At 52.3% G+C, this 57,671-nt stretch carries 51 protein-coding genes, 2 tRNA genes and 1 other annotated feature (2 of these 54 cut by a window edge); of the genes, 41 read left to right on the top strand and 12 right to left on the bottom strand.

All coding sequences use genetic code 11. The features are described 5' to 3' along the window. The 3 genes in view from FYJ78_RS07065 to mnmM are tightly spaced (at most 22 nt apart) and all read left to right on the top strand, a layout consistent with a single transcriptional unit that may run on beyond the window. A protein-coding gene (locus FYJ78_RS07065) for a multidrug effflux MFS transporter (RefSeq protein ID WP_268878427.1) crosses the window boundary here: on the top strand, nt 1–593 show its final stretch. Its footprint begins 607 nt before the window's first position; only the last 593 of its 1,200 coding nucleotides appear in the window; the start codon falls outside the window, past its left edge; it ends in the stop codon at nt 591–593. Next, the gene (gene uvrA / locus FYJ78_RS07060; protein WP_154620694.1) at nt 583–3,411 is read left to right on the top strand and encodes an excinuclease ABC subunit UvrA; all 2,829 of its coding nucleotides are present in this window, start codon (nt 583–585) and stop codon (nt 3,409–3,411) included. Before FYJ78_RS07065 ends, uvrA begins: the two co-directional genes overlap by 11 nt. A 22-nt stretch (nt 3,412–3,433) precedes the next feature. Beyond that, complete coding sequence (gene mnmM, locus FYJ78_RS07055) at nt 3,434–4,000, top strand: tRNA 5-(aminomethyl)-2-thiouridylate-methyltransferase MnmM (protein ID WP_328597673.1); 567 nt, start codon at nt 3,434–3,436, stop codon at nt 3,998–4,000. A gap of 65 nt (nt 4,001–4,065) precedes the next feature. Here the strand turns inward: mnmM and FYJ78_RS07050 are convergent, their stop codons facing one another. Beyond that, nucleotides 4,066–5,301 carry a VanW family protein gene (locus tag FYJ78_RS07050; RefSeq protein ID WP_154620691.1) on the bottom strand — a complete coding sequence of 412 codons (1,236 nt, stop codon included), beginning with the start codon at nt 5,299–5,301 and terminating at the stop codon, nt 4,066–4,068. Between the two features lie 149 nt (nt 5,302–5,450). After that, nucleotides 5,451–5,670, top strand: a binding site (T-box leader). A 35-nt stretch (nt 5,671–5,705) separates the two neighbouring features. Between FYJ78_RS07050 and FYJ78_RS07045 the strand changes: the two genes are divergently transcribed. The 21 genes from FYJ78_RS07045 (at nt 5,706) to FYJ78_RS06945 (ending at nt 28,670) form a co-directional block, all read left to right on the top strand. Beyond that, the gene (locus FYJ78_RS07045; RefSeq protein WP_154620690.1) at nt 5,706–8,384 is read left to right on the top strand and encodes a valine--tRNA ligase; all 2,679 of its coding nucleotides are present in this window, start codon (nt 5,706–5,708) and stop codon (nt 8,382–8,384) included. Between the two features lie 14 nt (nt 8,385–8,398). After that, nucleotides 8,399–9,706: a bifunctional folylpolyglutamate synthase/dihydrofolate synthase gene (locus FYJ78_RS07040; RefSeq protein WP_154620689.1), complete on the top strand. Its 1,308-nt coding sequence runs from the start codon at nt 8,399–8,401 to the stop codon at nt 9,704–9,706. Further along, nucleotides 9,703–11,133, top strand: coding sequence for an O-antigen ligase family protein (locus tag FYJ78_RS07035; RefSeq protein ID WP_154620688.1), 1,431 nt, complete (start codon nt 9,703–9,705; stop codon nt 11,131–11,133). The genes FYJ78_RS07040 and FYJ78_RS07035 overlap by 4 nt, the downstream gene beginning before the upstream one ends. Continuing rightward, nucleotides 11,130–11,780, top strand: coding sequence for a redox-sensing transcriptional repressor Rex (locus FYJ78_RS07030; RefSeq protein WP_268878430.1), 651 nt, complete (start codon nt 11,130–11,132; stop codon nt 11,778–11,780). Before FYJ78_RS07035 ends, FYJ78_RS07030 begins: the two co-directional genes overlap by 4 nt. 283 nt (nt 11,781–12,063) lie before the next feature. Beyond that, nucleotides 12,064–13,563, top strand: a complete 1,500-nt coding sequence (scpC, locus tag FYJ78_RS07025; RefSeq protein WP_154620685.1) for a succinyl-CoA:acetate CoA-transferase ScpC — start codon at nt 12,064–12,066, stop codon at nt 13,561–13,563. A gap of 59 nt (nt 13,564–13,622) precedes the next feature. Further along, complete coding sequence (locus FYJ78_RS07020) at nt 13,623–15,278, top strand: acyl-CoA mutase large subunit family protein (RefSeq protein WP_154620683.1); 1,656 nt, start codon at nt 13,623–13,625, stop codon at nt 15,276–15,278. Between the two features lie 51 nt (nt 15,279–15,329). Next, a complete protein-coding gene (locus FYJ78_RS07015) occupies nt 15,330–15,725 on the top strand; it encodes a cobalamin B12-binding domain-containing protein (protein ID WP_154620682.1) in 396 nt (131 codons plus the stop codon). A 140-nt stretch (nt 15,726–15,865) separates the two neighbouring features. Beyond that, nucleotides 15,866–16,804: a methylmalonyl Co-A mutase-associated GTPase MeaB gene (gene meaB / locus FYJ78_RS07010; protein ID WP_154620680.1), complete on the top strand. Its 939-nt coding sequence runs from the start codon at nt 15,866–15,868 to the stop codon at nt 16,802–16,804. A 15-nt stretch (nt 16,805–16,819) separates the two neighbouring features. Beyond that, nucleotides 16,820–17,236, top strand: coding sequence for a methylmalonyl-CoA epimerase (gene mce, locus FYJ78_RS07005; RefSeq protein ID WP_154620679.1), 417 nt, complete (start codon nt 16,820–16,822; stop codon nt 17,234–17,236). Between the two features lie 139 nt (nt 17,237–17,375). Further along, nucleotides 17,376–18,905: a methylmalonyl-CoA decarboxylase subunit alpha gene (gene mmdA, locus FYJ78_RS07000; RefSeq protein WP_154620678.1), complete on the top strand. Its 1,530-nt coding sequence runs from the start codon at nt 17,376–17,378 to the stop codon at nt 18,903–18,905. Nucleotides 18,906–18,925: 20 nt separating this feature from the next. Then, entirely contained in the window at nt 18,926–19,081 is a 156-nt protein-coding gene (locus tag FYJ78_RS06995) for a methylmalonyl-CoA carboxyltransferase (protein WP_154620677.1), read from the top strand. A gap of 38 nt (nt 19,082–19,119) precedes the next feature. Beyond that, nucleotides 19,120–19,497, top strand: coding sequence for a biotin/lipoyl-containing protein (locus tag FYJ78_RS06990; protein WP_154620676.1), 378 nt, complete (start codon nt 19,120–19,122; stop codon nt 19,495–19,497). Nucleotides 19,498–19,677: 180 nt separating this feature from the next. Then, nucleotides 19,678–20,574, top strand: coding sequence for a metal ABC transporter substrate-binding protein (locus FYJ78_RS06985; protein ID WP_235899923.1), 897 nt, complete (start codon nt 19,678–19,680; stop codon nt 20,572–20,574). Between the two features lie 119 nt (nt 20,575–20,693). After that, nucleotides 20,694–21,146 carry a CtsR family transcriptional regulator gene (locus FYJ78_RS06980; protein ID WP_154620675.1) on the top strand — a complete coding sequence of 151 codons (453 nt, stop codon included), beginning with the start codon at nt 20,694–20,696 and terminating at the stop codon, nt 21,144–21,146. A gap of 58 nt (nt 21,147–21,204) precedes the next feature. Further along, the gene (locus tag FYJ78_RS06975; protein WP_154620674.1) at nt 21,205–21,756 is read left to right on the top strand and encodes a UvrB/UvrC motif-containing protein; all 552 of its coding nucleotides are present in this window, start codon (nt 21,205–21,207) and stop codon (nt 21,754–21,756) included. After that, nucleotides 21,743–22,831, top strand: coding sequence for a protein arginine kinase (locus tag FYJ78_RS06970; RefSeq protein WP_154620673.1), 1,089 nt, complete (start codon nt 21,743–21,745; stop codon nt 22,829–22,831). Before FYJ78_RS06975 ends, FYJ78_RS06970 begins: the two co-directional genes overlap by 14 nt. Next, nucleotides 22,828–25,347, top strand: coding sequence for an ATP-dependent Clp protease ATP-binding subunit (locus tag FYJ78_RS06965; protein ID WP_154620672.1), 2,520 nt, complete (start codon nt 22,828–22,830; stop codon nt 25,345–25,347). The genes FYJ78_RS06970 and FYJ78_RS06965 overlap by 4 nt, the downstream gene beginning before the upstream one ends. Nucleotides 25,348–25,669: 322 nt before the next feature. Beyond that, nucleotides 25,670–27,049 (top strand): DNA repair protein RadA, encoded by a 1,380-nt coding sequence (gene radA / locus FYJ78_RS06960; RefSeq protein WP_154620671.1) that lies wholly within the window; start codon nt 25,670–25,672, stop codon nt 27,047–27,049. 70 nt (nt 27,050–27,119) lie between these two features. Further along, nucleotides 27,120–27,206 (top strand) — tRNA-Leu (locus FYJ78_RS06955). A gap of 59 nt (nt 27,207–27,265) precedes the next feature. Beyond that, nucleotides 27,266–28,423: a D-alanyl-D-alanine carboxypeptidase family protein gene (locus FYJ78_RS06950; RefSeq protein ID WP_235899921.1), complete on the top strand. Its 1,158-nt coding sequence runs from the start codon at nt 27,266–27,268 to the stop codon at nt 28,421–28,423. A gap of 162 nt (nt 28,424–28,585) precedes the next feature. After that, nucleotides 28,586–28,670: transfer RNA gene (locus tag FYJ78_RS06945), tRNA-Leu, on the top strand. A gap of 46 nt (nt 28,671–28,716) precedes the next feature. Here FYJ78_RS06945 and FYJ78_RS06940 read toward each other — a convergent pair. After that, nucleotides 28,717–30,105 carry an acetyl-CoA carboxylase biotin carboxylase subunit gene (locus tag FYJ78_RS06940; protein ID WP_154620669.1) on the bottom strand — a complete coding sequence of 463 codons (1,389 nt, stop codon included), beginning with the start codon at nt 30,103–30,105 and terminating at the stop codon, nt 28,717–28,719. Between the two features lie 257 nt (nt 30,106–30,362). Between FYJ78_RS06940 and uvrC the strand changes: the two genes are divergently transcribed. The 6 genes from uvrC (at nt 30,363) to tadA (ending at nt 35,480) form a co-directional block, all read left to right on the top strand. Continuing rightward, the gene (gene uvrC / locus FYJ78_RS06935; protein WP_154620668.1) at nt 30,363–32,201 is read left to right on the top strand and encodes an excinuclease ABC subunit UvrC; all 1,839 of its coding nucleotides are present in this window, start codon (nt 30,363–30,365) and stop codon (nt 32,199–32,201) included. Continuing rightward, the gene (locus FYJ78_RS06930; RefSeq protein WP_154620667.1) at nt 32,198–33,064 is read left to right on the top strand and encodes a PHP domain-containing protein; all 867 of its coding nucleotides are present in this window, start codon (nt 32,198–32,200) and stop codon (nt 33,062–33,064) included. The genes uvrC and FYJ78_RS06930 overlap by 4 nt, the downstream gene beginning before the upstream one ends. An 84-nt stretch (nt 33,065–33,148) precedes the next feature. Continuing rightward, the gene (locus FYJ78_RS06925; RefSeq protein WP_154620666.1) at nt 33,149–33,310 is read left to right on the top strand and encodes a rubredoxin; all 162 of its coding nucleotides are present in this window, start codon (nt 33,149–33,151) and stop codon (nt 33,308–33,310) included. Nucleotides 33,311–33,571: 261 nt separating this feature from the next. Then, nucleotides 33,572–34,540, top strand: coding sequence for a malate dehydrogenase (locus tag FYJ78_RS06920; RefSeq protein WP_154620665.1), 969 nt, complete (start codon nt 33,572–33,574; stop codon nt 34,538–34,540). A gap of 120 nt (nt 34,541–34,660) precedes the next feature. Further along, nucleotides 34,661–34,984, top strand: a complete 324-nt coding sequence (locus FYJ78_RS06915) for a hypothetical protein (protein WP_154620664.1) — start codon at nt 34,661–34,663, stop codon at nt 34,982–34,984. A 10-nt stretch (nt 34,985–34,994) separates the two neighbouring features. After that, nucleotides 34,995–35,480, top strand: a complete 486-nt coding sequence (gene tadA / locus FYJ78_RS06910) for a tRNA adenosine(34) deaminase TadA (protein ID WP_235899919.1) — start codon at nt 34,995–34,997, stop codon at nt 35,478–35,480. 26 nt (nt 35,481–35,506) lie between these two features. Here tadA and FYJ78_RS06905 read toward each other — a convergent pair whose 3' ends face one another. Further along, nucleotides 35,507–36,211: a tetratricopeptide repeat protein gene (locus FYJ78_RS06905; RefSeq protein ID WP_154620662.1), complete on the bottom strand. Its 705-nt coding sequence runs from the start codon at nt 36,209–36,211 to the stop codon at nt 35,507–35,509. A gap of 64 nt (nt 36,212–36,275) precedes the next feature. Between FYJ78_RS06905 and FYJ78_RS06900 the strand changes: the two genes are divergently transcribed. Further along, entirely contained in the window at nt 36,276–37,982 is a 1,707-nt protein-coding gene (locus FYJ78_RS06900) for a phosphoethanolamine transferase family protein (RefSeq protein WP_328597669.1), read from the top strand. 4 nt (nt 37,983–37,986) lie between these two features. Here FYJ78_RS06900 and FYJ78_RS06895 read toward each other — a convergent pair whose 3' ends face one another. The 5 genes from FYJ78_RS06895 to FYJ78_RS06875 form a co-directional block, all read right to left on the bottom strand. Continuing rightward, nucleotides 37,987–39,609: an ATP-binding cassette domain-containing protein gene (locus tag FYJ78_RS06895; RefSeq protein ID WP_195847898.1), complete on the bottom strand. Its 1,623-nt coding sequence runs from the start codon at nt 39,607–39,609 to the stop codon at nt 37,987–37,989. Continuing rightward, a complete protein-coding gene (locus tag FYJ78_RS06890) occupies nt 39,593–41,218 on the bottom strand; it encodes an ABC transporter ATP-binding protein/permease (protein ID WP_154620659.1) in 1,626 nt (541 codons plus the stop codon). The genes FYJ78_RS06895 and FYJ78_RS06890 overlap by 17 nt, the downstream gene beginning before the upstream one ends. A 19-nt stretch (nt 41,219–41,237) precedes the next feature. Continuing rightward, nucleotides 41,238–42,257, bottom strand: a complete 1,020-nt coding sequence (gene cydB / locus FYJ78_RS06885) for a cytochrome d ubiquinol oxidase subunit II (protein ID WP_154620717.1) — start codon at nt 42,255–42,257, stop codon at nt 41,238–41,240. Then, a complete protein-coding gene (locus FYJ78_RS06880; RefSeq protein WP_154620658.1) occupies nt 42,257–43,624 on the bottom strand; it encodes a cytochrome ubiquinol oxidase subunit I in 1,368 nt (455 codons plus the stop codon). The genes cydB and FYJ78_RS06880 overlap by 1 nt, the downstream gene beginning before the upstream one ends. A 114-nt stretch (nt 43,625–43,738) precedes the next feature. Further along, on the bottom strand, nt 43,739–44,914 hold the full coding sequence (locus tag FYJ78_RS06875) for an HAD family hydrolase (protein ID WP_154620657.1): 1,176 nt from the start codon (nt 44,912–44,914) through the stop codon (nt 43,739–43,741). A gap of 146 nt (nt 44,915–45,060) precedes the next feature. On the opposite strand from FYJ78_RS06875, the gene ispE reads away from it, so the two are divergent. From ispE to FYJ78_RS06850, 5 genes are all read left to right on the top strand, one after another. Beyond that, a complete protein-coding gene (ispE, locus tag FYJ78_RS06870; RefSeq protein ID WP_328597668.1) occupies nt 45,061–45,927 on the top strand; it encodes a 4-(cytidine 5'-diphospho)-2-C-methyl-D-erythritol kinase in 867 nt (288 codons plus the stop codon). 33 nt (nt 45,928–45,960) lie between these two features. Continuing rightward, the gene (locus tag FYJ78_RS06865; protein ID WP_154620656.1) at nt 45,961–46,722 is read left to right on the top strand and encodes a GntR family transcriptional regulator; all 762 of its coding nucleotides are present in this window, start codon (nt 45,961–45,963) and stop codon (nt 46,720–46,722) included. Nucleotides 46,723–46,725: 3 nt separating this feature from the next. Beyond that, nucleotides 46,726–48,093 carry a bifunctional UDP-N-acetylglucosamine diphosphorylase/glucosamine-1-phosphate N-acetyltransferase GlmU gene (glmU, locus tag FYJ78_RS06860; protein ID WP_154620655.1) on the top strand — a complete coding sequence of 456 codons (1,368 nt, stop codon included), beginning with the start codon at nt 46,726–46,728 and terminating at the stop codon, nt 48,091–48,093. Between the two features lie 150 nt (nt 48,094–48,243). After that, nucleotides 48,244–49,191 carry a ribose-phosphate diphosphokinase gene (locus tag FYJ78_RS06855; RefSeq protein ID WP_154620654.1) on the top strand — a complete coding sequence of 316 codons (948 nt, stop codon included), beginning with the start codon at nt 48,244–48,246 and terminating at the stop codon, nt 49,189–49,191. 42 nt (nt 49,192–49,233) lie between these two features. Next, a complete protein-coding gene (locus FYJ78_RS06850) occupies nt 49,234–49,914 on the top strand; it encodes a Crp/Fnr family transcriptional regulator (RefSeq protein WP_154620653.1) in 681 nt (226 codons plus the stop codon). Between the two features lie 115 nt (nt 49,915–50,029). On the opposite strand, the gene trxA is transcribed toward FYJ78_RS06850, so the two are convergent. Then, on the bottom strand, nt 50,030–50,338 hold the full coding sequence (gene trxA, locus FYJ78_RS06845; RefSeq protein ID WP_154620652.1) for a thioredoxin: 309 nt from the start codon (nt 50,336–50,338) through the stop codon (nt 50,030–50,032). Nucleotides 50,339–50,591: 253 nt separating this feature from the next. Here trxA and FYJ78_RS06840 point away from each other — a divergent pair, with 253 nt between their 5' ends. The 3 genes from FYJ78_RS06840 to FYJ78_RS06830 all read left to right on the top strand — a co-directional run bounded on the left by FYJ78_RS06840 (nt 50,592) and on the right by FYJ78_RS06830 (nt 53,413). Further along, a complete protein-coding gene (locus FYJ78_RS06840) occupies nt 50,592–51,425 on the top strand; it encodes an undecaprenyl-diphosphate phosphatase (RefSeq protein WP_154620715.1) in 834 nt (277 codons plus the stop codon). 133 nt (nt 51,426–51,558) lie between these two features. Next, nucleotides 51,559–52,179: an aminoacyl-tRNA hydrolase gene (gene pth, locus FYJ78_RS06835; protein WP_154620651.1), complete on the top strand. Its 621-nt coding sequence runs from the start codon at nt 51,559–51,561 to the stop codon at nt 52,177–52,179. Further along, nucleotides 52,166–53,413 carry a radical SAM family protein gene (locus tag FYJ78_RS06830; RefSeq protein ID WP_154620650.1) on the top strand — a complete coding sequence of 416 codons (1,248 nt, stop codon included), beginning with the start codon at nt 52,166–52,168 and terminating at the stop codon, nt 53,411–53,413. Before pth ends, FYJ78_RS06830 begins: the two co-directional genes overlap by 14 nt. Before the next feature lie 17 nt (nt 53,414–53,430). Here FYJ78_RS06830 and FYJ78_RS06825 read toward each other — a convergent pair whose 3' ends face one another. The 3 genes from FYJ78_RS06825 to FYJ78_RS06815 are packed head-to-tail and all read right to left on the bottom strand — an operon-like array spanning nt 53,431 to nt 55,480. Beyond that, entirely contained in the window at nt 53,431–54,003 is a 573-nt protein-coding gene (locus tag FYJ78_RS06825; RefSeq protein WP_154620649.1) for a chromate transporter, read from the bottom strand. Between the two features lie 14 nt (nt 54,004–54,017). Beyond that, nucleotides 54,018–54,599 (bottom strand): chromate transporter, encoded by a 582-nt coding sequence (locus FYJ78_RS06820; RefSeq protein WP_154620648.1) that lies wholly within the window; start codon nt 54,597–54,599, stop codon nt 54,018–54,020. Further along, the gene (locus FYJ78_RS06815) at nt 54,584–55,480 is read right to left on the bottom strand and encodes a LysR family transcriptional regulator (RefSeq protein ID WP_154620647.1); all 897 of its coding nucleotides are present in this window, start codon (nt 55,478–55,480) and stop codon (nt 54,584–54,586) included. The genes FYJ78_RS06820 and FYJ78_RS06815 overlap by 16 nt, the downstream gene beginning before the upstream one ends. Nucleotides 55,481–55,727: 247 nt before the next feature. On the opposite strand from FYJ78_RS06815, the gene FYJ78_RS06810 reads away from it, so the two are divergent. After that, nucleotides 55,728–57,194, top strand: a complete 1,467-nt coding sequence (locus FYJ78_RS06810) for a DUF438 domain-containing protein (protein ID WP_328597672.1) — start codon at nt 55,728–55,730, stop codon at nt 57,192–57,194. A 54-nt stretch (nt 57,195–57,248) separates the two neighbouring features. Next, nucleotides 57,249–57,671 carry the 5' portion of an Hsp20/alpha crystallin family protein gene (locus tag FYJ78_RS06805; RefSeq protein WP_328597666.1) on the top strand. Its footprint extends 36 nt past the window's final position, so only the first 423 of its 459 coding nucleotides appear in the window; it begins with the start codon at nt 57,249–57,251; its stop codon lies beyond the right edge, outside the window.

The raw sequence follows: 57,671 nt of genomic DNA, 5'->3' as shown, positions 1-57,671 counted from the left end.
AGTTTCCGATGCTGATGCGTGATCGTTATTTCAGGGGGCATTGTCTGCTGCAGTTGTTTTTCTTTAGTTCCTTTTTTTCTTATATCGGCGGGAGTTCGTTTGTCTTTCAGAACGTTTATCATGTTTCGGCTCAGACGTACAGTTTGATGTTCGGCGGTATTGGCATAGGTCTCTTTCTGGCTGGGATGGTGCCGGCACGTCTGGCTGGGCGGGTATGTGATGAAAAACTGTTGGAGATTTCTCTTTTTATTCCGCTCATCGGTTCTGTTTTTTTGCTGGCTGGATTTTTGCTGAATGCCCCCATGATGTATACCCTTCTGGTACTTTTTGTGACGATCGTTCCGCTTTCTGTGATGGGGACGGCGAGTTTTTCTCTCGCGCTTTCCAGACAGGGGAGAAATGCCGGGGCGGCGAGCGCGCTGCTTGGCTTTAGTCAGATGATCCTGGGCAGCGCCATGATGCCGATTGTCGGCGCAGCTGGTGACAGCAATCCTATACCCATGGCCGTACTGATGCTGTCCGGGTATGTGCTGAGCGGAGCCGTGTATTGGATGATGATCCGGAAGAAAGGTGGATCTGGAAATGGAAAATAGTATTAAAATCAAGGGGGCGCGCGCGCATAACCTGAAAAATATCGATGTGGAGATTCCACGTGATAAATTGGTGGTCATTACCGGCTTGTCCGGATCAGGCAAGTCCTCTCTGGCGTTCGATACGATCTATGCCGAGGGGCAGCGCCGCTATGTCGAGTCGCTGTCCTCTTATGCCCGGCAGTTTCTGGGGCAGATGGATAAGCCGGATGTGGACAATATTGACGGACTCTCTCCGGCAATTTCTATCGATCAGAAGACGACAAGCCATAATCCGCGTTCGACGGTCGGCACTGTGACGGAGATCTATGATTATCTTCGCTTGCTGTTTGCCCGTGTCGGACGCCCGCATTGTCCCAAGTGCGGAAAGCCGATCGCGCAGCAGACTGTGGATCAGATGATCGATCAGATTCAGACCCTGCCGGAACGTACGAAACTGCTGATCATGGCGCAGGTTGTACGTGGTAAAAAAGGAGAACACAAAAAGGTTCTGGAACATATCCGTCATGAGGGATACGTCCGCGTGCGCATTGACGGTGAAGTCTATGATGTCAACGAAGATATCGCATTGGAAAAAAATAAAAAACATACGATTGAGGTCGTCGTTGATCGTCTGATCGTGCGGGAAGGGATGGAGCAGCGTCTGGCCGATTCTCTGGAGACCGCGCTGAAGCTTGGAGAGGGCGTCGTTTATGTCCAGATTGTGGATGGCGAGCTTTTGATGTTCAGCGAGAATTTTGCCTGTGTAGACTGCGGCATTAGTCTGCCGGAAATTACACCGCGTATGTTTTCTTTTAATAATCCTTACGGGGCATGTCCGGTTTGCATGGGGCTTGGCAGCCATATGGAATTCGATGAAGAACTTGTTGTGCCGGATCCGTCGCTGTCCGTTGGTCAGGGGGTATTTGCTCCGCTGTCCAAAAATCCGCACTCCTATGCCATGTGTGCGATGTCTGCGGTATTGGCTGATTATGGATATACGACGGATACACCTTGGAAAGATATGGATAAAACGACGAGACAGGTTCTGCTGCATGGTGCCGGTGAAGAGAAATTCCGCTTTCAGTACACGAATATGTTCGGTGAACGAAAGGAATATTATGTAGAGTTTGAGGGCGTACTGCCCCTGCTGTCGCGCCGCTATCGGGAGACGGATTCCGATGAAATGCGCGAGTCGTATGAGAACTATATGACAGCGATTCCCTGTCCGGCCTGTCACGGCGCCCGTCTGAAACCGGAGACATTGGCGGTGACGGTCGGAGGGAAGAATATCCATGATGTTACGGAGCTTACCATTCGCGAAGCGGATGAATTTTTTGCAACGGTGGAGCTTACGGCACGCGAGCAGAAAATCGCGGCGCAGATCCTCAAAGAAATTCATGCGCGCCTGAATTTCCTGCTGAATGTCGGTCTGGATTATCTGACTCTGTCGCGTTCGGCCGGTACGCTTTCCGGAGGAGAAGCTCAGCGTATTCGTCTGGCTACCCAGATCGGTTCTGGTTTGCAGGGTGTGCTTTATGTATTGGACGAACCGAGTATCGGCCTGCATCAGCGCGATAATAACCGTCTGCTGGCCACGCTGAAAAAACTGCGCGATTTGGGCAATACGCTCATTGTCGTTGAGCATGATGAGGATACGATGTATGCGGCAGATCATATTATCGACATCGGTCCCGGCGCGGGAGCGCATGGCGGACGAGTGGTCGCACAGGGTACGGCACAGGAGATCATGAAGGTTCCTGAATCCGTGACCGGACAATACCTGTCCCGCCGCAGGTTCATTCCTGTTCCATCGAAGCGCAGACCGGGCAATGGGCATTACATTGAGGTCGTCGGCGCGCAGGAAAATAATCTCAAGAATATCCGCGTGAAGTTCCCGCTTGGAACCATGACGCTGGTGACCGGAGTGTCCGGCTCCGGCAAAAGTACGCTGGTCAATGAAATCCTTTATAAAGGAATTGCCTCCAGGCTGTACCATGCCAAGGGAAAGCCGGGCAGGCATAAAAAAATAAAAGGGTTGGAGTATATCGATAAAATCATCGATATTGATCAGCAGCCGATCGGGCGTACGCCGCGATCTAATCCGGCGACCTATACCGGCGTATTTGATGCGATTCGCGAATTATTCAGCCAGACTTCCGAGTCGAAAATGCGCGGTTATAAAGCGGGACGCTTCAGTTTTAACGTTAAGGGCGGCCGCTGTGAGGCATGCAAGGGAGACGGGATTTTAAAGATCGAGATGCATTTTCTTCCGGATGTCTATGTACCCTGTGAGGTCTGCAAGGGGGCGCGCTATAACCGGGAAACGCTGGAGGTGCGTTATAAGGGGAAAAATATTTCCGAGGTACTCAATATGACCATTGATGAAGCTTTGGATTTTTTCCAGAATGTACCGCGCATTGCGCGAAAACTGCAAGTGATTCAGGACGTAGGTCTTGGCTATATCAAGCTCGGACAGCCGGCGACAACCCTTTCCGGCGGCGAAGCCCAGCGCGTCAAGCTCGCGACAGAGCTCGCGCGCCGCAGCACGGGCCGCACGCTCTACATCCTCGATGAGCCGACGACTGGCCTGCATACTGCGGATATCCATAAGCTTTTGGACATCCTGCATCGTCTGGTTGACGGCGGCGATACGGTGGTGATCATTGAACATAATCTCGACGTGATCAAGACGGCGGATTATATCATTGATCTCGGACCGGAGGGCGGCGATAAAGGAGGTACGATTGTAGCGGAAGGACGGCCGGAAGATATCGTCAAGGTAAAGGAGTCGTATACCGGAAGGTTCCTGCGGCCCTTGCTGGAAGAAAAGAACGGATGAGAGGCGGGAAATCTTGCAAACAGTGAGCAATGTTCTGGAACAGGGCCGATTTTCATTGCTTCGCGTGTTGGGAAAAGCACGTTTGGTCGTGGATGCGACGGCCGGAAATGGGAGGGATACCCTGTTTCTGGCTGAACATACTCCGCCGGAAGCTCATATTTATGCCTTTGATATTCAGAAAGAAGCCATACAAAAGACGCGGGCTGTTACCGCTGCGTATGCCGAAAAGATTCATTATCTGGTGTGTGGACATGAATTTCTTGGTCAGATCGTTCCTGAAGAAATCGATGTGGCGGTGTTTAATCTCGGATATCTGCCGGGAGCAGATCATGGTATCACCACCCGGACGGAAACGACAAGACGCGCGGCGGCTGCGGCGCTGACCAGACTGCGGGTTCATGGAATATGTCTGATCACCGTGTATCCGGGGCATCCGGAAGGTTCGGCGGAGGCGGACATGCTGGCCGGATATCTTTCTCGGCTTCCGGTGCATGAATTCACGGTTGGCTGTTATCAGCTGATGAATCATAAGAAAACAGCGCCGTATCTTTATTTAATCGAACGGACCGGCAGGCGCTGTCCTGTTTGATTTTCCCTACAAAAAGGAGGTCCTGTCGGCTCGTGGCAGCCGGCAGGACCTCTGTTTTGTAATCATCAGGAGTAATTGTCGGTATGAAGATATTCGCGTTCTACGATCTGCCCGTTCTGTTTCCATAGGCGGTAAAGCGATGGACGGCCGGCAGGTCCGTCGGTCAGAAGGGAAATCGATCGGCCGTTCAGATCGGATCTGGTTCCCAGTACATAAATGGTCAGGGCAGAGCCTGTATTGGCGATTCGGAGATAGACCGGATGCGGCAGGGGATTGCGAAAGGAAAAATCGAGCAGATCATCGGCAACCGTAGCATCGCGTCCTGCCGGTACATAGTGGGAGGGCAGAGAGTGACTGCTTCGCTCCGTCGGCGTCATTCCTGCAAGCAGGATGGCATTATAGAGCGTGGAGCTTACCTGACAGACTCCGCCGCCTACATCGACAGCCGGTTCTCCGTCGACAATGACGCCGGCATCTTTGTAGCCGGCAGAACGGGTGCGGCGTCCGACGATGCGGTTAAAGGAGAGCTCTGCCTGACTGCGTATCAGGACGCCCTGTAGGTGGCTGGCGGCGATGCCGATATTGTCTCCGCGGTCGCCGGGCTGAAATCTGGTCGTGTAGGCACCAAGCACGGTGTCGATATCGGCCAGATCCTCGTCGCGAACGAAGGGAAGCTGTTCCTCTGGCTCCAAATGGACGGACACGGTACGTGCAAGCCCTTCCAGCTGCGATCTTAGCGTGTCGGCTACCGGCTGGATATCGAGATTCAGTCCGATTACAGCCGGTATTTTCTTGATTCGTCCATCTGGAAGGAGACGCGCTGAGGCATTGACCGGCTGGCGTTCGATGTCCTTCTGTATTTGTATCAGCCGACTGTTCAGCAAGTCTTCGTCGTAGGCGCCGGTAAGGCGGATGCTGCGCCCGGTGAGCGCACAGCGCATTTGCGTTATCAGGTTTAGAAAAAAACCGTTTTCCCGTCCTGTCCGGTATGCTTCATCGGCAGCCTGATCGACGTTGGCATGAAGGGCGATATCCTCAGGGCGTATGTTCCAGCTTCGGTCCTTGAACGTAAGGACGATCGCGGTTTGTTTGAGCTTTTGCTGCGCTGTTTTTTCAAAGTAGCGGTGTACTTCCTGTCTGGACATGCCGGCCAGCGTGACTCCATCGGATTGGACACCCATGGCAACGCGGTCCTCATTGTTCATGGAGACAGAAATGCTGCCGATAATGACCACAATAAAAGCGAAAAGGATCGTAAAAGCAGCGATAAGTTTTGCTAAAGAGAAGGAAGATACATTCATGTGATACCAATGCTCCTATGAGAAATTTACTTTCATTATAGCCGTTTCTCATAGAAGTGGCAATGGAAGAAAGCTCATCGTGCTGCACCGGGATAGACCAGTTGCAAATTGCCAGTAGGTATGATAAAATAATTTTCATCTTGATGTTGTGAAAGACGATGAGGAAGAGGAGTACGTCAGCCGGGTGCTGCAGCGAGGGGACGGACGGTGCAAGTCCTTGTGCCTGCTGGCGGAAGGTAGCTTCTGAGTTGCTTTGCTGAATGAAAAGTAAGCGGAGACGCGGGCCGCGTTATGGCATGGAGCTGCAGGGCTGTCAGGCTTTGCGGGAACATTGGTGGTACCACGAAAGCAGGCGCTTTCGTCCTTTGGGACGGAAGCGCTTTATTTTTTTGAGGAGGATTTTTATGCCGGAAAAAGAAGAGCTGGGGAACAACATCCCAAAGGTTTATGATCCGCAATTGTTTGAGAAGAAATGGTACTCATTTTGGGAAAAGAATAAATTTTTCCATGCGGAGGTGGATAAGAACAAGAAGCCGTACAGCATGGTCATCCCGCCGCCGAACGTCACGGGTCAGCTGCACATGGGCCACGCGCTCGACAATACGCTGCAGGATATTTTGATCCGCTATCACCGCATGCAGGGCTGCAACACGGTTTGGATCCCGGGCTGCGACCACGCGGGCATTGCGACGCAGGCCAAGGTCGAGGGAAAGCTGCGCGAGGAGGGTACGAACCGCTATGAGCTCGGCCGCGAGAAGTTCCTCGAGCGCGTCTGGGACTGGAAGGAGAAGTTCGGCAGCCGCATCATGTTCCAGCTGCGCTCCCTCGGCTCCTCGCTCGACTGGGACCGCGAGCGCTTCACGATGGATGAGGGCTGCAGCCGCGCTGTGCGCGAGGTGTTCGTGAGCCTCTATGAGAAGGGGCTCATCTATCAGGGAACGCGTATTACGAACTGGTGTCCGTCGTGCAACACGGCCATCTCGGACATCGAGGTCGAGCACGAGACGGAGAAGGGCCATCTCTGGCACCTGCGCTATGAGGTAGAGGGCGAACCGGGCAAGTATGTCGAGATCGCGACGGCGCGTCCGGAGACGATGTTCGGCGATACGGGCGTCGCGGTACATCCGGACGATGAGCGCTACAAGGATCTCGTCGGCAAGACGCTGATCCTGCCGGTCGTCGGCCGCCGCATTCCGCTGTTCGCTGACGAGTATGTCGACAAGGAGTTCGGCACGGGCGCGGTCAAGGTCACGCCGGCGCACGATCCGAACGACTTCGAGATGGGCCAGCGCCATCACCTTGAGGAAATCAAGGTCATCGGCAATACGGGCAAGATGCTCGAGGGAGCCGGAAAATACGCGGGCATGGACCGCTACGAATGCCGTAAGGCGCTTGTCAAGGAACTCGAGGAGACGGGCGTTCTCGTCTTGGTCGAGGAGCATGAGCACGCCGTTGGTCACTGCTCGCGCTGCCATTCGACGATTGAGCCGCTCGTCTCGAAGCAGTGGTTCGTCAAGATGGAGAGCCTTGCCAAGCCGGCCATCGAGGCGGTGAAGGACGGCCGCATCCAGTTCGTGCCGGAGCGCTTCACGAAGACGTACATCAACTGGCTCGAGAACATCCGCGACTGGTGCATCTCGCGCCAGCTCTGGTGGGGTCACCGCATCCCCGCCTGGTACTGTGACGACTGCGGCGAGACGAGCGTCTCGCGCACGGATCTCACGGCATGCCCGCACTGCGGGAGCCACCATATCCATCAGGATGAGGATGTGCTCGACACCTGGTTCAGCTCGGGCCTCTGGCCGTTCGAGACGTTCGGCTGGCCGGATAAGACGCCGGAGCTCGCGCAGTTCTACCCGACGTCGACGCTCGTCACGGGCTATGACATTATCTTCTTCTGGGTCGCGCGCATGGTCATGATGGGGCTGGAGTTCGGCAAGGACATCCCATTCCATCACGTATTCATCCACGGCCTCGTGCGCGACAGTCAGGGCCGCAAGATGAGCAAGTCCCTCGGCAACGGCATCGATCCCGTCGAGGTCATCGAGAAGTATGGCGCCGATACGCTGCGTTTCATGCTCATCACGGGCAACACGCCGGGCAACGATATGCGCTTCTATTGGGAGCGCGTCGAGAGCGCGCGCAATTTTGCAAACAAGATCTGGAACGCGTCGCGCTACATCCTCATGAACCTCGAGGGCTTCGACCGCGCGTTCCGCCCGGAGAAGGCGGACTACACGCTTGCGGACCGCTGGATCCTCTCGCGCTTCGCGCGCACGGAGCAGGGCGTCACGGAGAGTCTTGACAAGTTCGAGCTCGGCGAGGCGGGCCGCATGATCTACGAGTTCCTCTGGAATGAGTTCTGTGATTGGTACATCGAACTCACGAAGGCGCGCCTCTACGACAAGGAGAATGTGCGCGCGAAGAACACGGCGCTCTATGTGCTCTCCTATGTCCTCGAGAACACGCTGCGCCTGCTGCATCCCTTTATGCCGTTCCTCACGGAGGAAATCTGGCAGAAGGTGCCGCATGATACGCGTTTCCCGAGCATCATGATCGCCGACTGGCCGAAGGGCGACGAAGCCTTCATCGATGATGAGACGGAGGCGCAGATGACGGCTATCATGGAGACCATCAAGACTGTCCGCAACCTGCGTGCCGAGGTCGGCGCAGCGCCGGGGCACAGAAGCGAGGTTATGCTGCATTTCACGGAAAGCGGGCTGCATCCGGTTTTTGCCGCGCATCAGGGCTATCTTCAGGCTTTGGCGGCCGCCGATCCGGTCACTTTCCTGGCCGATGATGCCGAGAAACCGGACAATGCTATGTCCGGCATTGTTGCCGGTGTGGAGATTTTCCTGCCGCTCAAGGGGCTCATTGATGTAGAAAAAGAGACGAACCGCCTTCAGAAGGAATTGGATAAGCTTGAGAAAGAAATCAAGCGTCTGACGGGTAAGCTGAGCAATGAAGGATTCCTTCGAAAGGCGCCGGAACAGATCGTGGCGGGAGAGAGAGAGAAGCTGGCCGGCTATGAGGAGAAGAAAAAATCGGTGGAAACCCGTATAAGAGATCTTGCGGAACTTTGATAGGAGCGACAAGCATGAATTATCAGGAAGCCTTGTCCTATCTGGATGGGCTGAATATCTTTGGGGTCAGGCTGGGGCTTTCGCGTATCCGCCGTTTACTGGAACTTCTGGACCTTCCGCAGGATCGCTACCGGACGATTCATGTAACCGGGACGAACGGAAAGGGCTCGGTATCCGCTATGTTAGCAGGCATCCTTCTTCGTTCGGAGATACATACCGGTCTGTATACTTCGCCGCATCTGGTGTCGTATACGGAGCGGATTCAGGTGGATGGACAGCCGATCGGTGAGCAGGAGTTTGCAGACTGTCTGGCGGTTGTCCGCGGCTGTATTGACCGGATGGAGGCTGAGGGGGCTGAATGCCCGACGCAGTTTGAAGTGCTTACAGCGATGGCATTCTACTACTTTGCCGTCCGCCGTGTGGAATATGCAGTGATTGAAGTGGGGCTGGGAGGACTGCTCGATTCCACGAATGTCATTGTGCCGGAAGTATCTGTGATCACGAATGTTTCTATGGAACATGCAGACCGCTGCGGCGGAACACTGGAGGGGATTGCCCGCCATAAAGCCGGGATAATCAAAGACGGCGTGCCTGTGGTCACAGCGGCTTCGGGAGTGCCGCTGGATATCATACGGCATACGGCAGAAGAGCGAAATTCGGATATCTTTGTTGCCGGGGAGGATTTTCATACGAATTATTTATCCTGTGACGGGCATACGCAAAGGCTGGAATTTTCTTCGGCATTGCTGGGGATTTCGAACGAGCCCTATGAACTGCACCTGCTTGGCCGGCATCAGGTGGAAAACAGTTCTGTGGCGGTAATGACGGCGGCTCTTCTTCACAACATAGACAGTCGTATCCGGGCAAAGACGGTCGATGAGGCTCTTCGGCTGGTGACCTGGCCGGCCCGTTTTGAGCGCATCGACCGGGGGCGGCAGACCGTTATTGTGGATGGCGCTCATAATCCGGCAGGGATGATGGCGCTGCGGGACAGTCTGGACCTTTATTTTCCGGCGGAGCAGCGCGTCCTGCTTCTTGGTATTCTCAGGGACAAGGACATTGATTCCATGCTCGATATTCTTCTTCGTCCGAATGACACGGTTGTTGTTACTACGCCGCATTCAGACCGGGCGGCAGATCTTTTGGATTTGTCTCGCAGAGCGGCTCCGCATGTGCAGCATGTCGAGGCGGTGGCGGATAATGCCGAGGCGCTGGATCGCGCATTGGAACTGGCAAACGGAGAAAAACTTCTGGTTATGGCTGGTTCGCTGTATCTTGTGGGCGGTGTGCGTCAGCTTCTGGAACGGAGGGATGCGTTATGAGGACAAGCTCCGGTACGGACCCGGATTTTCGTCAGCGGCGCCGCGACGCGGCACGCGAACGATGGAAAGGCCGCATCGCAAGATGGTCCTGGTACGCTGTGCTGGCGGAAACCTTTCTGCTCGCTTTATATCCGGCTGGGGCAATCGCTGCCCTGCTGGCTGCTGTTCTGCTCCTGCTGGTGAGGCTGCGGCTGGATCCATCATTCTGTCTCCGACATCTCCCCTTTGATGTTCCGGCAGGGCTGTTCATTCTGATCAGCGGTGTTTCCGTATTGGCTTCGCCGGATCGGGGTTTCAGTTTCTATAATTGGTACAATCTGGTCGGGGTCTATGCCCTGACTTATCTGGTTGTCGGGCAGCAGATCCGCACTTCGGCGCAGCTTCGCGAATGGCTGACTGCGCTGGGAATGGCTGCCGTTCTGGTCGTGCTTTACGGATTTTATCAGTATGTGTTCGGTATCGATATCAGTGCGATGAAATGGGTAGACGGCGACGCTTTTCCCGAATTGCGGAAGCGGGTATTTTCTACCTGGGAGAATCCGAATATACTGGCGGGATATCTCGATATCATGATATGTATGGCGTTTGGCTTGTTCATCAAGGCGGATTCCAAAGGCAAGCGCTGTGTGCTCGGCGTGGCAATGCTGTTGCTGGCAGCCTGCCTGGCCATGACCTATGCCCGCGGCGCCTGCCTTGTCATTGCCATCCTTTTTGCGATTTATGGTGTGCTGAAAGACCGGCGTGTTTTGCTGACTTGCCTGGTGGTAGGGGGCGGCCTTTTGTTGCTGGATCCAGTCCTTTATGAACGGCTGGCTTCCGTGTTTACGAAAGTGGATACGTCTTCGGAAATGCGGCTGGCTTTTTGGGAAAGCACGGTGGCCATGATACAGGATCATCCGTTTTTGGGGATCGGCTGGGGAGCCTATTGGATGGTTTATCCGGAGTATGATTTCTATTTGCAGGGAGCAGATATTCGCATTGTACACGCACATAATCTCTACCTGAATTATGCGGCTGAGATCGGTCTGCCGGGAGCTGCTGCGTTTTTGTGGTTTTTCTTTGGGACAATGATTACTGCCCTGCGTCAGACATTTCGGGTGAACGGTTCCTCAAAAGCGCAGGAGGCAGAGGTTTCCAAAAAGAACGAAGAGGGGAAGGAAACGAAGGAAGAACAGCAGGTAGACGAATGCGCAGTATCTTCTTTCGCTCCTTTGTTTCTTCCTTTTTGGCAGGAGTTTCTCCAGTGGCCGGCGTCCCGCCTTTTGGAAGGGGCATCACTGGGGATGGGACTGGCTGTGCTTTCGATTGCCCTGAATGGGCTGACGGATGATTTGCTGTTTAATATTCCGTCATCGATGTTGTTCTGGATGCTGGCAGCTGCGGCATCTGCTGTTTCCCTGCAGCATGAGGAGATCATCGCCAGCTGAGAAAGAGAGGCGTTCCTATGAAAGAGAAAGTCAATATTTCCAAGGCGACAATCGATCGCCTTCCCCTTTATTTTCGTACGCTGCGATTGGCACAGGACGAAGGGATCGATATTATCTCTTCCGACGAGCTCGGAAGAAGACTGGGAATCACACCGGAGCAGATTCGTAAGGATCTGGCTTCCTTCGGCCAGTTTGGGAAAAAAGGCGTCGGCTATTATGTCAATGAGCTGAAGCGCAATGTCGGCGAGATTCTTGGATTGAATAACCATTGGAACATTGCTGTGGTCGGTATCGGGCATTTGGGCGCAGCGCTGGCCAATTACCAGAATTTTGTCACGCTGGGCTTCAATCTTGTTGCGCTGTTTGATCAGGATCCTAACGTAATCGGCAGGACGGTCAATCATGTTAAAGTGGAAGATATCCGCAATATCAAGCAAATCGTCAAGGAGAGAAATATTCAGATTGGGATTATCGCTGTTCCTGCTGCCTTTGCGCAGGGAGTGGCCGATAAATTGGTCGAATCCGGCGTGAAAGGGATATGGAATTTCGCACCAATCAAGATGGAAGTGCCGGAATCCATGCACATCGTGAATGAAGATCTGTCTATTGGATTGAGCAGTTTATCCTATCACATTACCAGAAAATAAACAGGATATTGAATATGTGAAGATTGGAACAAAATGCCATGAACCGCCGTCAACTCTATCTTGACGGCGGTTTCTTTTCGTGATATTCTTATGAATGGGACATAAGTGGAGCATACCATTACGATAATTTATAATTATAATTCATGGTCTCGATAACTTCTTGTTATCAGTGAGAATCTGGATTAAATCGTAATAAGGAATTTTAAACGCGACACCTGGTCCCGGACGTTAAAATCTGTTGTCGGAACCGAACGGGGAGGACACTGATGAGGGAGGATTTTCCATGATAGATATTCTCGATCGCGTGCGCAACAAAGCGCTGCAGGCGAAAATTGTGACGGCAGAAGAGGCCGCAGCCTTTTTCCAGCCGGGAATGAATGTCGCAACCAGCGGCTTTACGGCATCTGCTTACCCGAAAGCAGTACCGCTTGCTCTGGCGGAACGCATGAAAAAGGAACCGTTTACGATCAATTTGTGGACTGGTGCCTCAACCGGCCCGGAACTTGATGATGCTTTGGCTGCGGTACATGGAATCAAGAAGCGTCTGCCGTATCAGACCGACAAGGTACTGCGGAATGAGATCAATGATGGTTCGGTCAATTATCTTGACCTCCATTTGTCAGAGTCTGCACAGCTCAGCCGCTGCGGCTATCTTGGCAAGATCGATGTGGCTGTTGTGGAAGCCTGTGCGATTACAGAAGATGGGAACATCATTCCGACTACATCTTTGGGGAATGCGGCTTCTTATGTACAGAGTGCAGATACCGTTATCGTCGAAGTGAATACCTCGCAGCCGCTGGATCTTGAGGGTATGCACGATGTGTACATTCCGATGGATCCGCCGAATCGTCTGCCGATTCCGATCGTTAAGGCCAGCGACCGCGTGGGAACGCCGTATATCCCCTGCACACCGGAAAAGATTAAGTATATCGTTCCCTGTGATATACCGGATCATACTCGTTCCCTGAAGGCGATCGATGAAAATTCCAAAAAAATGAGCCAGTTTACACTGGATTTCCTCAAAAAGGAGATTCAGGCGGGACGCATGCCGGAAAATCTGCTTCCGCTCCAGTCTGGTGTCGGCAATGTGGCCAATGCGGTCATCGCCGGATTTGTCGATTCTGATCTCAAAGATCTTACGGTATATACAGAGGTCATTCAGGATGGCATGCTGGATCTCATTGATGCCGGCAAGCTGAATTTTGCGTCTGGCACGGCGTTCAGCCCGTCGCCGGAGGGAATGGCTCGTTTCTATAAGGACGTCGCAAAATATAAGAAATATCTGCTGCTTCGTCCGGAAGAAATTTCCAACAGCCCGGAAGTCGTTCATCGTCTCGGCGTGATCGCTATGAATACGGCGATTGAGGTTGATATTTATGGCAATGTCAATTCGACGCATATTACGGGGACGAAAATGATGAACGGTATCGGCGGCAGCGGCGACTTTGCCCGCAATGCTTATCTGACGATCTTTTATACGCCGTCCGTTGCAAAAGACGGAAAGATTTCCTCTGTGGTTCCTATGTGTTCGCATGTGGATCATACCGAACATGATGTGGATATTATCATCACCGAACAGGGCATCGCAGATCTTCGGGGCAAGGCACCGCGTGAACGCGCTCTGGAAATCATCAACCACTGCGCACACCCGGATTACCGGCCCATTCTGCTGGATTATTTCCAGCGTGCCGATGCGGCGACGAAACATGCAAATACCCCGCATCTCCTTCATGAAGCACTTTCCTTCCATGAGCGGTTCGTGGAAAATGGAAGCATGAAATAAAAAATATAAAAAGATATAAAGGGATATATTGGACTGAATGAATCAGGAGGAATTTCCAAATGAGCACAGAACATGAGAAAATTCAGGCGGAGCTTGCCAAATATCAGGCAAGCGTGGAAAAGGCAGTAGCCCGTTTCCCGGAGCGCGATCATCTCCCGGAGCAGCGTTTGTACACGCCGCTGGACATCAAGGATACGGATTATGCGGATGAGATCAGTTTCCCAGGCGTTTATCCATATACCCGCGGTGTTCAGCCGACGATGTATCGCGGCCGTTTCTGGACGATGCGTATGTATGCGGGATTCTCTACGGCGGAGGAATCCAACAAGCGTTACCGCATGCTGATTGAGAACGGTGCAACAGGCCTGTCCTGCGCTTTTGACCTGCCGACCCAGATTGGATATGATTCCACGGATCCGATTTCGGAAGGCGAGGTCGGCAAAGTCGGTGTTGCCATCGATTCGCTGGCCGACATGGAAGTCTTATTTGATCAGATTGATCTTGGCAAGGTATCAACCTCTATGACCATCAATGCGCCGGCATCGGTTCTGCTGGCCATGTATATCGCTGTGGCGGAAAAGCAGGGCGTTCCTGCTGATCAGCTGCGCGGTACAATCCAGAATGATATTCTCAAGGAATATGCTGCGCGCGGCACGTACATTTTCCCGCCGCGTCCGTCCATGCGCCTGATCACGAACATCTTTGAGTATTGCTCGAAGAATGTGCCGAAATGGAATACGATCTCCATTTCCGGTTACCATATCCGTGAGGCAGGTTCCACGGCTGCTCAGGAGATCGCCTTCACGATCGCCGATGGTATCGCCTATTGCGAAGCGGCTATCAAGGCAGGTCTGAAGATCGATGATTTCGCCGGCCGGCTCTCTTTCTTCTGGAATGCGCATAACAATGTACTGGAGGAAGTCGCTAAGTTCCGTGCTTCCCGCCGAATCTGGGCAAAGGTTATGAAGGAACGTTTCCATGCAGAAAAGGACAAGAGCATGAAGCTGCGTTTCCACACGCAGACGGCTGGTTCCATGCTGACGGCTCAGCAGCCGAACAATAATATCGTTCGTGTTGCGCTGCAGACGGCTGCCGCTGTCATGGGCGGAACGCAGTCCCTGCACACGAATTCCCGCGATGAAGCATTGGCTCTTCCGACGCAGGAGTCGGTTACGATTGCGCTGCGCACGCAGCAGATCGTTGCGTATGAAAGCGGTCTGGCTGATGTCATCGACCCGCTGGCAGGCTCCTATTATGTAGAAGCTATGACCAATAAGATCGAAGCGGAAGCATGGGATTATATCAAAAAGATTGACGATATGGGCGGCGCCGTGGCAGCAATTGAAAAAGGGTATATCCAGAAAGAGATTCAGGATTCTGCTTACAAATGGCAGATGGATGTCGAGTCCGGTGCCCGCACGATCGTTGGCGTCAACAAATTCCAGATGGAAAACGAAGAACCTCCGAAAGACCTGCTGAAAGTCGATGAAGCTGTCGGTGAGCGTCAGAAGGCAAAGGTCAACGAGCTCAAGGCGAAACGGGACAATGAGGCAGTGAAGGCTGCGCTGGCTGATCTTAAAAAGGCATGTCAGGACGAGCAGGAAAATCTCATGCCGCATATTCTCGCTGCGGTCAAGACCTATGCAACATTGGGTGAGATCTGCAACGTCATGCGCGAAGTCTTTGGCGAATATGAGGCGCATGTCAGCCTGTGATTCATATCGTATGGGTTGATCAGCGATAAGCGATGGTTGGAGGAATTCAAAATGGAAAAGAAAATTAGAGTATTAGTTGCCAAACCGGGCTTGGACGGTCATGACCGCGGGGCAAAGGTTGTTGCCCGTGCTTTGCGTGATGCGGGGTTTGAAGTCGTATATACGGGACTTCGTCAGACTCCGGAGCAGATTGCAGAGGCAGCACTGCAGGAAGATGTCAATGTCGTTGCTATGAGCATCCTTTCGGGCGCGCATGGTCATTTGTTCCCGAAAGTTGTTGACCTGATTCGTGAAAAGGGGATGGATGATGTCCTGATCATTGGCGGCGGTGTCATTCCTGAGACCGATATTCCTGCCCTGAAAGAAGCCGGCGTAGCGGAAGTATTCACTCCGGGAACGCCGACTGGTGATGTCGTAAACTTCATCAAGGAGCATGTGAAACTCTGACAAGACAGGTAGTGTTGAGAGTGTTGTTCCCGAAGCAGCTGACAGGCTGTTTCGGGAACGTACTCACAGCACTATTTTCGTGTAGAAAGCAGTCAACGAAAGAATAAGATCCAGTTTACAATTGGAAAGGCGGTGGCAGTTTGAATATTGCAGAAGAACTGCTGAAGGGCAACAGGCTGGCGCTTTCCCGTGCGATTACGGCAATTGAGAACGAGTATGATGAGGCAACGGATATCATGAAAAAATTGTATCCGCACACCGGTCATGCGTATGTTCTGGGCATTACAGGCCCTCCGGGAGCAGGAAAGAGTACCCTGACGGATAAAATTGCCAGGGAATACCGGAAGCAGGGGAAGACCGTCGGTATTGTTGCTGTTGATCCGACAAGCCCATTTACAGGAGGAGCGATTCTTGGCGACCGTATCCGGATGAATGGACTGACGCTTGACGAGGGAGTCTTTATCCGCAGCATGGGAACCCGGGGCAGTCTTGGCGGCTTGTCCCATAAGACAGCCGATGCAGTAAAAGCAATGGATGCTTTTGGAAAGGACATCATTATCGTTGAGACGGTTGGCGTAGGGCAGTCTGAGGTGGATATTGTCAAGGCCGCCGATACGACGGTAGTTGTGCTGATTCCGGGAATGGGCGATGATATTCAGGCCATTAAAGCAGGAATCCTGGAAATCGGTGATCTTTATTGTATCAATAAGTCGGATCTTGACGGAGCGGATAAGCTGGTCCGGGAAATAAATATGATGCTGGATCTGGATAGCTTTATGACGGATTGGCGTCCCCCGATTACTAAGGTCGTGGCCAGCCAGAACGAGGGAATTTCCGACCTTTTGGCGACGGTGGAGAAGCATCGGGACTATATTGAAAAGAACGGGCAGCTGACGGCAAGACGTACCAAGCGAACGCGGGATGAAATGCTGGATATTTTGCGCAGCAATATCGGCGCATATATCAAGGGCAGGATTGTGGACAGCGGGCGTTTGGATGCTTACGTAGAAAAGATCAGAAAAAGAGAAACGGACCCGTATACTGTGGTAGGCAGTGTAATGAAGGAAATGCTCAGATGAACAGGAGGAACGAATATGTTTAAGGTTTTAGGTGTAGATCATATTGGCGTAGCAGTAGCAGATCTCAAAGAAGTTGGCGCTTTCTGGGGGGATGTCCTCGGGCTGCCGGCCAATGGAGAAGAAACCGTTGCAGAGCAGAAGGTGACGACGGGATTTTTCCCGACGCCGAACGGCAGTGAGATTGAACTGCTGGCTGCAACGGAGGAGTCCTCTCCGATTGCCAAATTCATTGAAAAAAATAATGGGCGGGGCGGTATTCAGCATATTGCGCTGCGCGTGGATGATCTTGAGGCCGCACTGGCGGATCTGAAAGAAAAAGGGGTTCGCCTCATTGATGAGAAACCTCGTAAAGGGGCCGGCGGTGCCAAGATTGCTTTCGTTCATCCGAAAGCTTCTCATGGCGTTCTTCTTGAACTTTGCCAGCGTGACTGATTCCTCTTCTGCGTATTTTATTACCTGGTAATCAATTAGTCTTGCAATTTTCACACGAATAGTGCAAAATAGAGATTGCAGAACATGAGAAAAAGGGCGAGGCCCGGATTTCTCGCAAGCTAATTATAGGAGGTATATAATGGCTACTGTTCAGGAAAAGATTGACTTAATGCATGCAAAAAAAGAACATATCATGCAGGGCGGCGGTCAGGCACGTATTGACAAGCAGCATGCGAAGGGCAAACAGACAGCCCGTGAGCGCATCAACAAGCTGTTTGACGAGGGAACCTTCGTCGAATTGGATATGTTCATGAAGCATCGCTGCACGAATTTCGGCCAGGAGAAGAAAGAGCTTCCCGGCGAAGGCGTTGTTACAGGCTATGGTACGATTGACGGCCGCCTTGTCTATGCCTATGCACAGGATTTTACAGTGGAAGGCGGATCGCTGGGCGAGAAGCACGCACATAAGATCTGGAAGGTCATGGATCTTGCGATGAAGATGGGAGCCCCCTGTATCGGCATCAATGATTCAGGCGGAGCCCGTATTCAGGAAGCGGTTGATGCCTTGTCCGGCTATGGCGGCATTTTTTACCGCAATACGGCGGCTTCGGGTGTTATTCCGCAGATCTCCGTTATCATGGGGCCGTGCGCGGGCGGTGCGGTATACAGCCCGGCGATCACGGACTTTATCTACATGGTTAAGAATACGAGCCAGATGTTCATCACCGGCCCGGCCGTCATCAAGTCGGTCACGGCGGAGGAAGTCACAGCGGAAGCTCTTGGCGGTGCGATGACGCACAATACGCGCAGCGGCGTTGCGCATTTTGCTGCAGAGGATGAAGATGACTGCATCAAGCAGATTCGCTATCTGCTGTCCTTCCTGCCGAGCAATAATATGGAAGATGCGCCTGTCCTTGAGACCGGTGATGATCCGGATCGTCAGGATGAGAGTCTCAATACGGTCATTCCGGACAATCCGAATGCGCCGTACGATATGAAAGACGTCATCCGCTCCATCGTCGATAACGGAGAGTTCTACGAAGTTCATGAACATTTCGCTACGAACATTATCTGCTGCTTCGCGCGTTTTGACGGCCGCAGCGTAGGCATTATCGCCAACCAGCCGAATGTAATGGCCGGCTGTCTGGATGTCGATGCTTCCGACAAATCCGCACGGTTTATCCGTTTCTGTGATGCGTTCAACATTCCTTTGGTTAATCTTGTCGATGTACCGGGTTTCCTTCCGGGTGTTGATCAGGAGCATAATGGTATCATTCGTCATGGTGCAAAAATGCTGTATGCTTATAGCGAGGCTACCGTTCCTAAAGTTACGGTTATTACACGCAAGGCTTACGGCGGTTCGTACATTGCTATGTGCTGCCGTGAGTTAGGCGCCGATCAGGTCATGGCATGGCCGACCTCTGAGATTGCTGTTATGGGACCGGCTGGTGCGGCGAACATTATTTTCCGCAAGGATCCGGATAAAGAGGCAAAAACGGCGGAATATGTCGAGAATTTTGCTACGCCGTATGTCGCTGCTGAACGCGGCTATGTGGATATGGTCATTGAGCCGAAGGAGACGCGTCCGCGTATTATTACGGCATTGAATGCACTGGCCAGCAAGCGTGAAGTCGGCCCGGCCAAGAAGCATGGGAACATCCCGCTTTGATGGAACCGGAGGGGAGCATCATGAAAACAGAAGCAAAGGGCGTTTCTCCGGAAATTGTGGCGGCGATTTCAGCCGCTGTCCGGATGATGACGGAAAATAAAGTCATCGCTGTACGCATCAAGCGCAGCGATGTGTGGGCAGTGTCTGCCCGGGGCGGTCTGGCCAGACCGTTTTGATCGTTTCCGAAGTGGATAACTGTTTGGAGGAATTCATAATGAAAAAGTTCAACATCACCGTGAATGGTACTGCCTATGAAGTAGAAGTAGAAGAGGTAAAATCTGCTCCGGCGGCTGCTCCGAAAGCCGCTGCTCCGGCTCCGAAAGCCGCTCCGGCCGCGCCGGCTGCGCCGAAAAAAGCTGCTACTGCCGCTGCCGCGGGCGAGCATTCTATCGACGCGCCGATGCCGGGCAAAATTGTCAAGCTTGTTGCTCAGGAAGGTCAAGCTGTTAAGGCTGGGGATACGCTGCTGATTCTTGAAGCAATGAAAATGCAGAATGAGATTGCCGCAGACGCAGATGGCACGGTTAAGGCATTTAATGTTGATGCCGGCCAGAGCGTTAAAGCACATGAGTCGCTGGTTATTCTCGGCTGATTGTTTTTGGTTCAGAAAGGGCTTCCTGCTGCAGGAAGTCCTTTTTTTATGAAATTTTCGGCTCTTGCGGGGTCGGGGCAAGGTCAGAGATTCATCGGTACTGTTTGTGATGCAGGATACTTGACACTTCTGATAAAATGATAAATGAGAAATATTTTTATCTGTATGGAGGATGACGCATTGAAAAAAATTTTGACCGTACTGGCTGTCGGGCTGCTTTGCCTGCTGCTGGCCGCCGGCTGTGGGAGCCAGCAACAGCGTGGAGAGCGAAAAGACTTTACGATTGTGACTTCCTTTTATCCTATGTATATTGATGTTCTCAATATCACGAAGGGCATTGATGGGGTTAAGGTGGTCAATATGACAAAGCCTCAGACGGGCTGCCTGCACGATTATCAGCTGACTACAGAAGATATGAAAACGCTGGAACAGGCCGATGTATTTGTTGTTAATGGCGCTGGCATGGAAGCGTTTTTGGATAAAGCACGCAAGCAGCAGAAGCTGAAAGTGATTGAGGCATCCGATAATCCGGACATTTCCTTTATTACTGATGATGGAGAAGATAATCCGCATGTATGGATGTCTGTTACGTATGCGATTGCGCAGGTACAGACCATTACGTCTAAACTTTGTGAGGCGGACCCGGATCATGCGGATGCTTACCGCAAGAATGCGTTGGAGTATTGTACGAAACTGGAAGATTTGAAAAAGGAGATGCATGCGCAGCTGGACGACCTCCCGCACAAAGATATTGTGACCTTTCATGAAGCCTTTCCTTATCTGGCCAAAGAATTTCACTTGAATATCGTGAGCGTTATTGAACATGAACCGGGAACCGACCCATCTCCGCAGGAACTGGAAGCGACGATTTCCGCAGTGAATCGGATGCCGGTGAAGGTTCTGTTTACGGAACCACAGTATTCGCCGGCGGCAGCGGAGACCATTGCCCGGGAGACTGGTGCAGGGATTTATACGCTGGATCCCGTGGTAACCGGGGAAGCGGATGAACGTGCTGCCGACGCTTATATTGAAACCATGAAGCGGAATATGGATGTACTCAAACAGGCTCTGCAATAAGATCGCAGGGGCGGGAATTTTGAAGAAATTCCCGCTTTTTTCTTGCCAAAAGTCAAATAAACAAATATAATAGAATTAAATAAAAGTCAAATGGTCAATTCATGTTGAAGGTGAGTAATATGAGCAATATTGCAGATTTGATTGAAGCTTATATCCTGCGTCAGCTGGCTGCCCGTCAGGACGGTAAAGTTGAGCTTCGCCGGACGGATATCGCTGATGAGATTTCCTGTGCGCCATCGCAGATCAGTTATGTTCTTTCGACCCGTTTTACGCAGGATAAGGGGTTTGTAGTAGAATCCCGCCGTGGATTGGGCGGTTATATTCGTATTGTTCAGATTCCGATGAAAAACATGGTGTATCAGGATATGCTGGAAAAAATTGATGAGGAAACGGAGCTGCCGTTGGTGCAGTCCATGGTGCATTATCTGCTGAAGCATCAAATGGTGACGAATCGGGAGGCAGCTCTTATGATGCAGTTTGTGGTTTCAGTCTATCAGGCAGAACATATTACCCCGAAAGAGCGCGTCCATCTGCTTAAGTCCATGATTATGACGCTGGAAAATTTCTCATAGATGACAGATTGGACGAGAGAGAAAGAAAAATGCGAGGGAACAGGAAGAAGGTTTTTTTATGCTATGCGACGATTGCGGCCGCAATGAAGCGGTCGTCCATATTACACAGATCGGTCCGGACGGAAAGATTGAAAAGAATCTTTGCGAGGAATGTGCGGCGGCTTATGGGGAATTTCTGACGCCTCAGCAGCGCCATCGCAACGTATCTATGAATGACTTCTTGAAGGGAATTTTCAGCAATGCGCCCGATCAGGAGGGGAGACGTCTGGCCGGGCAGGATGAGTTAGTATGTCCGAGCTGCGGGATGAGTTATCGGGATTTTCAGCAGACGGGAAAAATCGGCTGCGCAGAATGTTATCGGACCTTTCGTCCCCAGCTGGAGCCTTTGCTGCGCCGGATTCATGGTTCCAGTGTTCATCGCGGAAAGATTCCTCATCGTACCGGTGGGACGCTGGAACTCAAACATGAGATCGGCATGCTGCGTCAGCAGCTTCAGGAGAGCGTAGCACAGGAGGAATTTGAAAAGGCTGCGGAGTACCGTGATAAGATTCGGGCACTGGAAAAGGAGCTTTTACAGAAGAAAGGAGGGGAAGAGTATGTCAATGAATGATCTGTTGTGTAAAAATGATCTGGCCTGGCTGAAGGCCTGCGGTCAGGATCATGATGTCGTTCTGGCCAGCCGGATCCGGCTGGCCAGAAACCTTCGTCAGCAGCCCTTCCCTAACCGCGCGGATTTCAGTCAGCTGTCCGAAGTGCTGGCTGAAATGGACGGTGTCCTTCCAGAAATACAGAAGGCCATCGGACAGACGTTTGATCGTGCGGATATGGAGCGCCTTACTCCGCTTCAGCGCGAAGTGCTGATCGAAAAGCAGTTGATCAGCGGAAATTTGATAAAAAATCCGCAATACCGGGCGGCTTATGTTTCCGCGGATCGCTGCATCAGTATTATGATTAATGAAGAAGATCATCTTCGCATTCAGTGCATGGCCCCCGGCCTGGATCTGGAGAAGCCGTTGAAGATGGCTTCCCGGTTGGATGATCTCGTTGAGTCCCGTCTGGATATTGCTTTTGATGAAAAGATGGGGTATTTGACTTCCTGCCCGACAAATCTGGGAACGGGGCTTCGTGCATCCGTTCTTCTTCATTTGCCGGGACTGGTGTTTACACGTAATGTGAGCAGCATCATCAATGTATCGCCGCAGCTGGGCCTTGCGGTCCGTTCACTGTATGGCGATGAAAAGGAACAGGTCGGCTGTCTCTTTCAGATTTCCAATCAACTGACGCTGGGCTTTTCTGAGCGGGAGCTGATCGATAATCTCAAGAGTGCCGTGAATGAAATTGTAGCGCATGAGCGCAGAGCGCGGAAAGCGCTGGCTCTTTATATGAAAGAACGTTTGGAGGACGAGGTGTGGCGTGCTTATGGAATTTTGTCCTATGCGCGGCTGCTTTCCGAGAAAGAAGTGCTGGAGCTGCTTTCTAAAGTGCGGCTTGGCATAGACCTTAAGCTGATCCGTGGCGTTTCGCCGGATTGTTATTCTGATATTCTGATTGGCGGACGCACCAGTTTCCTGCAGAATCTGGCGGAAAACGAAAACCTGTCCAAAAACGAGACGGACCGGCTTCGTGCTCAAAACGTACGAAAAGGGCTGGAGCGTCACCGCATGAATCCGGAGGAGCATCCATGAATTATCGAAACCATTTTACGAATCGTGCCATCAAGGCAATTGAATTTGCCCAGTATGCGGCACAGGATCTGGAACAGGATTATATTGGAACAGAGCATATTCTGCTCGGTCTGCTTCATGAGCAGGGGGGGATAGCGGCACAAGCTATGGAAGCTGTAGGCATGACTTTTGAAAAAGTCGTCGGGCAGATCAAGAGCATTGTGGCGCAGGAAGCGGAATATCCGTCCGATAATCCGTATTACACACCGCGGGCAAAACGCGTCATGGAAGGAGCAGTGGAGGAAGCACAGCAGCTGGGGCATGACTATATCGGAACGGAGCATATTCTGCTGAGTCTGCTGGAAGAATCAGAGGGCGCGGCCATTGAAGTGATTGAACGCATGGGCGTGGATCCGGATGTCCTTCAGGGAGAGGTCTTGGAACGCATTGACTCGTCGGGACATGAAGCGGCTTCGGAGGGCGATGAAGCCGCCGCTAAAGGGCGGGGACGGAGAGAGAATGGAATGCCTATGCTGAAAAAGTATGGGCGTGACCTCAATCGGATGGCCAAAGAATCTCAAATGGATCCCGTTATCGGCCGGGATAAAGAAATACAGCGTGTGATCCAGATTTTGTCGCGCCGCACGAAGAACAATCCGATTCTGCTCGGCGAGCCCGGCGTAGGGAAAACCGCGATTGCAGAAGGGCTGGCGCAGCGCATAGTCGAAGGGACGGTCCCTTATATGCTGCAGGAGAAAAAGGTTATTTCGCTGTCGATGGCATCTTTGGTGGCTGGTGCGAAATACCGCGGCGAATTTGAGGAGCGCCTGAAAGGAATCATTGAAGAGATCCGCCGCGCAGGCAATGTGATCCTTTTTATCGATGAAATGCATACTTTGGTTGGTGCCGGTGCTGCGGAAGGCGCGCTGGATGCGGCAAATATTCTAAAACCAGCTTTATCCCGCGGTGAAATTCAGGTCATCGGAGCCACTACGCTGGATGAGTACAAGAAACATCTGGAAAAGGATGCTGCTTTATCCCGCCGCTTCCAGACCATTATGGTCGAGGAACCCTCGATGGAGGATGCAGAAAAAATTTTAAAGGGACTGCGGGCAAACTATGAGGAATTTCATCGGGCCGTCATTAAGGACGAAGCGATCGAGGCGGCAGTGAAGCTGTCGCACCGGTATATTACCGACCGTTTTTTGCCGGATAAAGCCATTGATCTAATGGATGAGGCGGCGTCCAAGGTGCGGATGAGGCAGGTGGAGCCGCCCGAGCAGGTTCGTTCGATCCGTGAAGAATTGGAAAAGCTTCACGTTGAAAAGGAAGCGGCGATTTCCGCTCAGGATTATGAAAGGGCAGCTTCTCTGCGCGATAAAACGCAGACTGTTCAGAACAGCTTGGATGATGCGCGTCGGAAATGGGAGAAAAAAGGCAGCAGCCGCATCACTGTGACGGCAGATGATATCGCTGACGTCGTGGCACAGTGGACGGGAATACCTGTCCGGCAGATTGCGGCGCGTGAGTCGGAACGGCTGCTTCATATGGAACGGATTTTGTCGCGCCGGATTATCGGACAGCAGGAGGCAGTGCAGGCGGTATCCAAGGCTGTGCGGCGGGCAAGATCCGGACTCAAGGACCCGCGGCGTCCGATCGGTTCTTTCCTGTTTCTCGGGCCGACTGGCGTTGGCAAAACAGAACTGGCCCGCGCTTTGGCCGAGGTGTTGTTTGGTTCGGAGGATGCTGTCATTCGTTTTGATATGTCGGAGTACATGGAAAAATATTCAGTTTCCCGTATGGTTGGAGCACCTCCGGGGTATGTCGGTTATCAGGAAGGCGGTCAGCTGACGGATGCGGTGCGAAGAAAACCGTATTCCATTATTTTGCTGGATGAAATCGAAAAGGCTCATCCGGATGTGTTTAACATTCTGCTGCAGGTTTTGGATGATGGCCGATTGACGGATGGTCAGGGCCGTACGGTGGATTTTCGCAATACAGTGATCATCATGACTTCCAATGCCGGTGCGAATTTTCTGCGCAAGAAGAATACCGCGATGGGGTTTGCTGTGAGCCATGCCGGAGAGGAAGAGAAAGAAGCGGAAGAAGCCGGGAAAAAGCGGGTGTTGGAGGAAGTGAAGCGGCTGTTCAAGCCGGAATTCCTTAATCGCATTGACGAATTGCTGGTCTTTCATCCGCTGGGCCGGCCGGAATTGGCCAAAATTGTGGATATTCTGCTTCGGGATGTCCGGACGCGTTTGGAAGAGAAAAAGATTCGTCTGGAAATCAGTCCGTCCGCGAAAAATCGGCTGGTCGAAGCCGGAACGGATTTCAAATACGGAGCGCGGCCGCTTAAACGGGCCATTCAGAAGCTGATCGAAGATGAAATCGCCGAACGTCTGCTGAGCCGTGTATTTCAATCCGGTGATACGATTTATGTCCGCAAGAGCGGCGAGAAGCTGGAGTTTGTCAAAAAGGAACCGAAGGCCCGGCCTTCTTCTTCTGAGAAAAAGGTGATCGCAGATGCCGGAAAATAAATTGGATTCGGCTGGTCCGGCCGGAAAGTTATGGAATGTTTTCAGCACCTTTTGCTGGGCTCTTGTCTGGTTGGGGCGATGGAGCCTCCGGCTGCTCGGTCGAATCTTTTCCCGTTAAGGGTTGAACCGTATAAGAAAACATGCTCCTATGAAGTCAGGATGGAATCATTCCGGGTTCATAGGAGCATGTTTTCTTGGGAAATGGTGGAAATTTGCGGGGGAAAAAAGGGAATCGCTGTGTTTGCTGGTGGTCAGACGCGTTCGCTGGTATAATAGAAATGAACTGGGGTGTCTATGTCTCAAAGAGGGAGTGCGTCAGGCTATGCCGAAAAAGCGAAAAACGGTTTTTGTTTGTCAGGAGTGCGGTTATGATACGCCGAAGTGGCTGGGCAAATGCCCGGGCTGCGGATCCTGGAATACGATGGTGGAGGAATCGGTCACGCCCGATTCTTCCGGGAGCGGCGGACTGCGTCTGGGGCTTTCGGATGCTCAGAGACCGCGTCCAATCGCGGATGTGCAGGTCGAAGACCAGCCGCGATTTCTGACCGGCTCGGGAGAACTGGATCGTGTGCTGGGGGGCGGTGTGATTCCGGGTTCCATGGTCCTGATTGTCGGTGATCCCGGCGTGGGAAAGTCCAGCCTGACGCTTCGCGTTTGTGCGGAGGTCGCACGATCCGGGCGAAAGGTTCTCTATGTGACCGGTGAGGAAAGCACGCGGCAGATCCGCATGCGGGCGGACCGGCTTCATGCGTTGGCGGACGAACTGTTCGTAGTCAGTGAAACGAATCTGGAAACCATTGAAGCGCATATTCGCAGTACAGAACCCGCCCTTCTGGTCATCGACTCGATACAGACCATTTTTAAACCGGAGATTCAAAGCGCACCGGGAAGTGTTTCTCAGGTTCGGGAATGTGCAGTAGAGTTGCTTCGCATGGCCAAATCGAATGGAATTGCGGCGTTTGTCATCGGTCATGTGACAAAGGAAGGAAATCTGGCCGGCCCGCGTGTGCTGGAACATATCGTAGATACGGTGCTTTATTTTGAAGGAGAGCGCAACGCCGAGTATCGTGTACTCCGGGCCGTTAAGAATCGCTTTGGCAGTACGAATGAGCTGGGACTGTTTGAGATGCGCGACATGGGGCTGGTCGATGTTCCGGATGCTTCCAGGCTGTTTTTGTCCGACCGTGAAAGTGACAGCGGTACCGTGATTATTCCAACGGTTGAAGGGACACGGCCGCTGCTGGTAGAGCTGCAGGCTCTGGTCGCTCCGACTCCTTATGTTCCGCCGCGCCGGACGGCGGATTCAGTGGACATTAAACGGATTCAGCTTTTGCTGGCCGTGCTGGAAAAGCGTGTACACTTGCAGATCGGAGCTTGTGATGTGTATGTGAAAGTGGCTGGCGGCATACGCATCGATGAGCCGGCTGCCGATCTGGGGATCTGCGTCGCGATGGCGTCGAGTTTTGCCAATCGCTTGATTCGCCCCAAGATGATTGTCTTCGGTGAAGTAGGATTATCCGGTGAGGTGCGGGCTGTAAGTCAGGCCGATTTGCGCGTGAATGAAGCCCGGCGCCTCGGATTTCGTCATGTCGTCCTGCCAATGAAAAATTATCGGCAGATAGCCGATTCGGTTAAGGGTATTCATCTTTATGGCGCGGAACAGGTCGGGGATGCACTTCGTCTGGCCATGCCAAAAGGTTGAATGAAGGGATTGACAAGCAAGCCGGTGATGTAGTATACTATTTTTTGTCAATGACGCATTCATATTTTGTGCCGGAATGGCGGAATTGGCAGACGCAGCAGACTCAAAATCTGCCGTTGGCAACAACGTGCCGGTTCAAGTCCGGCTTCCGGCACCACTTGAATCATCAGCTTCGCGAAGTTTCGCGGAGCTTTTTTCATGGGAGGAATTCTGGGGTTGAAGAGATTACGGTATGTTTTTTTTCTGGTATGGATAATCTGCCTGGTGGCCGGTCGCGGATCGATTTCGTATGCGGACGATGCCGATGAACCACATATTGCAGCACAATCTGCTATTCTGATTGAAGCATCGACCGGCCGGGTGATCTGGGAAAAGCAGGCGGATGACCGTCATTATCCAGCCAGTATGACAAAGATCATGACAGCGCTGCTCGGGCTGGACATCATTTCACCGCATACGGAAATATTTATATCGCCGGAGGCGGCGGCGACGGAGGATTGTCCGCTGGGAATCCGGGCGGGGGACTGCCTTACGGCGGAGGAACTGCTGACCGGCATGATGATGGTTTCCGATAACGGTGCTGCTGTAGCCGTGGCTGAGCAGATTGATGGAAGCACCGCCGAATTTGCCCGCCGAATGAACGAAAAAGCCCAGGAACTGGGGATGGAGCATACGCATTTTTCCAATCCGAATGGCCTGACAGACCCGAATCATTATTCTACAGCACGCGATATGGCCAGACTGGCGAAATATGCGATGGAAAACCCTTCGTTCCGGCGGATGGTCAGCCAGCGGGAAAGGGTGATACGCTGGACACTTCCGCGGAATGGTCATCTGCTGGTCTTGAATACCAATAAACTGCTGGGAAGTTATGGAGGAACGACTGGAATCAAAACCGGCTGGACGAGTGCGGCCGGGGGATGTCTGGCTGCTTCGGCCAGGCGGAACGGCGTGGAGCTTATTGCTGTTCTGATGCAGACATCGGGGCCGGAGGAGCGGTTTACGGATGCGGAAAAAATGCTGTCATACGGATTCAGCCATGTCCGGATGGTCCGCGGCATGGCAAAGGAAAAGATCAGCCGTCGCGTCTGGGTAAAAGGAGGGACGCAGGCATCTACATGGCTTCATCCGGTTTCGGATATTGATTATCCGCTGATTCATGGGGAGGATCCGGGAAAGTATTCTTTGCGCTATGATATTCCCCGCGTCATGACAGCGCCGATCCGGAAAGGCGAAGTGGCGGGGCGTATCCTGATTTGCTATGAGGGACAGCCGGTCGGCAGCGTTGATATGACGGCGGATTCGGTATCGCAGGGATTCAGTATTGCTTCCTGGCTGGTTCAGCTGTTTGAAGGCCTGCTGGTTCGTCTCTGACATGTTCGGGTTTGACAGGTTCAGAATCTCTGGTATATAATGATAAAGTTCCCATTTCTTTTATCCGATGCTAATGGGCGCTAAGACTTTCGCATCTTCCGGAGGGAGATAAGCGCCCCTGCAGCTCTGAATAAGGCTCACTTTATCGAAAGGGAATAATGAGCGGATGTGGCGAAATTGGCAGACGCGCTGGACTTAGGATCCAGTGCCGCATGGCGTATGGGTTCAAGTCCCTTCATCCGCACCAGAAAGGATAAAAGGCCGGCAGCATGACAGTGCTGTCGGCCTTTTTTTCAGGCAAAATAGGTACTGGCGTTGATTTCTTTTGCCCCGTCTTTTTTTTCGGTGGATTCATAGGCGTGCATACGATGCTTGATAAATTGTGTATCGATATTGCCCGTGCGGAAGTAGGTATCTTTGAGAATTTTTTTATGCAGGGAAACGGTGGTTTTTACGCCATCAATGCGAAATTCCTTGAGGGCTCGTTCCATGATTTTGATGGCATCGCCGCGGGTGCGTCCATGAACGATGATTTTGGCGATCATGGAGTCATAGTACGGTTCAATGGACAGACCGGCTGTTACGCCGCTGTCGAACCGGACTCGGGGGCCGCTCGGCTCATGGAGAAACGTGATCTGCCCCGGAGAAGGCATGAAGTGGTTGTCCGGATCTTCGGCATTGATGCGGCATTCTATGGCGTGTCCGGTAAATCGGACGTCGTCCTGTGTGATTTCCAAAGCTTCTCCTGCTGCAATGCGGATTTGTGTGCGGACGAGATCAAAGCCGGTCACCGCTTCAGTGATTCCATGCTCTACCTGAATGCGCGGATTGATTTCCATAAAATAGAATTCATTATTGGAAAGATCCAGCAGAAATTCCACCGTACCGATATTGGAGTAATGGACGCTCTTGGCTGCTTTGACGGCGAGACGTCCGACGCGGTCACGCATGTCCTGCGTCAGAGCGATGGAAGGCGATTCTTCCAGCAGTTTTTGATTGCGCCGCTGCAGCGAGCATTCGCGTTCGCCGAGGTGCAGGACTTCGCCATAGTTGTCCGCGACGATTTGCACTTCGATATGGCGGGAGTGTTCGATGTAATGTTCAAAGTAATATTTGGTTTTGGTGATGTCGACGAGGTAATCGAGAATGTTGCAAAGGTCTTTTTCGTCATGTGCGACGCACATGCCTTTGCCGCCGCCTCCGGCTACTGGTTTGAGGATAACCGGATAACCTACTTTGCGGGCTGCTGCGATGGCTTCTTCCCTGTTGGCGAGGGGATTGCTTCCTTTTGCCATAGGAATACCGGAAGGCGCAATGGCCGCCCGGGCGATGTCTTTATCGCCGACGAGCCGGATGGTTTCCGGCATCGGTCCGATCCAGGTCAGACCGGCTTCTGAAACCTGTTCGGCAAAGTCGGCATCTTCCGATAGGAATCCATAACCCGGGTGGATTGCATCAGCGCCCGATTCCCGGGCCGCATTCAGAATGGCGGCCTTGTTCAGATAGCTTTCTGAGGCATCGGATGGTCCGATAAAGACAGACTGGTCGGCGAGCTGAACATGCAGGGCATTGGCGTCGGCTTCGGAATATACAGCGACGGTTTCAATGTCCAGTTCCTGACAGGCACGGATTACACGGACAGCGATTTCACCGCGGTTAGCGATAAGAATACGTTTAAACATAGGATATACCTCCTTGATTATTTACATATTGACCTGTATTGTTGTTGATTTTCGTGTGTGGTTGTACATAAACAGGTTATAGGACCTGCTTCTAATTTATGTATCGAATTGTAGCACAATTGTTGGAGAAAAGCAATAATAGATACGAGTTATTTATACCATGCTCTGAAAGAATTGTTTATATTGTATACCCCTTTTTTCGCAAAGTGGAGTATAATAAACCGTATCTGAGGATGGTGCAGAAAGGAAGTGAGCAGATGACAGAGATCGTAGAAGAGAAATTGAAGCTGCTGCCGGACAAGCCTGGCGTCTATCTTATGAAGGACGCACAGGGAAGGATCATTTATGTGGGCAAGGCCGTAGTGCTCAAAAATCGGGTACGTCAGTATTTTCAGTCTGGCAAAAATCATACGCCGAAGGTCCGGGCAATGGTTTCTCATATTGCGGATTTTGAGATCATCATGACCCATTCCGAAGTTGAGGCGCTGATTTTAGAATGCAATCTGATCAAAAAGCATCGGCCACGGTATAATATCAGCTTGAAGGATGATAAGAGCTATCCTTATGTGAAGGTCACTGTGCAGGAACCGTTTCCCCGGGTGGTGATTACACGGCGCGTACTCCGAGACGGCGCGCGGTATTTTGGTCCGTATACGAATGCAACGGCAGTACATGAGAGCCTAAAGCTGCTTCGGCGCCTCTTTCCTTTGCGAACCTGCCGGCATTTGCAGGAACGTCCTTGTTTGGAATATCATATCAAGCGCTGCCTGGCTCCGTGCGCGGGCAAGGTGGAGAAAAAAGAATATGATGCTATGATTCGGTCTGTTCTTTTGTTTCTGGAAGGGCGGACCGGAGATGTGGAGCGGGAACTGCGCTACCGCATGGAGGCTGCGGCAAAGGCCTTTCACTTTGAACTGGCGGCCCGATTGCGGGATCAGCTGCTGGCTGTACGGAAAATTGCGGAAAAGCAGAACATCATTACAGGTTCCGGTGATCAGGATGCAGTGGGGATGGCGCGCTCGGAAGTTGGTGTTGTGGTTCAGGTCTTTTTCATTCGTGCCGGAAAAATGGTGGGCCGGGAACATTTTTTGCTTCAGGGAAGTGAGCAGGAAAGCGATGAGGATATTCTTACGGCATTTCTGCAGCAATATTATCATCGGGCAGCCTTTATTCCCCGGGAGATTCTTCTTCCTGCGGAGTTGCCGCCTGATGCACGCGGACTGTTGGAAGACTGGCTTTTCGAAAAGAAGAAAGCCAGAGTTCAACTGCTTTGTCCGCAGCGGGGGACAAAACATGATATTGTTGCCATGGCTGAGGGAAATGCCGCGAAATATTTATCGGATGAGGCTGCCCGCATCCGGCAGGCAGACGAGCGCACACGTGGCGCAGTAGCGGAGCTGGGCCGCTATCTTGGTTTGGATAAACCGCCGGAACGGATGGAGTGTTTCGATATCTCGCACATTCAGGGAAGTGAAACCGTGGCATCCATGGTTGTTTTTGAAGGAGGGCTGCCGAAAAAATCTGATTACCGGCGCTTTAAGATTCGCAGCACAGAAGGGAAACCGGATGATTTTCTGTCGATGCGGGAAGTGACCACGCGCCGTTATGTAGGGTTGCCGGAGAATGAACTGCCGGATTTGATCGTCATCGACGGCGGCAAAGGCCAGCTGTCGTCTGCGCTGGAAATTATCCGGCAGGCTGCCGGGCATAAGAAGGTTCCCGTGGTCGGTCTGGCTAAGCAGTTCGAATGGATTTTTACGGAGGGCGATCCGGATCCGGTTATCTTGCCGCGGCATAGTCAGGCATTGTATCTGATCCAGCGTATTCGCGATGAAGCGCATCGTTTTGCCATTACTTATCATCGGAAGCTGCGCGGCAAGCGCAATCTGGTTTCGGTTCTCGATCATATTGTAGGCATTGGTCCGAAGCGCAGACAGTCGCTTTGGACCCATTTCGGGACGATGAATAAGATTAAGGCGGCCAGCGTCGAAGAGCTGGCTGCGGCGCCGGGGATGAATCTGCCGGCGGCGGAGGCTGTCTATCAGTTCTTTCAGGCCAGAAGAGAATTCCAGGGAAAGGAAGAAAAGAAATCATGAAGACAATTGATCTGCATGTTCATTCGGATATATCCGATGGGAGCGTCCGCCCGGCCGAACTGGCCGGATTGGCGAAGCAGTGCGGCCTTTCGGCATTTGCGCTGACCGATCATGATGTTATCGCCGGAAATCAGGCGGCTGCCGAAGCGGCGGAAAAAGCTGGAGTGGAATTCCTTCCGGGAATGGAACTCACAGCGGATTACCATGGACGAAAAATCCATATCGTCTGCCTGGGCTTTGATGAAACGCACCCCGCGTTCCGGATGTTGTACCGGCGAATTCGGGCCATCAAAGAAGGACGTATTCCGGAGCTCATCGATTTTATACAACAGAAGGGGGTAGATATTTCTCTGGATCAGGTGCGTGCTTATGCATCGGAAGGGCGTCCGTTGGATCGTTATGCGATCATGCGCTATCTGGTATCGCTTCATCTTTATGACCGTGCGCAGCCATTATGGGATCACTATCTGGATCCTGCGGCTTCGGCACTGGGGCTGGACTTCAGTATTACGGCGGAGGAGGCTCTTCCCCTGATTCACGAGGCGGGAGGAATCACATCGCTGGCTCATTTTCATAAGGAAATCGGCTTAAAGGGACTGACGCGAAAGGAACAGGAGACGGCGATCCTGCAGCTGCATCAAATGGGGCTGGATGGTATGGAGCGCTATTATCCGAATTATACACCGGATGATGCGGATTTTGCCGGCTATATGATAGAGAAGTATGACCTTCTTCCGACTGGCGGAACGGACTTTCATGGAGAAAATCGCCCCGGCGTGGAAATGGGAACCGGCATAGCGGGGAATATGGCTGTGCCTTATTCCTTCTTTTCCTGCATTGCCGCACGATGCCGGAAAAAATAATTCTCATACAGGCAGGAGTTTTCATAGAAAGGGAGAATTATTCTTTATAGCGAAAATGAGTAGATAAGTTTGGGAGGAACGCTTATGAAGATCTGGGTTTGTTCCGTATGTGGTTGGATTTACGATGAAGCAAAGGGAGATCCGGATTACGATCTGGCTCCGGGCGTGAAGTTTGAGGATCTGCCGGATGATTTTGTCTGCCCGCTTTGCGGCGTCGGCAAAGATATGTTTGAAGAGCAGTCCTGATACACAGCGGAATGGACGGGGAAGGCTTACCGTTAAGTCTTTCCCGTTTTTTCTTTTTATAGATATGGTCTAACAAATAATTATAGTTTATAGTAAAATAAAAAATATCGGGAAAAACGATTGATTTTTATTAGGTACTTTGTTATAATTTACACGTAGTGAATCATAAGCAGGATTCATGATATTAGGCATTCCGAAAGCGGTTTTCTTTATTGATTTTGCAGGGTAAACCGTTTCCAAATGATAAGGAGGCAATTTATTATGAAAGTAACAGTGGTTGGTGCAGGTAACGTTGGCGCTACCGTGGCAAATGTTCTGGCAGGAAAGAATTTCTGCAGCGAGGTCATGCTCGTAGATATCAAGAAGGGCTATGCAGAAGGCAAGGCCATGGATATCATGCAGACGTCTCATCTGCTTAACTTTGACACAACGGTTATCGGCGTTACGGCTGAGATCGGTGATGAGAACGGCTATGCTCCGACGGCTGGTTCCGATGTGGTCGTCGTTACTTCCGGTATGCCGCGCAAACCGGGTATGACCCGCGAAGAACTGATCGGTGTTAATGCCAAAATCGTCAAGGGTGTAGTGGATCAGGCTGTGAAATATTCTCCCAATGCGATCTTCATCATCATTTCCAACCCGATGGACACGATGACTTTCCTGACGCTGAAAGATTCCAAGCTTCCGCGCAACCGCGTCATCGGTCAGGGCGGCATGCTTGACAGCAGCCGTTTCCGTTATTTCCTGTCCAAGGCATTGGAGAAGGCCGGCTATAAGGCAACTCCGACGGATATTGACGGAATGGTTATCGGCGGACATAACGATAAGACGATGGTTCCGCTCACGAGCATTGCTACGTACCGCGGTATTCCTGTCACGGAATTCCTCTCCAAGGAAGCATTGGATGATGTTGTTGCTCAGACGAAGGTCGGCGGAGCTACGCTTACCGGGCTGCTGGGTACTTCCGCATGGTATGCGCCGGGCGCTGCTGCTGCTGCTATGGTGGAGGCAATCGCACTGGATTCCAAGAAGCTCATGCCTTGCTGTGTCTATCTTGATGGCGAGTATGGCGAAAAAGACCTCTGCGTCGGCGTTCCGGTTATTCTCGGTAAAGACGGCATGGAGAAAATCGTTGAGCTCAAGCTTGAGGGCGATGAGAAGGCGAAGTTCGAGGCCAGCGTACAGGCTGCGCGCGACACGAATGCCAAACTCGATGAAGCACTCAAATAATTCTCTTTTTGCGAGAGACAGAAAAAGGTTCCTGCTGATTGGGCGGGAACCTTTTTTCTTGCAATACTTAATTTTGAAGAGAAGAATGACGATATATTACATGAAGAGGCCGTTGGGGCGATGAGGAAGAACGATGCTTCGAAGGAGGTGTTCATCATGATTGACCGCATTGAGCGCATTGCTGGAATTAAGGGGATCGCGAAGGGAATCGACCGTTTTTTTAAACGCAGGGAAGGCTATGATGACACGCGCCGGGACCGGAAACAATTTTCCCGTATGCTGAGTCATGAGATGAAGAATCGGAATTCTGGCGAGGAGCAGGCAGATTCTGAGCTGACGGAGGCTTATCGTCTGGATCTTTCGGTCAGACCCACGCAGTCTCTGTTTTATGAGGAGAAACCGGATCTTCGCGAGGCGGAAAGGAAAACGCATGACGCTGGATGACAGGAAGTATATGATGATGGCCTTGCAGGAGGCACAGAAAGCCTATGATCTTGAAGAGGTGCCGATTGGAGCTGTTTTGGTAGATGAAACGGGGCAGGTGGTGGCCCGCGGTCACAATATGCGGGAAACTTGGCAGGATGCAACGGCTCATGCGGAGCTTATTGTGATTCAGGAAGCCTGCCGCCGTTTGGCACGCTGGCGATTGTCCGGCCTTACGCTTTATGTGACGATTGAGCCATGCCCAATGTGTGCCGGAGCAATCGTCATGAGCCGGTTAGACCGTGTGGTGTACGGAAGCACAGATGCGAGGGCGGGCGCCTGTGAGTCGGTGTTCAATATACCGGGCAATGAAGCCTTGAATCATTGCCCGGATATTACGGCAGGAGTTATGCAGGAAGAATGTGCTGGAATGATGAAGCGCTTTTTCCGGGAGCGGAGGGCAAAACGGAAGGCAGAAGCCATGCAAAAAAAAGCGGAGCGCGATTGTTGTGAGTAACAATCGATGCTCCGTTTTTTTTCGTATCAGATATCCCAGTGCAAGGTATCCGGATTCGGCGTCGCATGATCTACTTCACTTAGAATCCAGGACGCATTGTCGTGCGTGGCTGAAAATGCCTTTTCCAGACCGGCCTGATACTGCGGGGGGATTTCCATGGCATGGATGGCCATGTGCATATAATCCTTGGCAATGAGCGTTGTACCGCGCTCTGCCGCCAGCTGGGCTTTGAAGCGGTATCCATAGTAGAGATAGCTGTTATGGAGCGCGGGGATATCCTGATAGGCGGCGATCCGTTCGTCTGCTTCTGCTTCGGCATCCTGAGTCATATCCATCCGGTGCATCAGATTCCAGCGGTCAGCCCATAGCTCACCGCGCAGGATGTATTTGTAGAGAAAATCGGTCGATTCTGCCAGCTCAATGGCCAGGTCGATATGGCGGAGAGCAGGCTCGTTCTGCCCCTGTTCTCTTTCCAATGAACTTAGACGCTGCAGGGCATAGACTTTTTCTTCTACATCCTCAGCCGATTCTTCTTGAATCGGTTCTTCGACAATACTGTGAAAAAGCTCCATGGCCTCATCGGTGTGATCGATGCCTTTCATGGAAAGAAAATGCGCCAGACGAGCGCGGGCATGCCAGTTGTCCATTCCGCCGGCAAAGAGGGTCTCCGGCGGTTTAGCCGGCGTTTCCATTACGATATGTACGAGTTTATGAAATTCTTCCTGCGTCATGAAAAAAGCCTCCCAAATGTTGTATAATGAAATCATTATATCATGTTTGAGGGAGGCTTTTCCAGTGCATAGCAAAGCAGCGATACTGAAACTGTGGGCGCGGATACAGCAGATTGCAGAACAGCGTCCGGGGCTGGTTTTCAGTTTGTTTGTTCTGAATTTTTCTCCGATCGTCTGGCAGAATATCCACATGTACCGATGGGATCAGCTGGGTGTGCTTTTTGTGGATGCGGTTTTTCTTCTGGCTGGCGTGATGGTGTTTGTCCTTATTGTGGAACTTCTGCCATATGTATGGCTGCGCCGCCTCCTTGCCCATACTGCGTTGCTGGTTTCCCTGCTGCTCAGCCTGCTGGAATGGTTTTCGATCTATCAGTATCAGACGCTGGTCGGAGCGGGAATTGTTACGGCGGTTTTGCAGACGAATGTTCATGAGGCCGGAGAATTTTTGCGCATGTACATTGGCGTCCGGGGCGTGATTGTGTTTCTGGGCATTGTGGCGCTGTCCGGGCTGTTATGGCGCTTTTTAAACCGGCAGCGGCTGTCGGCGCCTTCAAGACACAAGCGCAGCCGGATTCTTCCGGTCTTTCTGCTGGCTGGATCGGGAGCCGGCCTTTGTCTTTTGCATTCGTATCATTCTTTTATCGTTAACGATTCTCTGGATATTCCTGTTGTCCGCATGACGCGTTCGGCGGATACAGCTATCCGGAATATCCGTGCCTTCGAGAAGCTTCGGGAAGAGGCTGCTGACGATGTGACGATTACGGAAAACGGCAGTACGGTTCCCTATGTCGTCTTTATATTGGGGGAATCAACGAATCGGGACCGGCTGCATCTTTATGGATATCCGCTGGAAAATACGCCGAATCTCGATGAACTCAATCAAAAAGGGGAACTGGCGGTATACCGGGATGTAATCAGTCCGCAGAGTGCTACGGTGGCTGTGCTTCGGGAGCTCTTTACGTTCCATGACGTCGAATCGGATCGGGAATGGTATCAATGCAATAATCTCATTGATGTGATGAAGGCGGCCGGTTATCGCACGTACTGGCTGTCTAATCAGGAAAGCTCCGGGATATGGGGGAACGTTGCACAGCTGTTCGCACAGCGCAGCGATGTCCGTCAATATACGCAGCTCCGGGAGTCTCACGAAGACAGCGGGCGTTTGGATGAGGAGTTGTTTCCTTTGGTGGAACAGGCGCTGCAGCATCCAGCGGGAAAAAACTTTTATGTTCTGCATCTCATGGGGGGACATGGCCTATATTATATGCGGTTTCCCTATCTGTTTACGAAATTCACAAAGGACGATGTTCCTCCGTCGCAGGATGCTCTGACGGAGGAGAAGCGGGTGGAAATCGCCCAGTATGAGAATGCGATGTTTTACAATGATTTTGTAGTCAGTTCGTTGATGGGGATGTTCCGGGATAAAGAAGCGATTGTCATTTATCTGCCGGATCATGGGGAAACCATCTATGATGACGGCAGCAATTTTTCTGGTCATGTCGAGGAGAATCCCAATCATCAGCAGGTAGAAGTCCCGCTGATTTTCTGGGCATCCCCGTCTTATCGGCAGAAACATCCTGAGAAATGGCAGGCAATTTGTGCTGCGGTTCATCGTCCGTATATGACGGATGACATGATTCATACTATTCTGGATATACTGGATATCCGGACTCCTGAATACAATGCGGCCAAGAGCGTGATTAACCCGTCTTTTGATACCTCGCGCAGGAGAATGATCCGTGGGCGGGATTACGATCAGGTCATGCGATGATTTCTTAGCGGAGCCGTATGACCTGCTGAACCCGGGAAAGAGCCAGCGGGTCATGCGTGATGAGGAGCAGTGTCTGTTTCTGGCGGTCCAGATACAGGAGAATGCGGTTCATCATGATGGTGGCCGTTTTCTGATCCAGTCCGGCTGTTGGCTCATCAAGCAGCAGAATTGGAGCCTGACTGGCAAGTGCTAATGCGGTGAGCAGACGATTTCGCTGTCCGCCGGAAAGGTGCGATCCATTTTCGCCCGGCGGTGTTTCGATCCCTTGCGGAAGATGTTCGATCAGATTGTCCAGATTGGCAAGGTGAAGGAAAAAATGGATTTGTTCTTCAGAAATACCGGGATGAAGCCGGGTGAAGCAATCGCGGATGGACCAGGGGAAAATAAAGCTTCCCTGCAGAGAAGATCCGAAAAAGGAACGAATACAATCGGCCGTCATATTGGCCGTATCCCGGCCTTGTACGAGAATCTTTCCGGAATCCGGCGCCCAGAAAGCAGTGAGCAGCCCGGCAAGTGTGGTCTTGCCGCAGCCGCTTTCGCCAACGATTGCCGTATGTTGTCCGGCATGGATGGTGAAGGAGAGATGCTGCAGAACCGGGACGCCTGGCTGATAACTAAAGCCAAGGTCCTTTACCGCAAGCAGGGGAGCGGAAAGAGAAGGAGGCTCCTCTGCTTGCGGTAAGGGCGGAGCGGGAAGCGGTGCCATCCGCTGAAGCGCTTTGCGGGTCAGATGCCACTGACGCATGGCGGGGGCGGTGGAACGGAGTTCGGTCAGGAATGCCGTTCCCAGCATCAGCCAGACACCGCAGCCGATGAAAGAAAGGCTGCCGGATAAGACCGCCTGGCACAGGAGGAGAAAGAAAAAAAGGAAAAAGCCGGCATCAAATATTTGCAGGAAAAAATCGGTTCGCGACAGGCGGCGTTGGCGGGCCAGCAGGCAGCAGCCGAAGGCTGATGCCTGCCGGTTCAGCCGCAGAAGAACCTCCGGACGATTTCCTCCTGCTCTCAGTTCGTCTTGTCCTGCTGCAAGATCGAGCAGAGCGGATCGGTAGACGGATTGTTCCTTTTCGTCGGGGGCTGTGCGGTCGAAGATCAGAGGAAGCAGAAGATGAGGGATCGGAATGAGTAGAAAAAGTGATGCTGCGGCAGGGCAGAACGGAAAAAGAGCCGCGCATCCGGCCAGCGCGAGGAGCAGAACCGTGACCGGAGGAAACAAGCAGCGCAGATAAAAATCGCGCAAAGTGGCACATCCTGTGGTAAGCGTCTGCAGAAAGCTTCCCTGTGCGATTGCTCCGCTGCGAAGCGGCAGAAGCCGGGCTGCTATATCGTAAAGGTGAAGCTGCAGTTCCGTATAGCAGTGAAAGGCGAGCCGGTGAGACAGCCAGCGTTCGAAATAGCGGAAAACGGCCCGGCCGATTCCGCAGGCCCGTACTGCAGTAATGCCCAGCGTCAGTGCCGCCAGAGGCGGCTGAAGTGCGGCGGTGGCGATCAGCCAGGCGGCCGCTCCGATCAGTCCCATGGCACAGAGTGCGGAAAGCAGTGCTGCTGTCAGGGGGATGACGTATGAAGAAAAAGAGACAAGGCGGAGCAGCTCCTTCAGACGGCGGTAATCAGTTGTGGTGGTCATAGGGCAAATCCTCCGGAGGTTCAAGATGAATCTGGTGGTCGGCCAGGGCAATGACTGCCGGGCGATGTGTGGCAATGACAATCGTGCGGCCGCGATGGAATGCGCATAGCGATTGAAGAACCTGCTGCTCGGTTTCCCTGTCCAGACCTGCAGTAGGTTCATCCAAAAGAAGCAGGGGGCGGTCCTGCAGAAAGGCCCGGGCAAGTCCAAGACGCTGGCGCTGGCCGCGGGAGAGGGGCTGACCGCCGTCTCCCAGTTGTGTGTCCATGCCGTTCGGAAGCGATTTGGCCCAGCGGTCCAGCAAAGCCATCCGGAGCGCATACCGCAGGGGGCCTTTGGGCGCGGAATGAAATAGCGTGAGGTTGTCAGCCAAAGAAGCGGCGAAAAGATGCGGTGTCTGCGGAACATAGGAAACGCCATTTCCCCCGGTTCGGCAGATCATGGTACTGCAAGCGGGGAAAAGTCCGGCGATCAGTTTCAGCAGCGTGGTTTTTCCTGTCCCGCTCGGTCCTGTGATTACGGTGATCTTTCCCGCCGGTATTTCTGCGCTGAGTCCATGAAAGAGATCGGTCTGCGCAGAAGGATAGCGCCAGAATAACGAACGTATGGAAATAGATGTCGGGGCAGCTTTCTGCCGAACTTCTGCCGGCGAGGAAGGCTGAAGTTCGGCCGGCTGGAATATCCCTTCCTGCTGCAGCCGTTTTTTTGCTGTTACTGCCGTCATGACCGAATGAAATGCTGCGGCGATTTGGCGCAGCGGCTGGTAGAATTCTGGTGTCAGCAGCAAAATGAAAAAAGCATGTTGGAAGTCTATACGTCCGGCCAGAAGGCGAAGACCAATACTGACGGCTATGATTGCGATGGACAGCGTGGTGATGAGCTCAAGCACGAACGAAGAGAGAAACGCAAGGCGCAGAACCTGAAGCGAGGACTGGGCAAATGCCTCGCTGAACTGTTTCAGCTGCAGGCGCTGGGCCTGCTCCTGACGGAATCGTTTCAGTACCGGCATGCCGGATAACAGAATACGGAATCCGGCGGATAATTCTTCTAAATGGTGCCATTCACGTCTGCTGGCGTTTTGCGTGACCTGTCCGGTCAAATAGAGAAGGAAGGGAGCAATCGGCAGCGTCGCCAGAAATAGCAGGGCGGATAATCCGTCCGTCATCGCGGCCGCAAGCAGAATAACCGGCAGCACGATGAGCAGTGAGAGAAGCTCCGGCAGGACGCGGGTCAGCATGGGAGCCAGCGCATCGATGGTTTCTATCGCCAGAACAGGCAGTGTGCCTGCCTGTTTTATCGGCTGACACAGAATGTGCCGGTGAAGGTGCTGACGGCAGATATAGAGCAGGTTCGTTGCCAGACGCAGACATTTTTTTTGCCGGTAATGATTGGACAGGGCTTTGAAGACAAGCGCAAGAAACAGCACCAGAAAATCTGGTGCTGTTTCTTTTAGGGAATGAAAGGAGGAGAGGAAAAGGCCGTTCAGGATATTGGTGCATTCCCAGGCTGTCAAAACGGTAAGCAGGACGGAGGCCATTTCCGCTCCGGCCGCTTTGAGCAGGATGCGGGCATGCTGCCGTATCCATGAAGTCCATGAAAAGAGATTCATACGTATGTTTTCCTATCGGTTAATAATCTTCCTGTGCTTCCGTATCGCGAGCCGAAACGCGCTGACGGAAGATCCAATACGTCCATCCCTGATAAAGCAGGATGCACGGAACCAGACAGAGCGCGGCAATCGTCATAATGGACAAGGTGTATGGTGTCGACGCTGCGTTGTAAATCGTAAGACTCCAGTCTGGGTTTAGCGTCGAGATCATGAGACGTGGGAACAAGCCGGCAAAAAACGCGGCCGTAGTGCATACGATAGACAGCGAGCTGCAGATGAAAGCTGTGCGGAACACAGAGCGGTACAGCAGCAGGAGACCGGCCGCAAAGAAGAGCCCTGCTGCAGAGAGAAGGACGATTGCTGCTGGCTTCTGAAGAAGATCTGTGTCGGTCAGCGTGAGTAAAAAGCAGAAGATAAAGGCGGGAACCGCCCAGCTGCCGGCCCGGATGGCTGCCTGACGAACCTTGAGGATCAGCCCCTGACCGGCGAGGCGCTGCGTGAGGAACGCGGCGCCGTGAAAGAGAAAGATCAGCAGAAAGGTGAGACCTCCTATTACGGTATACGGCGTGAGCAGCGTAAAAAACGTTCCGCGGAAGATCATTTGTCCGTCGATGGGCAGCCCGCTGAACAGGCCGGTAACCGCCACGCCCCAAAGAAAGGCCGGGACAGCACTGCCAAAGCAAATCGCGCCATCCCAGACCCGCCGCCAGCGGGGATTTTCTGTGCGTCCACGCAGCTCGAAAGCAGCGCCGCGCAGAATCAGTGCCGTCAGCATCAAAAACAAAGCAAGATAGAATGCGCTGAACATGGTGGCATAAACATGGGGGAATGCGGCGAAAAGCGCTCCGCCGGCAGTAATCATCCATACTTCATTTCCATCCCAGACCGGGGCGATGGTGCGCAGAATTTGAGAGCGCTCCCGATCCTGTTCACTGAGAAAGGGCATCAGCATGCCAACGCCGTAATCGAACCCTTCCAAAAAGAAAAAACCGGTGAAAAGGACCGCAATGAGCACAAACCAAAGGATATTGAGATCCATCATACATTCCTCCCTTCATCTGCTACCGTGGTCTGACGAATATAGCGAAGGGCGATATAGAGCGCTATAGCGGCCAGAACCAGATAAAGCACCGTGAAACCGATCATAGTCAGCCAGACCTCTCCTGCCGTAAGGTTCGGGGAAACGGCTTCTGCCGTGCGCTGCAGGCCAACGACAATCCAAGGCTGACGTCCTGCCTCAGCAATATACCAGCCAACGGAATTCGCGATAAAGGGAAGCGGCAGAAGAAAAGGTAAAATGCGCAGCAGCCAGGGGCAGGCCAGCGGCCGACCGAGGAAGGCCAGAGCACCTGCTGCAATGGTAATCAGCATCATCAGAGCACCTGCTGCGATCATGATGCGGAAGCTCCAGAACAGTCCGCGCACGTCCGGACGGTAATCGCCGGGGCCGTATATCTTTTGATATTCCTGCTGAAGCTGGTTGATGCCCTTCACTTCACCGGACGGTTTGTTGTAAAGCATGAAGGAAAATACACCCGGCACGGCAAGCTCCGCATCGTTGCGGCTTTTTTCTTCATTGATATCTGCGACAATGGCGAAGGGGGCAGGATCCGCTGTTTCCCATAGCGCCTCCATCGAGGAAAGCTTCATGGGATTGGCTTCCGCAAGATACTGGGCATGGAGATGACCACTGCCCATGACGCCGGCCAGACCGATCATTGTGAACAGGGCTCCGGCCTTGAGTGTTTGCGTAAACGCATAGCGGGAAGCTTCATCATGCAGAATCTTCCAGGCGGAAGCGGCCAGTATGACAAAACCGGCCGTGGCAATACCGGAAAACAGCGTATGCGAATATTCACCGACCACATAGTGATTCGTGATCAGGGCGAGAAAATCCGTCATGACAGCGCGGCCGTCCTGAACAGCGAAGCCGACCGGATGCTGCATAAACGAGTTGGCAACCAGAATCCAGAAGGCGGAAAGGTTGCTGCCGATTGCCACGATCCAAATGCAGGCGCAATGCAGCTTTTCCGAAAGACGGTCCCAGCCGAAGACCCAGATGCCGAGGAACGTGGATTCCAGGAAAAAGGCCGTCAGTGCTTCCATGGCCAGCGGTGCACCAAAAATATCTCCCATGAAACGGGAATATTCCGACCAGTTCATGCCGAAATGGAATTCCTGAACGATACCAGTAACAACACCCATTGCGAAATTAATGAGGAATAATGTGCCGAAGAAACGTATCAGCCTGCGGCTGACAGCTTTCCAGCGCGGCTTGCAGGTTCGTACATAGCACGTTTCGAGCAGAGCGAGGAAAATGGAGAGCCCGAGCGTAATCGGGACAAAGAGAAAATGGTATGTTGTCGTGATGGCGAACTGCCATCGGGATAAGAGCAGTGGTTCCATACAGTCTGCCTCCTTTTTAGGAAAATTGTTATTGATTAATACTAATTATATTATAAATCATGAAGATGGGAATTACAATGCAGAAACAAAAAAAGACTGCGAAAGCAGTCTGGTTTAAATGCGCAGGGAATGAATCAAAATGAGCAGACAGAGAAGCGATTGACCGGCGAATGCCGCAGCCGGAGAAAGGATGGCGGATGCGGCGGGAAGCAGGAGGAGCATCCAGCCGATTACGACAAAAAAGCGATTCTGCCGGACGCGTTTCATGGTGCGGCGGCTGATCCTGATCAGCTGAGGAAGGTCGTGCAGACTGCGCCCTGCGAGCAGGGCCGGATGTGATGGGCCGGGCGACGGAAGTTCTTCGTCTCCGAGTTTTAGCAACAAATCTGCCTGAAGTCCGGCTGCTTCCAGCCGTTGCAGACGGCACTCGGCCACGATTACGGTGGCGCCGTGGGCCTGCAGAATCTGAAATTCTCGCAGACGGGCTTCGTTCGTGAGATCGGCACGGAATTCGTCCAGGCCTGCTTTTTTCTGAACTGCGGAAGCTGTGCGCCGGCTGCAGCCAGTAATCATAATCAGGCGGAGTCCCATATCATGCAGGCGCCGCAAAGCCGTAATATTTTCCGGTGACAGGTCGTCGTCAAAAAGGAGCATGCCGCGGCATGCTTTCCCGTCTGCGACGAAGACCGGGAGCTGCCCGCGTTGGGAGAATTGATCTGCTTTTGTCAGCAATTCCGCGGGGATGATTACGCCTTCCTGTTGGAGCCAGGAGGATTTTCCTGCGCGCATGAGCGTGCGGCTGCTCAGTGCTTCGACTCCGCATGACGGAACTTCGTTGATGGCAGCCGGGATCTTTTGCTGTACGCCGCGCGCTTTGGCAGCGCTGCAGATGGCCTGACCGAGCGGATGAAGCGAGCTTTGCTCGATGGAAGCAGCCAAAGCAAGCAGGGAATGAGAGTCCGTCCCCTCCGGAATCAGACCGGTGAGATAAGGCTTTCCCTTTGATACCACACCGCAGCGGGGAAGAAGAATCGTGTCTGCCTGTGCCAATAGAGAGAGCGCTTTAGAACCGCTCAGGTTGATTGATGTACGGCGTGCCCGGGACATTCCCCGAATCAGGGGGAGACGGTGCGCAAGAAAGAGAGGAAGCGGAAGGGAGACGATCAAAACGGAAAGAAAGATATTGATGGCTGCGGAGGCAGAAGCCCCTTCGCTGTACCGATACAGACTGATAATGGCGGCCAAAATGGCAGCGGCGGAAAACAGAAGAATCCAACGATTTTTTTTCATGATGACGACCTCGATTGCATAATTCTGACTATTATTATCCTGCAAAAATAGGAAATGTGTCAATAGATTGCACAGAAACACTTGAACCCGCTCTCAAATATTGCTATTCTTATAAAGAATAAGAGTGAAGGGGGAACGGATACAGGGTGATCACAGTAGAAGGAAAGGCAAAAATAAATCTGACGCTGGATGTTCTGGGAAAACGGCCGGATGGATATCATGAGGTAGCGATGGTCATGCAGTCTGTCGCATTGCATGATACGATTGAAATGGAAAAAACAGAGGATGCGATTCAGCTTTCCATCAGTGTACCGTGGCTGCGTGCGGACGAAGGAAATCTTGCATGGCGGGCAGCGGATTTAATGCGCAGGACATACCAGCTGGATGGCGGCGTACGAATGCACCTGACAAAACGTATTCCTGTTGCGGCGGGGCTGGCCGGAGGCAGTGCTGATGCCGCAGCGGTGCTTCGCGGCATGAATGAGTTGTATGGGCTTGGGCTGCCCTGCCGAACGCTCTGTGACCTTGGGGCGTCGCTGGGCTCGGATATTCCGTTCTGCCTGATGGAGGGAACGATGCTGGCGACAGGACGCGGCGAGATTCTGAAGCGTCTGGAAGATATGCCGCTGACCTGGCTGGTCCTTGCCAAACCGCGCCTTTCGGTTTCTACGGCCTGGGCCTATCAGAATTATGATGCACAGGGTGCGGCGGTTCATCCGGATAATCAGCGGATTTGTGAGGAAATTGCCCGTGGAGACCGGAAAGCCATTGCCGGATTATTGTGCAATGTGCTTGAAAGTGTTACTATTAAAAAGTATGAGGTCATTTCCCGGTATAAAGCGATGATGCTGGAGCAGGGCGCGATGGCAAGCATGATGTCCGGCAGCGGGCCAACTGTGTTCGGATTGACTGAGAGCCGTGAGCGGGCAGAACGGATTGCAGGGGTTCTACGGCAGAATACGGATGCCGATATTTTTGTGACGCATACGACAGGGAAATTGACGAATGACTGAAACAGGAAACGACCAGAATTGAGGGAATTGTAAATGGACAAAAGACTAGCTCCAATCCGATTAGACAGCTACCAGCCTTTGCGTGAGGTGGTGTGCGAGTCTCTGCGCGAGGCAATCCGCAAAGGGATACTCAAGCCGGGAGAACGGATCATGGAGATCCAGCTGGCTGAGGAGCTGGGGGTGAGCCGTACGCCGGTCCGCGAGGCAATCCGCAAACTGGAATTGGAAGGTTACGTAGTCATGATGCCGCGCCGCGGAACGTATGTCGCCAACATGTCGATTCGGGATATCAATGAGATCTTCGAGATTCGTACAGCATTGGAATCGCTGTCCAATGGCCTGGCTGCCGAGCATATCACGGCAGATGAACTGGAGCATTTGCAGCGTCTGTTGGTGATCATTGGCAATTATATTAAAGAAGGAAACATGGATAAGATTGTTGAGACGGACATTGAGTTTCATGATACGATGTATCATGCTGCCCGAAATGGCCGGCTGGTCGGCATCATTTCTAATCTGCGCGATCAGCTGACTCGGTTCCGCACCTTGTCCATGTCGTATCCGGGGCGTCTGGAAGCTACTCTGGATGAGCATCGCACGATTGTGGAAGCGATTGCTCAGGGGGATAGAAAAGCGGCCAGCAAGGCCGCTGAGCGCCATATGGAAAATTCGGAAAAGACTTTGCTGAAAGCGATGGATGCCATGAAAAAGCAAAACGAATCCAGAGGGAAAACAAAATCCAGAAAGAAAAAAGCAGAGGACAAGCCGTGTTCTGCACAGATAAAGGAGCAATAAACGATGTCAGATTTAGTTACCGTAATCCTTGCCGCTGGCAAAGGAACCCGCATGAAATCGAAATTACCCAAGGTGCTTCATAAAGCCGCCGGCAAAGCAATGGTTCAGCATGTGCTTGACGCGGCAAAAGAAGCTGGTGCCAGAAGAAATATCGTGGTTACCGGGTTCGGCGGGGAGCAGGTTCGCGAAGCTTTAGCCGGTCAGGCGGAGTTTGTGGAGCAGAAGGAGCAGCTTGGTACCGGACATGCAGTCATGCAGACAAAGGAATTATTGAAGAATGAAACGGGAACCGTCATGGTACTCTGCGGCGACACTCCGCTGCTGACGGGCGGTTTGCTGAAGAAGCTTTATGATGCCCATCGCGAGGCTGGGGCAAAGGCGACTGTTCTTACGGCAATCATGCCGGATGCGACCGGGTATGGGCGCATTATCCGCACGCCGGCGGGAACGGTGCAGAAAATCGTCGAACATAAGGACGCGACCGAAGAGGAGCTTCAGGTGCGCGAAGTGAATTCCGGCATCTATTGCTTTGATGCGCGGGCTTTGTTTGCGTCGCTGGATCAGGTGACGAACGACAACGCGCAGGGGGAATATTATCTGCCTGACGTACTGGAGATTCTGCAAAAGCAGGGAGAAAAGATATGGGCGGTAGCAGCGGACGATTACGAATCGACACTCGGCATCAATTCACGCCAGCAGCTTGCCGGAGCGGAGAAAATCTTGCGCCGCCGCAAGAACGAGGAGCTCATGGCCGGCGGCGTTACGATCATGGATCCTGATACCACCTATATCGACTGCGATGTGGAGGTCGGACAGGATACGGTTATTTATCCGATGACCTGGCTGGAAAAGGGGACGAGAATCGGCATGCAGTGCGAGATCGGTCCTTCTGTGCGCCTGCAGAACGTCACGATGGGGAATCGGGTGACCGGCCAGTTCCTTTTTGCCCATGACTGCAGGGTAGACGATGATGTCCAGCTGGGACAGTTCGTTCATTTGCGTCCGGATACGCATATTTGCGACGGGGTTAAGATCGACAATTTCATCGAAGTCAAGAATTCAACCATCGGAAAAGGATCAAAACTGCCGCATCTTTCTTATATCGGCGATTGCGATATGGGTGAGCGCGTGAATATGGGATGTGGCACCATTACGGTCAATTATGATGGCAAGACGAAGCATCGGACGAAAATCGGCAATGATGCTTTTGTCGGCTGTAATTCGAACCTCGTTGCGCCGGTTACGATAGAAGACGGCGCTTATATCGGTGCCGGTTCGACGATCACAAAAACAGTTCCTGCCCGTTCATTGGCTATTGCACGCGCGCGCCAGAAGAACATTGACGGATGGACGGATAAGCGCGACCAATAAGGAAAGAATGGATGTTTTTGCATCCACATTTCGGGAAAGCTTTATGACAATTGGGTATAAACAGTGCTATACTGTTTTATATAAGGGTGGAATGATCTGCCCGGGAGAAGAAATTTTCTAGTAGAATATGGTTTGGAGGATTTTTACAAAATGGCTTTAGACACTGGAAACTTATGCATCCTGACCGGTAATGCGAATCCGGAGCTGGCAAAGGAAATCGCCGATCACATCGGTGTAAATCTCTGTGATGCATACGTCGGTCATTTCAACAACGGGGAAACGCAGGTCATGATCAGCGAGAGTATCCGCGGCAAGGATATTTTCATCATTCAGCCGACTTCTTATCCGGTGAATGACAACCTCATGGAATTGCTGATTATGGCGGATGCCTGCAAGCGCGCTTCTGCACACAGCATCACGGCTGTTGTGCCGTATTATGCCTATGCCCGTCAGGATCGCAAGACTCGCGGACGCGAGCCGATTTCCGCCAAGCTGGTCGCGAATCTGATGGTCACGGCTGGTGTGACCCGCGTGGTGACGGTGGACCTTCATGCCGGTCAGATTCAGGGCTTTTTCGATATTCCGGTGGATCATTTGGCCGCAGCACCGGTCATTGCCAATTATTTCCGTGAGCAGAAGCTGGAGGATGTTGTCGTCGTTTCCCCGGATCTCGGCGGAGTGACGCGGGCACGTGTTCTTGCAGACCATCTTCATGCGCCGATTGCTATCATTGAAAAACGCCGCCCGAAGCCGGGCTGTGCAGAGGTCATGAACCTCATTGGTGATGTGGAAGGAAAAACGGCTGTCATCATTGACGATATCGTTGATACGGCCGGTTCTCTTTGCGAGGGCGCCCGCGCACTGGAGAAACGCGGTGCCAAGCGGATCTTTGCCTCCTGCTCACATGCGATTCTCAGCGATCCCGCTGTGGCACGGATTAATGAATCCCCCATCGAGAAGCTTGTCATCACGAATACGATCCCGCTTCCGCCGGAAAAGAAATCCGAAAAGATCGTTACCTTGTCTCTGGCCGATGCCTTGGGCGATGTTATCATGCGTATCCAGAGTCATCGTTCCGTCAGCCAGCTGTTCCGTTAACGGCATGCCGTTTCATTCCGCATGGCGGAAGGAGTTTTTCCGATGAAAGAGAATCCGGTCTATACGGATCTGTTTATCCGGCATTTTAACTTTTGGCCGCATCTGTCCGGAAAAGAACGAAATCTGATCAGTACCCATACGAATCCGGTTCATTACGATCGGGGGGTTCAGGTTCATCAAGGCCCGTTGGATTGCATCGGCGTTATGCTGATCAAAAAAGGTCAGCTGCGTGTCTATACCATGTCGGAAGACGGGCGGGAAGTGACGCTGTATCGCCTGTTTCCTGATGATGTTGGCATTTTGTCGGCGTCCTGCGCACTGGATGCTGTTACCTTTGATGTCTATATTGATGCGGAGGAGGATACAGATGTCCTTTTGACGGATGCAACAGCATTTCGCCAGCTGGCTGATGCCAATATCTATGTGCGTTGCTATGGCTATGAACTGGCTGCACAGCGGTTATCAGACATGCTTTGGAAGATGCAGCAGGTGCTGTTTTTGTCAGCGGATCGCAGATTGGCAATCTTTTTGCTTGAGGAAAGTGAAAAGGAAGGCGGCGATGAAATTCATTTGACGCATGAGCAAATTGCCCGTTTTATGGGAACGGCGCGTGAAGTCGTCAGCCGTCTGGTGAAGTATTTCAGTCAGGAAGGCTGGATTAAAACGTCGCGCGGATGTATCCGACTGGTGGATCGTCAGGCGCTTGTCAGGAGGGCTGGATGAGGCCCGAAACCATGGCCTGTAGAAGGATAGAATATAGCAGAAACGACCCTTTCAGACCGGAAGAGAAATTCCGGTCTGAAAGGGTCGTTTTGGATTGTTCGGAATGCAGCTGCGTTCAACGAAGCAGTGCTTCTACTTGCTCCTTGGGAATGAGGCCGACGGATTCTCCGGCCTTTTCTCCGTTGCGGAAGACAACGAGCGTAGGGATGCTCATGACGCCAAAGCGGGCTGCCAGCTCCGGCTGTTCGTCGACGTTCACCTTGCCGATTTTTATGTCGCTGTGATCAGCGGCCACCTGATCGATGATCGGCGAGAGCATGCGGCATGGGCCGCACCAGTCTGCCCAGAAGTCGATCAGCACGGTTTGATGAGAATGCAGTACTTCTTCCTGAAAATTTTCTTTTGTGATAATCGTTGTGGACATGGTTGTTTCCTCCTGAACTATGGGTGGGATATTTTATTGGTATATGTGCAGGTCTTTCCTTGCTGTGCTTTGATTGTAGCAAAAGAAGAAGGGCGGATTCCGTAACCGGCTCACACAAAAGAATAAAATTTCAGCGAAAATCTTCCGGAAAGTCATGCATAGTCTTATTGGCTATGCTATAATGAAATCTGCTTGTGCACAGCTTTGTGCCGATTGATTATTCAGGAGGGAATTCACAGTGGATTTAAGTATTATGGAACTGATTAAGACCATTTTGTTCGGTGTGGTCGAAGGATTGACCGAATGGCTTCCTGTTTCCAGCACAGGACATATGATTTTGGTGGATGAGTTTGTCAGACTGGATGTATCCAAGCAGTTCATGGATATGTTTCTGGTGGTCATTCAGCTTGGGGCGATTCTGGCCGTTGTCGCTTTAAATTTTGAGAAGTTGAATCCGTGGTCATCCTGGAAGTCACGTCAGGAAAAAAAGGAGACGGTCCGCCTGTGGAGCAAGGTAATTCTCGCCTGCCTGCCGGCTGCCGTTATCGGTCTGTTGTTCAACGATTATATGGAAAAGCATTTCATGACTGCTCCTGTTGTGTCATTTACTCTGATTCTTTACGGCATCCTGTTTATCGTGGTGGAAAATTACAACAAACATCGCCGCCCGCGTATTTCGGATTTATCCAGACTGGATTATAAGACGGCATTCATTATCGGCGTTTTTCAGGTGCTGTCGCTGGTGCCGGGCACAAGTCGTTCCGGTGCAACGATCCTCGGCGGTATTCTTTTTGGCGCCAGCCGTTATGTGGCGGCGGAGTTTACTTTTTTTCTGGCCATTCCGGTTATGTTTGGTGCGAGTCTGTTGAAAATGGTTAAGTTTGGGTTTCATTATACCGGCGCGGAAATCATCATTCTGATCGTTGGCATGGTGACGGCATTTATTGTTTCTATTCTGTCCATTAAATTTTTGCTTAGTTATATTAAGACCAATGACTTCAAGGCATTCGGCTGGTACCGGATCGCGCTCGGCCTTGTCGTGCTGGCGTATTTGTTTCTGATCGGCGATCCTACTGCAGACTGCTGAGAGATATGATATAATAGGCAGGTAAAGGTTCCCCGCCGGGAAAGACGGCGGGGATTTTTTCGCAGGATCAAATGAAACCGAGTCGGGGGGAGTCTTATCACCCGTTAGCATCGGATAAAGGAGTTTGGCGGAGATGAAGATGATTGCAGGCCTGGGAAATCCAGGAAATGAATATGCGAAAACAAAGCATAATGCAGGATTTCTTTTTGTGGATGCTTTGGCCGGGCATCTTGGTGCTTCCGGATGGAAACAGAAGGAAAATGCGTTGGTGGCGGAGGCGCGGATCGGAGCGGAGAAGGTGCTGCTGGTCAAGCCTCAGACCTATATGAACGAGAGCGGTAGAGCGATCGGTCCGCTTATGGACTGGTATAAGCTGGAGCCGGAAGATCTGATCGTCGTTCATGATGATATGGATATTCCGGCTGGTGTGGTCCGCATCCGAAAAAAGGGAAGCGCAGGAGGACATAATGGCATTAAATCGGTTCTGGCGCATGTGGGCGATGAGCATTTTGTCCGGGTGCGTATCGGCATCGGACGTCCTCTTCCGGGCTGGACGGTTGTTCATCATGTGCTGGCGCCTTTTTCTGAGGATGAGGTACCGCGGGTAAAGGATGCGATACAATATTTGCTTCCTGCAGTGGAATGTATTGTGCAGGAGGGAGCGGATATGGCCATGAACCGGTTTAATCCCAGAAAAAAGAAAGCGGCTAAGGAAAAAGCGGAAAAGAGGGAGGAAACGCATGACGAAGTCTGACCGGATTACCGCGGTTTATGCGGATGAAAAGGGAAATATTCTGGATGCGCCGGGACTGACAGGGATGGGGCGGACCGGCAGAGAGAATGTCCGCCTGACGCCCGAAGACCTCATTCCCTTGCCGGAAAGCGCTGACCTTATGCTGCTGCCGGATCATCTCGCGGTGGGGATGAGCGGGGAAGGGGAAGTGTTGCCGATTCGCGGAATGGCTGTAGCGGCCATTCTTCCCGCCGGCTATACCAGATTGTATCTTCCAGCTTATGAACGGCAGGAAGGCGCAGCCCGCCTTCCGCTTTATGGTTATACGGCGGTTGTTGTTTATCGGGATGAGCTTTATTGTGCAGCGGTTTATACGGATGAAAATGACAAATGGGACCCTGCTCATTACAATACGAAGGAACTTAAGAAACTGGTTCGCCGCACCAAAAAAGACCTGCCGGGCAATCGCATTGTCGAACAGGTCGGAGGGTGCAGCTTGAAATGGCATTGCTGTACGGCGCAGAATCTGTTTTACCGCCGCTGGGAATGCGGGATTCCCACTTCTCCGGTTTGCAACGCCAACTGTTTTGGCTGCATTTCGCTGCAGCCGGCGGAATGCTGTCCTTCGCCGCAGGAACGGATTCGTTTTCGTCCGACACCGGAGGAGATTGCCGAGGTAGGTATTTATCATCTGTCCGTTGCACCTGATGGCATTATCAGTTTTGGCCAGGGATGTGAGGGGGAACCGTCTTTGGCTGCGGACAATATTGCGGCAGGGATTCGGCTGATTCGCGCGAAAACAGGAAAAGGCCAGATTAATATGAATTCGAATGCCGGCTGGACGGAGGGAATCCGAAAAATCGTCGATGCCGGACTGGATTCCCTGCGCGTGTCCATCATCAGCGCACGGGATGAGGGATATGATGCCTATTACCGGGCGAATTATCATTTGGAACAAGTCCGGTCGTCCATTCGGTATGCGCTCGATCATGGCGTTTATGTTTCGCTGAATCTGCTGTATTTTCCAGGATTCAATGATCGCGAGGAGGAGCTGGCTGCGTGGCAGAACTTTTTCCGTGAACTGCCGGTGCAGATGATTCAGGTACGCAACTTGAACATTGATCCGGACGCTTTTCTGGATATTATGCCGAAACCGGCCGGGAAAACAGTGGGAACGCGCGCCTTTTTGGAAACGTTGCATAAGGAATTCCCCCAGTTGGTGATAGGGAGCTTCAGTCATTACGTGGAGGGCTGAAAGTTTTTCCGCAGCGCTCATAAAGTCATTTGCCTTGCGAGTCCGAGCAAAAGTCCTGCTACGCCGCTGGCCGCCAGCAGCTTGATGACGCTGACTTTCCTGCGCACAGCAATCAGGGACGCTGCCAGGATGATCACGCCGATCGGGTCAATGGTGCGAAGGTCAGACGGCAGCGTTTCGACGTTCCATAGTGCCAGGACCACGAAACTGATGCCGGCTGCTGCGATCAGAGCGACGACGGCAGGCCGAAGACCGTTCAATATGCCGCGGATGGGGCCGATATCGCCGTATCGGAAGAAGAGTCTGGCGAGCAGAATGCCGAGTATCAGCGATGGAGTGCAAAAGCCGATGGTGGCGCATACGGCGCCGGGGATGCCGGCGATTTTCATGCCGGCAAATGTTGCTGCATTGATGCCGATCGGCCCGGGAGTCATCTGTGAAATGGTAAAGATATCGACGAATTCACTGAGGTTCATCCAGTGATACGTGTCTACTACGGCAGCCTGAATCAGCGGCATCGAGGCATAGCCGCCGCCAACGCAGAAGAGTCCTACTTTTGCAAACTCCCAAAAGAGCATCAGGTAAATCATCGTGCTGTTCCTCCTTATTTCCCATATTGACTGCCGCGCAGGAACAAAAGCCCTAGAATCCCGTCGATGAGGATGAGCAGCATGAGATTGATACCGAAGATGAAATTGGCGGTGAATGTGGCGGCAATGATGGCCAGCGGAAATAAGAGTTTCTTCCGCAGTTGTTTTTGCAGGAGATCTATGGCGACGTTGACGATTAATGCTGTTGCGCCGCACTGCATGCCCTTGAGCGCATAGCGTACATAGGGATTGCTGGCGAACCAGTCGTAGGCGCAGGAAATGATGGAAAGCGTGATGAGCGGCGGCAGAATCGTTGCGGCCAGTGCGGTCAGTGTCCCGCGCAGTCCCGCCATGCGGTAGCCGAGAATAATCGAAGCGTTGACCGCTACGACGCCTGGCATAGACTGTGCGATAGAGACGAGATTGAGCGTATCTTTATCGGTCAGCCAGCCGTATTCCTCTACGTATTTGGCTCGCAGCAGCGGAATAATGACAAATCCGCCGCCTACGGTGAAGGCACTGATCAGGAAGGTGGACTGGAATAATTTGCGATAAAAATGCGGACAGGATGAAGCGACGGTTATTTGCTGGGGCATGAGAGTTCCTCCTTTTCATAGGACAGGGCGTTCAGAAATTTTTGGGCGATATGGGAAAGATACCGGTCGCGGCGCCAGATGGCGGTCATGCGCGTTTTGAGGGCGGGCTCGTCGATGGTTTTCACGTGGAGACGGTCATGCGCCGCCAGCGATACGGCTGAGGCAGGAATTACAGCGATGCCTAGCCCTGCATTGGCCCAGAGCACCGTAGTACGTGCATCGTCATTCCGGCAGGTGATGACCGGTTGAATGCGTGCATGGGAAAACGCATCCCGGAGCAGGGGATCAAAACGCCGATAGATGATTAACGGACGCTGATCCAGCTCTTTTAGCGGAATGTGCGAGCGGTCCGGACACCAGTCAAGCTCGCCGGTCATGGCTGCGACCATCGGTTCCGGTTTTAGATAGATGCAGTTAAAGGAATCTGCGGGAAACGGCGTCCGCACAATGCCGATCTCAATGATCCCTTGACGGAGCAGATCGATCAACTGGTAGGTGTTGGCGTCATGAATTTCAAAATGGACGTCCGGATATTCCAGATGAAAACGGTGCAATCCGGGATTCAGGAGAATACTGCCAGAGGAGGAAATCGTACCTAAGTGAAGGGTACCCCTTAATCCTTTGTTCAGATCATCAATTTCTCTGCGGGTAGAATCTGCCAGCGTAAGCAGCTGTTCCGCCCGCTGCGCCAGCAGCTGTCCCGCATCCGTCAGTTCGATTTGGTGAGGTCCTCGTTCGAACAATGTCGTACCAAGCTCCTGTTCCAGCATCTTCATCTGATGGGACAGCGGCGGCTGGGCCATGTGCAGCCTGCGGGCGGCCGCAGTAATCTGCTGTTCTTCGACAATCGTCATAAAGTATTTGAGCTGCTTCAGATCCATAGTTTTTTCATCTTTCCAATATACTAATTAAATATATAATGTACATACTGAATATTTATTTTGTATGTATAACCGGCTCTATTGTAGCGCAGAGCAGACAGAAATGCAAGAGGAAGAAGGAAATCAGGCTTCGCCATGATGGTATGTAACGATTGCAACGGACAGCAAGGCGCGCTCTCTATATAATGTGAGGCAAGTAATCATTGAGACAGGTATGGCTTGTAATAGAGTACAGGAGGTATATAGCATCATGAAGACGATTGATTTGCGACAGACTGTGGCGGAACTGGTGCGGACTTATCCGGAGCTGCGGGCGATTCTTGCGGCTCTGGGGTTTGTAAAAATACTCGATCCGATGGCGATGAAGGTGATGGGAAACATCATGACGCTGCCGCGGGGAGCGGCGGTCTGCAAGATTCCGATGGAAAAGATTTTGCAGGAATTGAACGCACATGGCTTTCATGTGATCGGGCAGGATGAACGGAGCGTGCGCACGGAGAAACTGCGCTCGTATATTGACCGGCTGTCGGACGGAGAGCCGTTGGAGTCCGTTCGTCAGGATTTTGTGCGGGAGTTTGACCATGTCTCGGCGCTGGAGATTGCAGATGCGGAGCAGCTGCTGATTCGCAGCGGAGTGCCAATGAAGCAGTTGCAAAAGCTGTGCGATGTTCATTCTGCTCTGTTTCATGGGCGCACCGAGACAGAAGCGGTCCCGTGCGGAGGAAAAGGGCAGGGAGATGCGGCGGAGAATCTTTCCGATCCGGATTTGCCTGCCGGGCATCCGCTCCATTTGCTGCGCGCGGAAAACAGCGGGTTGGAATCCGTGCTGGACGAATTGGATGTACAGTGCCAGAAGGAGGAGATGGATGCAGAGCAGATTTGGAGCCTCCTGCAGCGGTTTAACGAGGTGCGCCTGCATTATGCGAAGAAGGAAGAGCTGTTGATGCCGATCCTTTATCGCTGCGGGGTGACCGGTCCGTCTCAGGTCATGTGGGGCGTGGATGATGAGATCAAGAAAGAACTCGGAACGCTGACGCGGGCTGTATCTGAGGATCGGGACAATGCCGTGCTGTATAAAGGACGTATTGCGGCTTTGTCCGGGCGTGCCCGTGAAATGATCTATAAAGAGGAGAGGATCCTTTTCCCGCTGTGCATGAGATATTTTACCGAAGAGGATTGGAAATGTGTCTATCGGGATTTTCCGGAGATGGGACTGGGATTTTCGGTTGAGATGGACCGCTGGGAAGCCGGCGAGGAATGGGCGGCGAAGAAATGGGAAAAGGCAAGCCATCAGGATATTCTCGATGGGCGCGTCATTCTTCCTACGGGTGAGCTAACGGTAAAGCAGTTGAGGAGCGTTCTTTCCTTGCTGCCGGTTGACATTACCTTTATTGATCAGGATGATACGCTGCGATTCTTTGTCAACGAGGGCAAGGTGTTCCCGCGGCCTAAAGCGGCATTGGGACGTGATGTTGCCGAGTGTCATCCACCGCAGATTATTCCGGTGGTGCGGAATCTCATTGCGGATTTTCGGAAAAAGAAGCGGACTTCTCTGGAAGTTGCCCGATATATCATGGGGAGGCCGGTTCTGGTAAAATATCTTGCTGTATATGACGCGGATGGTGCCTATCAGGGAACGGTGGAAATCGTTCAGGAATGCAGTCATATTCTTGAGCTATTTTCCAAGCAGCACTCCTCCTTAAAATCCTTGTAAAATTCAGAAAATGCCTCTATAATAAAACGTGAGAAGAGAAGCACGATTTTTATTATGGAGGCGATTTTTATGTTCCGGACCATACCGTTTAATATTCGGGAGAATGCAGAAAAGGGGCGTGAGCTGATGGAAAAGGCGCTGGATTTTGCAGCGGGCCAGTCGTTTCATCCGTTCGGACGTGTCAGCGCGGTCATTTCACCATTTCGCGTTGATGTTGTTGATACCGATGCCTCCTATGAATTGTTCGCCGAGCTGCCTGGCTTCGCCAAAGAACAAATCCATGTATCCTATGATGAAAACAACTGCCTGCGGATTAAGGCGGAACGTCCTGTCCCGGAGATGCAGGTTCGTTATCTTTGCCGCGAACGCCGCTGCGGTGATTTTGAACGGGAATTTTTTGTGGATGGCATCGATCCGGAAGGTGTGAGTGCAGCTTATGAGGATGGTGTACTGCACCTTGTCCTGCCAAAGGTGAAG

The organism is Wylensekiella montiformis, from assembly GCF_009697385.1.
Taxonomy (GTDB): Bacteria; Bacillota; Negativicutes; order Selenomonadales; family Selenomonadaceae; genus Selenomonas_A; species Selenomonas_A montiformis.
Note: the sequence above shows the minus strand (reverse complement) of the source record. Positions and strands in the feature narration are given on the sequence as shown.

Excerpts from the sequence above, each read along its gene's own strand:
- FYJ78_RS06895 (WP_195847898.1), bottom strand. The coding sequence starts at position 39,609 with ATGACCACCACAACTGATTACCGCCGTCTGAAGGAGCTGCTCCGCCTT.
- FYJ78_RS06820 (WP_154620648.1), bottom strand. The coding sequence starts at position 54,599 with ATGCCCCAGCAAATAACCGTCGCTTCATCCTGTCCGCATTTTTATCGC.
- FYJ78_RS07020 (WP_154620683.1), top strand. The coding sequence starts at position 13,623 with ATGAGCACAGAACATGAGAAAATTCAGGCGGAGCTTGCCAAATATCAG.
- FYJ78_RS06930 (WP_154620667.1), top strand. The coding sequence starts at position 32,198 with ATGAAGACAATTGATCTGCATGTTCATTCGGATATATCCGATGGGAGC.
- FYJ78_RS06975 (WP_154620674.1), top strand. The coding sequence starts at position 21,205 with ATGCTATGCGACGATTGCGGCCGCAATGAAGCGGTCGTCCATATTACA.
- FYJ78_RS06865 (WP_154620656.1), top strand. The coding sequence starts at position 45,961 with ATGGACAAAAGACTAGCTCCAATCCGATTAGACAGCTACCAGCCTTTG.
- FYJ78_RS06855 (WP_154620654.1), top strand. The coding sequence starts at position 48,244 with ATGGCTTTAGACACTGGAAACTTATGCATCCTGACCGGTAATGCGAAT.
- mmdA (WP_154620678.1), top strand. The coding sequence starts at position 17,376 with ATGGCTACTGTTCAGGAAAAGATTGACTTAATGCATGCAAAAAAAGAA.
- FYJ78_RS07035 (WP_154620688.1), top strand. The coding sequence starts at position 9,703 with ATGAGGACAAGCTCCGGTACGGACCCGGATTTTCGTCAGCGGCGCCGC.
- uvrA (WP_154620694.1), top strand. The coding sequence starts at position 583 with ATGGAAAATAGTATTAAAATCAAGGGGGCGCGCGCGCATAACCTGAAA.
- FYJ78_RS07015 (WP_154620682.1), top strand. The coding sequence starts at position 15,330 with ATGGAAAAGAAAATTAGAGTATTAGTTGCCAAACCGGGCTTGGACGGT.
- FYJ78_RS06830 (WP_154620650.1), top strand. The coding sequence starts at position 52,166 with ATGACGAAGTCTGACCGGATTACCGCGGTTTATGCGGATGAAAAGGGA.
- FYJ78_RS06815 (WP_154620647.1), bottom strand. The coding sequence starts at position 55,480 with ATGGATCTGAAGCAGCTCAAATACTTTATGACGATTGTCGAAGAACAG.
- FYJ78_RS06995 (WP_154620677.1), top strand. The coding sequence starts at position 18,926 with ATGAAAACAGAAGCAAAGGGCGTTTCTCCGGAAATTGTGGCGGCGATT.
- FYJ78_RS06880 (WP_154620658.1), bottom strand. The coding sequence starts at position 43,624 with ATGGAACCACTGCTCTTATCCCGATGGCAGTTCGCCATCACGACAACA.
- FYJ78_RS06970 (WP_154620673.1), top strand. The coding sequence starts at position 21,743 with ATGTCAATGAATGATCTGTTGTGTAAAAATGATCTGGCCTGGCTGAAG.
- FYJ78_RS06905 (WP_154620662.1), bottom strand. The coding sequence starts at position 36,211 with ATGACGCAGGAAGAATTTCATAAACTCGTACATATCGTAATGGAAACG.
- FYJ78_RS06875 (WP_154620657.1), bottom strand. The coding sequence starts at position 44,914 with ATGAAAAAAAATCGTTGGATTCTTCTGTTTTCCGCCGCTGCCATTTTG.
- FYJ78_RS06920 (WP_154620665.1), top strand. The coding sequence starts at position 33,572 with ATGAAAGTAACAGTGGTTGGTGCAGGTAACGTTGGCGCTACCGTGGCA.
- FYJ78_RS06980 (WP_154620675.1), top strand. The coding sequence starts at position 20,694 with ATGAGCAATATTGCAGATTTGATTGAAGCTTATATCCTGCGTCAGCTG.
- FYJ78_RS06925 (WP_154620666.1), top strand. The coding sequence starts at position 33,149 with ATGAAGATCTGGGTTTGTTCCGTATGTGGTTGGATTTACGATGAAGCA.
- FYJ78_RS06990 (WP_154620676.1), top strand. The coding sequence starts at position 19,120 with ATGAAAAAGTTCAACATCACCGTGAATGGTACTGCCTATGAAGTAGAA.
- FYJ78_RS07050 (WP_154620691.1), bottom strand. The coding sequence starts at position 5,301 with ATGAATGTATCTTCCTTCTCTTTAGCAAAACTTATCGCTGCTTTTACG.
- glmU (WP_154620655.1), top strand. The coding sequence starts at position 46,726 with ATGTCAGATTTAGTTACCGTAATCCTTGCCGCTGGCAAAGGAACCCGC.
- FYJ78_RS06965 (WP_154620672.1), top strand. The coding sequence starts at position 22,828 with ATGAATTATCGAAACCATTTTACGAATCGTGCCATCAAGGCAATTGAA.
- mce (WP_154620679.1), top strand. The coding sequence starts at position 16,820 with ATGTTTAAGGTTTTAGGTGTAGATCATATTGGCGTAGCAGTAGCAGAT.
- FYJ78_RS06825 (WP_154620649.1), bottom strand. The coding sequence starts at position 54,003 with ATGATTTACCTGATGCTCTTTTGGGAGTTTGCAAAAGTAGGACTCTTC.
- FYJ78_RS07045 (WP_154620690.1), top strand. The coding sequence starts at position 5,706 with ATGCCGGAAAAAGAAGAGCTGGGGAACAACATCCCAAAGGTTTATGAT.
- trxA (WP_154620652.1), bottom strand. The coding sequence starts at position 50,338 with ATGTCCACAACGATTATCACAAAAGAAAATTTTCAGGAAGAAGTACTG.
- radA (WP_154620671.1), top strand. The coding sequence starts at position 25,670 with ATGCCGAAAAAGCGAAAAACGGTTTTTGTTTGTCAGGAGTGCGGTTAT.
- FYJ78_RS07040 (WP_154620689.1), top strand. The coding sequence starts at position 8,399 with ATGAATTATCAGGAAGCCTTGTCCTATCTGGATGGGCTGAATATCTTT.
- cydB (WP_154620717.1), bottom strand. The coding sequence starts at position 42,257 with ATGGATCTCAATATCCTTTGGTTTGTGCTCATTGCGGTCCTTTTCACC.
- FYJ78_RS06940 (WP_154620669.1), bottom strand. The coding sequence starts at position 30,105 with ATGTTTAAACGTATTCTTATCGCTAACCGCGGTGAAATCGCTGTCCGT.
- FYJ78_RS06915 (WP_154620664.1), top strand. The coding sequence starts at position 34,661 with ATGAGGAAGAACGATGCTTCGAAGGAGGTGTTCATCATGATTGACCGC.
- pth (WP_154620651.1), top strand. The coding sequence starts at position 51,559 with ATGAAGATGATTGCAGGCCTGGGAAATCCAGGAAATGAATATGCGAAA.
- tadA (WP_235899919.1), top strand. The coding sequence starts at position 34,995 with ATGATGATGGCCTTGCAGGAGGCACAGAAAGCCTATGATCTTGAAGAG.
- scpC (WP_154620685.1), top strand. The coding sequence starts at position 12,064 with ATGATAGATATTCTCGATCGCGTGCGCAACAAAGCGCTGCAGGCGAAA.
- FYJ78_RS06890 (WP_154620659.1), bottom strand. The coding sequence starts at position 41,218 with ATGAATCTCTTTTCATGGACTTCATGGATACGGCAGCATGCCCGCATC.
- FYJ78_RS06850 (WP_154620653.1), top strand. The coding sequence starts at position 49,234 with ATGAAAGAGAATCCGGTCTATACGGATCTGTTTATCCGGCATTTTAAC.
- uvrC (WP_154620668.1), top strand. The coding sequence starts at position 30,363 with ATGACAGAGATCGTAGAAGAGAAATTGAAGCTGCTGCCGGACAAGCCT.
- FYJ78_RS06840 (WP_154620715.1), top strand. The coding sequence starts at position 50,592 with ATGGAACTGATTAAGACCATTTTGTTCGGTGTGGTCGAAGGATTGACC.